Here is a 57,671-nt window from a genome sequence, read left to right as displayed (position 1 = left end):
ACGAGAGCAGTTCGAAGCCGAGTGGCAGTCGCGATACTACGAGGCGCTCAGTCACAACTACGACATCGAGAGCTTCGACGTGAACGAGTTGATAGAGGGAATGCGGACGGTCATGGAGCACCACCTCGCGAGTCAGGGTCAAAAGTAACGGACGGCGCGAGCGGCTTCGGGGCTCTCTTCTCGTTCGGTCCGCCGACGCCGCGTCCGAGAGTAACCGCCGAATCCGACTGTCTCTATCCTGCAGTTCAAGTAGGAGGAGTGCAAATCTGCGCTTATGCCCGTTGTCGAAGTGTCGCTCCCCGACGAACTGCTCAGCGAATTCGAACACCTCGTAGACGAGGAGTTCGTAACAGAGGAACAAGCCGTAGAGGAACTGCTCAGTATGGGCATCGACGCGTACAACGTCGACGTCGTCGACGACTCGCCCCCGGGCGACGACTTCATGGAAGGCGCAGAGAACAACCTGTTCGACACCGCGGACGACCCCGGAAACATCGAAGACGACCGCCTCTGAGACGGCGCGACCGTTCTCGTCTTCCGGACGGGACGCCGACCGTTCCGAACGATACCTCCCACCCCGTGACCGAGAGACGAACGGCCGACTCGTCGGGAGCGACGCGCGGAGGCTACTTCTCGAATCAGTTTCGTCTCGCGGACCCGCCCATTTCAGCGAAGACGGCCGAGTCGGTCACTCTTCTAGGTCGACGCGGCAGGTGAACTGTCGGCCGCGGTTGGCCGCGACGTAGCCGTAGACCCGTTCTCCGACGCGCGCGACCGGACCGAGTCCCATCAGCCAGACGACCGGGAAGAACACCCGGTACTGCCGGAGGAGTTCGCGGAACGCGTAGTAGCCCTCGTGTGCCTCGTCGCCGTCGAAGGCGTACATCGCGCTGTCGAAGTCGACTCCGTCTCGGTTCCGGTACTCGTCGGGTGCCGACGACTGCGGAACGAACCGGACGGTGTCGTTCACGTCGAGGATGCGGAACAGGTAGAGACTCCGCATGCAGAAGTAACATCGACCGTCGAAGACGACGTCGAGCGTTCGGTCGCTGACGACGCGCCCGTAGAGTCGGTCCCACGCGACGAACGTCAGGAGAATCGGGTAGGTATCGGCAAACAGGATACCGAAGAGGACGACGACGCTCGTCTGAAAGCCCAAGAGTCCGAGCGCGAAGGGAGTGATGCCGATTCCGGCGAGCACCGCGACGAACAGTCCGAGTTCGACGACGAGCGTTCCGATAGCGGCACCGGTAATTACCGTCGGGTACTCGACGAGTTCCGGTCCGAGGGGGACGTGCCACGGGTACGCGATGTCGCGAACGACGATTACCCGCGAGAGGTGGACGGAGCCGAAGTATCCGGCGTGAAAGCCGCCGAAGGGACCGTCGGGAAACAGTTTGTCGAAGCCGGAACCGAAGTATATCATCGCGATGATGACGAGCGTCCACTTCAGTCCGGGCAGTGGGTACGAGTCGCGTCCCGACACGATGAACGACCGAAGCGAGTCGACCGTCTCGTTTTTCGTCCGCCGGAGCCCGTCTATCGAGAGCGCGTCGGTCTGCGAGTAGACGGTGTACACCAGCAGAAAGTACACCCCGATGAGAAGCGACTGCGCCTCGCCGGACGTGATGTGTATCTGTCTGGCCGCGGCGAGGTGCGCCAACAGCAACGCCCCGACGCCGCCCGTGAACCGTATCCGGTAACCGAACGCAAAGAGGACGAGCAGTCCGATGAGGACCCACTTCTCGACGGTCAAGACGAGTCCCGGCGCGACGGGCGGGAGGGTCCACGCGAACTCCGGCGTCAGGTGGAACGGTACCTCGACGAACCGCTGCCAGTCGTACATTATCGTCTTCCAGACGAGCCAACTGGCGATTATCGCCCGGCCCACGGCCAGGTTTATCGGCGACGAGCGCTCTTCGTCGGCGAAGTAGTTAATGAACATGTCGCGCCTCCAGTGCAGGTTCGGTTTCGGAGACCGTCTCGTTCGATTCGGTGGAATCGTCGTACTCGTAGACCATCTCCTCGGAGTACGAGACGACTTCTGAGCCGTCTTCGGACGTCTCGATGGTCATCTGGTAGAGGCGGATACCGACGAACTCGGAATAGTTCTCCACTAAGCTGGGCGTCCACGTGCTCACGTGTCCGTGAGAGGGGAAGTGAATCATCTGTTGGGGCGGTATCTCGCCGTCCGTCCAGGCGAGTCCGCGTCGGGGATTGTTCCGTTCGAGTTCCGTCCGATACTCCCGAGCGCTGTGTAAGAGGAACTTCGCGGCCTCCCGCCTTTCGTCCTCGGTGAACTCTCCCGTCATCCGGTCGTGTAACAGCGACATCCGGATGCCGTGGAAGGCCAGCGTGGATTTCCCGTCGAACCTGAGTTCGTTCCCCTCTTCGTCGACGACTCGGAACTCGTACTCGATTCGCTCTTCGTCCCACGTATCAGAGAACTTGTGCCACGTCGTGAACGGCGGGACGGTCAACGGGATGACCGTCGTCTGAAAGAGGAACAAGACGACCACGAGACCGACGGTGAACGTTCGTCGGACCGTCCGGTTCCGGTTGTAGTATATCGCCACTCCGGCGACGGCGAAGAAGCCGAAGAATATCAGCGGAAGTATGAACTCCGCGAACGGCCGGAGCAGGTCGACGACCGATTGCAACGCCATCCGTTATAGACGCCTCCGGTAGTCGAGACGTGTCAGCCCTGTGTGCCCGATCATATACTGTGGACACCCGTACAACGTTCTTTATTATTAATCTGCTAACCCCGTAATCAAACCGGTTACTGTAGTCGAAAAGCGAAGGATCGGCAGCTAGCCCGTTATTATTGCCGGCTATCGGCGGAAGAATCGGTCGTACTAGCTCAGACCGCGTCGTCCGGTGTCGCGGGTAAACCGGTGGTCAGGAGTCGAACGCTCGCTGGAACGGGCGGACAGACCGGTCGTCGGGGCGACTCGGCGACGGAGACCGTAGGGTTCGAGTGACCGTCTCTCGACTCGTAACGCTCTTGTCTCGGCGTCACACACCCGATTGCCGTGGAAGTGACCATCCGGTGTTACGGGGGCGTCGCCGAGGCGGTGGGAGAGCAGTCGCTCTCGCGCGTCGTGGAGTCGCCGTCCACCGTCGGTGACGTGATCGCCGGCCTCGCCGCCGAGTTCGAGGAGTTCGACCCCGACGCGTTCCCGGACGGACTGGTGTATCGGGTCAACGGCGGGCGCGCCGACGCGGGAACCGGTCTCGGTGACGGCGACGCGGTCGTCATCTCGGACGCGGTCAGAATGGAGTGACCCCGGAGGACGGCCGCGACACCAGAGTGGAAAACGACCGAAAATCGACACAGAGCACGAAACCGACGATAGCCGTCGCCGATTATTCGGGGTTGACGGGCGCACTCGGAGCCACTCTGACGACGAGAACGACCGACGGACACGACGAACGTCGTCACTTTCGGTACGCAGTCGGGGCACGTAAAAAGGCCGTCCTCGAAATCCGGGTTACTCCTCGTCGTCTTCTTCGGCGTCGCGGATGTCGCCGAGACGACTCACCAAGTCGTCCGTCGAGACGTCCGACTCGACGCTGACGGACCCGTCGTGGTCGTTCTCGTGGACGCTGACGCCCTCGCCCGCGTCGTCTTCGTCGTCGGCCGGTTGCTGCTGCTCTGACTCGTCGTAGCTACCAAAACCCATACGACAACATCGGACGGCACACAAAAAAGCGGTCCGGTACGCGTCGGAGCCCGGGACAGTCAGTCGTCCGCCGGGGTCGGTTGCGTGAGCGACCCGTCCTGCCACGTGCCGCGGCGGTACCAGGCGACGGCTATCAACGCACCGAGGACGTTCGAGACGGTGAACGCGAGCCAGATTCCCGACGACCCGAACTCCTGTGCGCCGAACCACGCGACGGGGAGGCGGATGACGCCGAGCATCAGAATCGAGACGGCCGCCGCGGTGAGCGTCTCGCCCGCGCCGCGGAAACTCCCCGTGTACGACCGCATGATTCCGATGAAGCCGAACGACGGCGCGACGTAGCGGAGGAACGCCGTGCCGACGTCTATGACCGCCGGGTCGGTGGTGAAGACGGCGGTAATCGGCCGCGCGCCGAACCACGCGACGACGCCGAGGAGACTCAACACGACGAACATCACCTTCGCCGCGAAGTTCGCGCTCTGTTCGGCCCGGTGTTCCTTTCCCGCGCCGATGTTCTGTCCGGTCATCGTCTCGACGCCGCGGGCGACGGCTATCGCGGGCAGGAAGATGACCGAGAACACCCGCGTCCCGATGCCGTACGCGGCGACGACGGTGGGCGGGAACATGGCGACGATGAACAAGAGCAGGTTGATAGAGAGCGCTCGTCCGGTCCCCTCGACGGAGGCGGGCGCGCCGATGGCGAACAGTTTCCGCGCGAAAGAGAAGTCCGGGCGCATCTGCGAGAGGCGGATTCGAACGCCGCGGGTACCGCTGAACATGATGGCGAGTCCGACGACGAGAGCCAACGCGCGCGAGAACACCGTCGCGATGGCCGCGCCTTCGATTCCCGACCCGGTGAATCCGGTCATCGAAAGCAGTTGGGACTCGACGCCGCGGAGACCGAGCATGCCGAAAAGCGGGTTGTTCTCGAACCCGAAGATGAGGAACGGGTCGATGAAGATGTTCAGAACCACGGACCCGAACATCACGAGCATCGGCGTGATGGTGTCGCCGTACCCCCGCATCAGCGAGATGAACACGAGGAAGCCGAACATGAAGGGCATCCCGAGCGAGATGACCTCCATGTAGTCCGTCGCGAGGGGGAGCACCGCTTCCGACGCCCCGAGAACGTCGAGGAACGTCTCCACGGCGAAGAAACCGGCGATGCCGAGGAACACCGACCCGACGAGCGTGATGCTCACCGTCTGCGAGGCGGCGTACTCGGCCTCGCTCTCCTCGTCGGCGCCGATGTGCTGGGCGACGAGGACGCTCCCGGCCACGGAGAGGCCCATCCCCAGCGAGATGAGCAGAAACACCATCGGGAAGCCGAAACTGATGGCCGCCAAGGCGTTCGTGCTGTACTGGCCGAGCCAGAACGTGTCCGCGAGGTTGTACGCCGTCTGGAGGAGGTTCGTGACGACGATGGGAAGCGAGAGGTAGAACAGCGGCCACCCGATACCCCCGGTCGTGAGGTCGAACTCCTCGGGCCCCTTGAAGACGCTCCCGAGTCGGTCTCTGAGGCTCATTCGGCCGTCACCACCGTGCTATCTTCGGCGACGACGTGGTCGTCGATGTGCCGGTAGATGACCGCCGCACTCCGTTCGAGCGAGTGACCGGCGGCGACGTGGCGCGTGCGGACGCCCTTCAGGTACGTGGCGACGAGCGACGCCGTCTGGTCCGGGTCCACGTCGGCGCGGAAGGTTCCGTCCTCGACGCCCGCGGCGACTATCGACCGAACCTGCGAGACGAACGCCTCGTCGAACTGTTCGAGTCGCTCTCGGTACGCCTCGTCGTGAGGGGCCTGCGCTTGAATTTCGAGGAGCGCGGTCTGGAAGCCGTCGCTCCGCCGTTCTCCCGGTGCCAGTATCGTCTCGACCAACCACCGGAGGCGTTCGACCGGCGTCTCGCCCTCCGGGTCGGTGATTCGCGCCTCGAACCGGTCGAGGAGGTGTTCGAGAAAGGAGACCAACAGATCGTGTTTCCCGTCGAAGTGGTAGTGCAGCGCCGACTTGCTCAGATCCGACTCGTCGGCGATGTCCTGCATCGTCAACTCCGCGTACCCGCAGGTACGGAGTGCGCTGTGCGTCGCAGTCATGATTTCGTCCGCGGCGTCCGTGGTCATTCTGTATCTGACTGACCGGTTAGTCAGCGTTCGTACTAGCTGACTGGCCGGTCAGTGAAAAGTCTTCTATCTTCGTGGCGAACCGGCCGCGCCGCCTTCGAACAGTCTGCCCCTTCGTCAAGCGTTTTGGTGGCGGCCCGCACACCGGTGACGCATGGACCTACGACTCGACGGAAACGCGGCGTTGGTGACGGCATCGAGTAGCGGACTCGGAAAGGCGGCGGCGCGAGCACTCGCCGCCGAGGGAGCGAACGTGGTGATGAACGGCCGCGACGAGGGCCGGTTGGACGACGCCGTCGCGGACGTCCGCGAGGACGCCGCGGAGGGGGCGTCCGTCGTCGGACAGCCGGGCGATCTGACCGTCCGCGAGGACATCGAGGCGTTGGTGGACCGCACCGTAGAGGAGTTCGGCGGTATCGACCACCTCGTCACCTCCGCGGGCGGGCCGCCCAGCGGACCGTTCCTCGAAACGACCGACGAGGACTGGTACGACGCGTTCGACTTGCTCGTCATGAGCGTCGTCCGCCTCGTCCGCGCCGCGGCGGACCCCCTGCGCGAGGACGGCGGCGGCACCATCGTCAACATCACCTCCCGGAGCGTCAAGGAGGCCATCGACGGACTCGTCCTCTCGAACTCGGTTCGGATGGGCGTCATCGGACTGGAGAAGACGCTCTCGAAGGAGTTGGCCCCCGAGGTTCGCGCCAACGCCGTCCTCCCGGGGTCCCACGAGACGCCGCGCATCGAGGAACTCATAGATCAAGGGGTCGAACGCGGCGACTACGACTCCTACGAGGACGGGTTAGACGACTGGGCCGACGACGTGCCACTCGGTCACATCGGCGACCCGATGGACCTCGGGCGGACCGTCGCGTTCCTCTCGTCTCCGCTCTCGGAGTACGTAGACGGCGTGGCCGTCCCCATCGACGGCGGCGGCGGGGCGTCGAACCTCTGAGCGGCGAGAGCGTCGCGAACCGCCCGTACGTGGCAGTTCCCCGCGACAATTCTTATCCGCCGGTCGACCGAACGCGTACAGAAGGGCTCGCGAGCGAGCCACAACCCCACTCATGAAATCGACGACGGAGACCGTGCCGAACAGCGTTTTGGACACGCTTCCGCTTCAACTCGCCATCCTCGACCCGGACGGGACGATTCTCGACGTGAACGAAACGTGGACCGCGGAGAGTCTCGACGAGAGCGTCGGGGCGTTCGACCCCGTCGGCGAGAACTATCTCGACGTCGCGGCCGCCGGGGACGAGGTCGGACGCGAGGTGGCGGCGGGCCTCCGAGAACTCCTTGCGGGGAAACGCGAGACGTTCGACGCCGAATACCCCTGTCACGGCCGCGCGGAGGGAGAACGCCGGTGGTACCACCTTCGCGCCGCCGCGTTCGAAGAGCGGGGAGAGCGGTACGCGACAGTCATGCACGCCGACGTCACGGAACGTAAACTGGCCCAACTGGCCGCCGAACGGCGCGCGGACGAACTGGCCCGAGAGCGACGACAGCTCTCGCTTCTCAACCAACTCATCCGTCACGACCTGCGGAACGACCTGAACCTCGTCCTCGGCTGGGGCGGACAACTCGAATCGGACGTCACGGGAGACGGCGAGTCCGCTCTGACCCGCGTTCTCGACGCCGCGACGCACGCGTACGAACTCACCGAGACGATTCGCGACGCGATGGAACTGCTCGAACGGTCGGACGCCGAACCCGAACTCCGACCGACGAACCTCGGCGCGGTTCTCAGACGGGAGATGGAGTCGCTCAGGTCGACGCACGAATCCCGGACGACGGACGTCGAGGTGCGCGGCCTCTCGGAGTTGCCCGAGGGCGTGTTCGTTCTCGCGACGCCGCTTCTCGCGTCGCTGTTCGGGAACCTCCTGAGCAACGCCGTCCACCACAACGACGAGAAACGGGTGGTCGTCGAGGTGAGTGTGGAGACGGGCGACGGGACGGCGACCGTCTCCGTGGCGGACAACGGTCCCGGGATTCCCGAAGAGATAGCCTCGGAGATGTTCGACCGAGGGAGTCGCGGACTCGACAGTTCGAGCACCGGACTGGGCCTCTTCCTCGTAGACAGTCTCGTCGACCTCTACGGCGGCCGAATCGGCGTGCGCGATAACCACCCGAAGGGGACGGTGTTCGACGTCGAACTGCCGACCGCGTGAGAGGTGACCCCAGCAGACGAACCGGAACGCGAACGGAACGCGGGCCGAGACGGACGGGTTACTGGACGCCCCGGACCTTGTCGCCGAACTTCTCTTTTACCTTCTCTAGCTTCGGCGGAATCTGGACGGCGCAGTAGGGCTGGTTCGGGTTCTTCTCGTAGTAGTCTTGGTGGTGTTCTTCGGCCTCGTAGAACGTCTCTAGCGGTTCGACTTCGGTGACGATGTCGTCGTAGACGCCGTCGGCTTCGAGTTCCGCGATGGTCTCTTCGGCCGTCCGTCTTTGGTCGTCGTCGCGGTAGAATATCGCAGACCGGTACTGCGACCCCACGTCCGGTCCCTGTTTGTCCTCCGTCGTCGGGTCGTGGATGGCGAAGAAGACGTCGAGCAGTTCCCGGAACGAAATCGTCTCCGGGTCGAACTCGACTTGGACGACTTCGGCGTGTCCGGTCGTCTCCGAACAGACCTCCTCGTAGGAGGGGTTCTCGACGTGGCCGCCCGCGTATCCCGAGGTGACGGACTCGACGCCCGTCAACTCCTTCATCGGCGCTTCGACGCACCAGAAGCATCCGCCCGCCAGCGTGGCGATTTCAGTCTCTGCCATACAGCTACTTCGGTCTCTGCGGCGAAAAGTCCCGCGGCACCGGAAGGTCGGGCGGCGAACGGGACTGCGGGTGGTGACGGACGACAGCGACCGGCGACGACGCCCGCCTCACCAGCCGATGTCGTCCAACGCGTCGAGGAGGAGGTCAACGTCCTCCTCGGTGTTGTAGACGTGTAGCGACGCCCGAACCGCACCCTCGGGGTCGGGAAGTTGTCTGACGACGAAACCGCGCTCTTTCAGCGTCTCGACCGTCCGTTCGGGCGCTTCGACGGTGAACGAGACGAGACCCGACTCCGGCGTCGCCGGACTCAGGAGACGGCCCTCTGGAACGCCCTCGGCGAGTCGCCCCGACAGTTCTCCGACCCGCCGTTCGACGGTGTCGAGTCCCACGTCCTCCATCGTCTCGATGGCCGCCCGAAGCGCCGCGTACGGGGCGAGGTTCGTCGTCCCGACTTCGAACCGGGGCGCACCGCGTTTCAATTCGTACTCCTCGTCGGTCGGAGTCTCGACGCTCCGATAGCCGACGGGGCCCGGATGGAGGTCGTTCGCCACCGACTCCTCGACGTAGAGGAACCCCCCGCCCCAGGTTCCGAGCAGCCACTTGTGTCCGGCGGCGGCGACGGCGTCCGCCCCCCAGTCCGTCACGTCGAGTCGGGCGTGTCCGGGCACCTGCACGGCGTCGACGAGGACGAGTGCCCCGGCGTCGTGCGCGACGTCGACTAACTCCGAGACGGGAAGATGCGTCCCGTAGTTCCAGGTCAGGGCGCTGAGACAGACGAGTTTCGCGTCCCGCACGGCCTCCGCGTACGCCTCGCGGTCGATTCTCCCCTCGGTGCTCTCGACGACGCGAACGTCGACGCCTTCGCGGTCCAGGGCCGTCCACGGCAGGATACCCGCCGGATGCTCCAAATCGGTCCGGACCACCACGTCGCCCGGGTTCCAGTCGATGGCGGACGCGACGCGGTTGATGCCGTCGGCGGTGCTCTGCGTCAGCGCAATCTCCCGTTCGGTCGCGCCGAGGAACTCCGCGACGACGCCTCGTATCTCCTCGTAGGCGTCGAACGCGAACGGGTACGGCCCCTCCTCGGCGTGGGCGTCGAACTCGTGTCGCCGGAGCATCGATTCGGCGGCGGAGACGACCGGTCGCGGACTCGGTCCGCTGGCACCGGTGTTCATGTATCGGACGCGTTCGAGCGTCGGAATCTGCGCTCTGAGGTCTGCGGGCGAGGTCATGGCTCTCCGTTCGGCGGCCTCCGTAATAGGGTTCCGTAGCGGCCGGACCGCAGAAACGCGCCGTCGGCGAGCATCGACGCGGACCGCAGCGCATTTCATGTCGATGATTCAACCATAGGTCGTGCTGCGCTTCGTATCCGCTCTCTGTGATCGCTCGACCGCGCGACGGGGTGCATCCGGGTGATTGAACTCGCGCCCTCGCTTTTCGGAGGAGGGTTGCTCCTCCTCTCGGCCGTCGTCGTCGCGTTCAGCCTCCGGCACGCGGTTCGAGGGCTTCGTCTCGTCACCGCCGACCCGATTTCGTCGGCGTCCGAAACCGGCGACTTCGTCCGCACGTCGGGGTCTGTCGTCACGACGGCGGAACGACTCACCGCGCCGTTCACCGGCACGGCCTGCGTGGCCGTGCAGTTCGACGTCGAAGAGCGAGGAGTCGGATCGTACTACCTCCCGAGTTGGGAGCGAATCGGCGGCGGAGGGGCGATCACCGGGTTCGAGGTCAGGGCCGACGGGCGACAGGTAGCCGTCGACGACGACGCCTCGACGGTCAGCCTCGACCGGTCGTCGTCGGTCACGGTACCGCGGGGCCAACAACCGCCCGACCGCGTCCGAGACTACCTCCAGACGACCGAGGAAGTGACCGCGAGAGGCGCGAGAGTGCCGAAACCGTTGGCCGGACGGTTCTCGTTCGGCGACCGCCGCTATCTGGAGCGTCGATTAGACCCCGGTGACCGCGTCACCGTCTTCGGGCGCGTCGCCGACGGACGCAGACCCGACTGCCATCTCGACCCGTTGGTCGTCTCCGACGCCTCGCCGGGCAGAACCGCGTTCCGCATCGCCCGCCAGTCCGCGACCGGCCTCGCCATCGGCGCCGTCGCCGGTGCGATCGGTCTAGCGGTTCTTCTGCTCTGAACCGCCGTCGGGAGGTGGTATCGCCACTCGCGGTGGTTGAAATTAGGGGCGGACAACAGACACGTTCGCACCAAGTACCCCTACCCGTGCGCCCGACGTCTGATGCCCGAAACCGTAGAAGAATGGTACGTGAGGTTGAATAAAAGTCTTGTGTCGTCGTCTGCCGTTTGTCAGACGAAAACGGGTCGTTCCGCGGTATCAGTTGGCACGGGTTCGGCGCGTGTCCGGGGCGCGTCCATCTGTCGGTCACCCCACACACCGTCCGGTGCCCCACCGTTTAGGGAAATCCCGCACGTCCGAGCAGACGTGACGCTTCAAAACGAGAGTGACACCTTCGACATCGGCGGCGAACTGACGGTCCACCGCCTCGGATTCGGCGCGATGCGCCTCACCGGCGAGAACATCATCGGCAGACCAGACGACGAAGAGGAAGCGAGAGACGTCCTCCAGACGGCGGTCGAACTCGGTATCGACCTCATAGACACCGCCGACTCGTACGGTCCGGGCGTGAGCGAACGACTCATCCGCGAATCGCTCGCGCCGTACCCGGACGACCTCGTCGTGGCGACGAAAGGGGGGCTACTCCGGAACCGCGACGGCGACTGGCTTTCCCACGGCGACCCGGACTACCTCCGCAACGCGCACCTCGCGAGCGTGGACCGACTCGGCGTAGAGGCAATCGACCTCTACCAACTGCACCGACCGGACCCCGACACCGACTTCGAGGAGTCGGTGACGGCGCTCGCGGAACTGAAAGACGAGGGCGCGATACGTCACGTCGGCCTGAGCAACGTCTCCGTAGAGCAGTTGGAGACGGCGCGCGACATCGTCGACATCGCCACCGTGCAGAACCGGTACAACATCGCCGACAGAGAGTCCCGAGACGTTCTCGACGCGTGCGAGGACTACGGCATCGGCTTCATCCCGTGGTCGCCCATCGCGGCCACCGACTTCGAGGACAAGGAGGCCGCGTTGGTCGAGGTGGCGAGCGAACACGACGAAAACGAGTATCAGATCGCACTCGCGTGGTTGCTGCAACAGTCGCCGGTGATGCTTCCGATACCCGGCACCTCGAGCGTCGAACATCTGAAGCAGAACGTCGCGGCGACGCAGGTGGAACTGCGCGACGACGAGATGGCGCGACTGAACGAGTGACGACCGTCGAACGGGCGGTGTGGGCCGACGCGACGTAGCCCCGCCGCGCGTCCACTCGTCGGGCAGTTTTTGTCGGATTCTCGTCTCGGTGCCGACGGCGACGCGTCTCGGAGACGTAGTTACGTCTCGATGAGAGAAACAGAGTTACGTCTCGATGAGATGGTGGGAACGCCCGCCCGTAGGCGGGCGATAGGATGGGATGGGGTTCGATCCGAGGTGGGGGCCTCGGACAGATGGCAGGGAGGCGACGACCCGCCGGAGAGCGCCCAGAGTTCCACAGCGAGTGACCGGGCACGGATGGGGGGACCGTGCGGCCGGGACCCGCGTTCGCCGCGGCACGACCGACGAGGGTGGACGGCGCGATGGGGGGCGCGCCGAACGAATCGGTGGGGTGCTGGGGTGGGATGTGACGGATTCAACCGTCGGCCGTGCCACGCGGTGGGATGGTTCTGGCTCGGATGCGATGACTGACTATCGCGTGCTGGGGTTGGGACGAGAGTCCACGGAACGCGGGCCACTGCGGGCCAACGAACTGGGACGTCCCTCTCCGGCGGGTCTGCTCGTCGTCTCGATGGCGACCGACTGCGTCGTCGTTACCGCCTGCGTGGTCGTCGCGTACGGGCGCGTGCCCTCACCATCGAACATCGCGTCGGCGTCCCGGGAGGGACTCGACGCGAAGCCTACGAACGGTGGTCGTCGCAGTGCCATCGATTAGTAGGATAGACGCTATACCTATAATGCCGAACAGTCGTTCCAATTCGTTGCACCGTTTCACTACTGTTTCAGATTTTGACTGGTCGTTAAGAGCTCGTGAACGACGATACCGCGAGAGAAAACTATCGTGCCTGTCGAAACCGAAGCCCGCCTCGCGACGGAGACACGACAGATAGAAAAATATTCTTTTTATGTTATTAGTTTGTGTTCCATACATTCTTTAGAAAACGAAGTATTTAGGAACACATTATCCGATAGTGCGTCCCAAAGCCAGTAAGTTTTTGAATCATTCACACCGTGGATACTCACAACAGGGGCGACACCCACATGACCCACACCATCTTCCGGTTCGTGTTCGCGTGTGCGGTCCTCATCGCCGGAACGACCGGTGCCTTCGTCGGGCCTGCGGCGGGCGCGCCGATAGAGGGGACGGTAACGGTCACCAACGGGACCGTAGAGACCGTCGACGGGACCGCGTACGTCTGGCGTACGTCGGCCACGGACGTGCGCGTCGACGCGGCGGGCCCGATTCCGTCGTCGTCGTCGGTCTGTATCGCACCGACGGCGGAGAACACGTCAGCAGTGAACTGCGTTCGCGGGGACGGAACCGACAACGTCACGCTCAGCATCTCGTCGTGGTCGACGGACGCCGCCGGAACGTACACCGTCTACGAGAAGACGGAGAACGGTCGGAACGTCATCCAACGAGAGGCGATACACGTGATGGCGCAGTCCGGTGACATCGACGGCGACGGACTGTCGAACGCCGACGAAGTCGGCGGCGACACCGACTTCCGAACGGCCGACACGGACGACGACGGCCTGAACGACGGTGTGGAGGTCAACACCCACGGGACGAACCCCACCAAAGCCGACACCGACGGCGACGGCCTTCCCGACGCGATGGAGGTCAACACCTACGAGACGAACCCGACGAAAAACGACACCGACGAGGACGGCCTCCCCGACGGGGCGGAGGTCAACGTCCACGAGACGGACCCCACCAAAGCCGACACCGACGGCGACGGACTCGACGACGCCGCGGAACTCGAAACGTACGAGACCAACCCGAACAAAGCCGACACCGACGGCGACGGACTCGACGACGGTCCCGAGATAAATCAGTACGAGACCGACCCCACCAGAGCCGACAGCGACGACGACGGACTCGACGACGCCGCGGAAGTCAACGAACACCAGACGAACCCGAACAAAGCAGACACCGACGGCGACGGACTGAGAGACGGCGAAGAGGTGAACGTCCACGGCACCGACCCGAACGACCCCGACACCGACGACGACGGGCGAGACGACCAACTCGAAGTCGAAGAGGGGACCGACCCCGTCGAGACGTCTCGCGCGAGCGACATCCCCGGCGAGGTTCTGGCGGGCGCGGGAGTTCTCCTCGCCGCCGTCGCACTCGCCGGGTACTACTGGCGGCGACGCGACGGTGCGACTCTCCCCGACGACGGCGACGGAGACGACGACGCCGCGGCCACCGCGACGCCACCCACAGAAGACGACTCCGAGGCACGGGACGCGGGGTGGATGGCGACGCCCGCAGACCGAACACACGGCGACGGAGACGACGCCGAATCGGACGTACCGCGTCCCATCACTCGCGAGGACGAGGTAGTGATGCTGTTGGAAGACGCCGGCGGCCAGATGGAGCAGAGCGAAATCGTCGAACACACCGACTGGTCGAAGGCGACGGTGAGTCGCGTCCTCTCCTCTATGGCCGACGACGGCAAAATCACGAAGATATCGCTCGGTCGTCGCAACCTCATCACGCTTCCGGGCGACGAACCCGAGGGAGCGAAGTCGCCGTTCGAGCGAGAAGCGTAGCCCCGACTGAGAATCCCCCGAAACGGAGAAAATTTTTGCGAATTCTACAATTTTTAGACGGTGAGGGAGCGGGCGGCGGCGTCGTTCGCCACCTTGAGGGACGCGGCGACGGACGCAGAAGGCATGGGAGAGATACGCGCCGACTACTCCGAGGAGACGGTCATCGTAACGGGCGGCAGTTCCGGAATCGGACGCGCAGTCGCACTCGGATTCGGTGACGCGGGCGCGACGGTGATAAACGCCGACGTGCGGGAGGAACCGAAGGACAGAGACACCGGAACGCCGACGCACGAACTCGTCCGCGAACGGGGCGGGGAGGCGACGTTCGTCGACGTCGACGTCTCCGACCCGGCCGAAATCGAAGCGGTCGTCGACTACGCCCGAGAGTACGGCGGGGTGGACGTGATGGTGAACAACGCCGGAATCTACACGAAGTCTCGCTTCCGGGACGTGACCCCCGCGGAGTTCGACGAACTGTACGGCGTCAACGCCCGTGGGGCGTTCTTCGGGACGCAGTACGCCGCCGAGGACATGATATCGCGCGGCGTCGAGGGCGTCGTCCTCAACACTACCTCCGACACGCAGGGGAGAGCGTCGTGGGACCACTCGCACTATGCCGCGACGAAAGGCGCCGTTCGGATGGTGACGCGAAGCGCCGCACTCGAACTCGCACCGGAGGGCGTCCGCGTCAACGCCGTCGCGCCCGGCCCGGTGGCCACGGAGATACGCGAGGGGTGGTCCGAAGAGGCGTCGGAGTTCGGACCCGACGGAGAGACGCCCTCGCTTCCGCTTCGCGCCGCGACGCCCGACGAACTCGCGGACGCGTACCTCTATCTCGCGAGCGACGGCGCGTCGTACGTCACCGGCGAAACGCTCTGGGTCGACGGCGGCGGCCACGTCTGCTGAAGCGAACCGGAAGTACCGGGCGGGGACGGCAGAGACGAGAAACAGAGGCGACGGAGAACGGCTGTCTTTGAGAGATACGGCGGGCACGGGTCCATCGGCGCTAGCAGTCGGGTCGAGAACGGAGCGAGCCTCGACAGCCGGCGTCTGCGGCAGGGGGTGGGGGCGGGAGCGGGGGCGGGGGCGGCGCGGCAGTAGTGGGGGTTAGGAGGGGGAGCGCGAGGGGGAGGAAAGGGGGAGAAGAGATTCGCACGCGCTCGGGGTGGTGTCAAGTCAGTGTATATTAATGAATAGAAAGGTATACAAACCAGATAACGCACAACGTTGACGCTGGTCGAACGCGCCACGGGCAGGGCCGTTTACACACAACCAGCCCGGCACCGACGGCGGGAGTTAGGGGGCCCGCCCCGGTGCCACGTCCGCCGCGCCGGATGCGGCGGTACCCTATTCGGCGGCGGATTCGCGTCCGCCGCCACGCGCGGGTGACGCGGCACGGACGCGCCCACCCGTTCTCGTTCATACGTACTCGGAGAGCGTCGGCGACGGACCGCAGACGATTCGGTTCGTGGTGGTGTTTTGCTTCCGACACGAATAGTAAGAATTCAGCCACAAACTGTTTAGACCGATAGTCTAGAAAAACAGATAGTGTTCGAAAGGCCATATTCAGGTCATCTATCTGGGACGCGGCGGGGAGGCGGTTTAGAGGCGATAGCCGCGAGGGAACCGTGATTTTCGGATGGCGCGAGGGAACAGCTCTCACTCTGGTTACCCTTGTAGTCTTGGCCGGTGTCGCCCCTCCCGTCCTCGGCGTCGGGAGTGACACCTCCCGGATAGTTCGACCGGTAGAACAGGGGTCTGACGACGCGTCCGGGACCGTCGCGTCGGCGGCGGACCGGTCGATAGGAACGGAGTCGTCGGAGACGACGACGGAGAGACCGGCGAACGACTCCACGGGGTCGAACGCGAGCAGAGCGAAAGCGAAGCTGGACTCGTCGCTGTGGAGGGTCGGTCGCGCGTCGGACGCCGACCGGACGGAGACGGAGAGCGGTGCCGTCGCCTTCGGCGCGTCGAACGACGCCGCCGACCGGCGGGACGTCGTCGTCGAACTCGACAGGAACGCGACGCGGGCAGGACGGGACGCCGTGCACCGCGTCCTCGGTTCCGAGGCGGTGCGCGGTAGCCACGGCCGGTACGTCGAGGTGAGGGCGACGGACGACGAAATCCGTGCACTCGCAGAAGAGTCGAGCGTCTCGTACCTCCGCGCACCCATTCGCCCCGTCTCGTTTGCGGGGTCCGACGGCACGACCGGAGCAATCGAGACGATGAACGTGAGCGCGCTTCACGAGGCGGGGTACACGGGCGAGAACGTCACCGTCGCCGTCATCGACGTCCAGCAGTTCGACCTCGACCACCCGGCGTACGCCGACAGGGTCGTCGCGACGAGAGACTTCACCGGGAGAGGCATCGACGGACGCGGGGGCCACGGGACGGCGACGGCGGAACTCGTCGGCGAGACGGCGCCGAACGCGTCGGTCGTGTTGGTTCGGGTCAACTACCTCTGGCAGTTCTACGACGCGGTGGAGTGGTTAGAGACGGAAACCTCGACGGACGTGGTATCGATGTCGCTCGGGTGGTACAACGCCGGTCCGTTGGACGGTACCTCCGAGATGGGCGCGGCGATAGATCGGAGCGTCGAGAACGGGACGGTGTGGTCCGTCTCGGCGGGGAACTCGGCGGACGGAGACCACTGGAACGGAACGTGGACCGACCCCGACGGGAACGACCGATTGAACGTCTCCGGAACGCGCGAGTACTTCACGCTCGACGCGCGGGCGGTGAACGATCAGATACCGCTCGGAATCTACGCCTCGTGGAACGACTGGCCCGCGACCGACGAGGACTACGGTATCTGTCTGTACAACACGCCCGACCTGAATCGCTCCGGGCGCATCACGTGTGCGGACGGGACGCAAGCGGGGAGCGAGCCTCCGACGGAGAGTATCGGAGGGAAAATAAACGCCACAGACGAGAACGAGACGCTGTATCTGACGGTCGAACACGTCGGCGGGAACGCGACGGCGGACTTCGATATCTTCCTCGGGAACTACCTCAGTTTCCGCGACTCGTGGACGAGAGAGCGGAGTCTCACCCTTCCCGCGACGGAACCGAACCTGCTCTCTGTCGGGGCAGTCGACGTGACGACCGGAGAACTCGAAGCGTACTCCTCGCGCGGGCCGACCATCGACGGACGCCGGAAGCCCGACGTGGTCGCTCCGGACAACGTCACATCCAGCGCTTACAGTCCGACGTTCCGGGGCACGTCGGCGGCGGCACCCCACGTCGCGGGCGTCCTCGCGACGCTTCTCGACGCGAACTCCCGACTCTCGCCCGACGCACAGCAGGTTCGGCTCCGCGAAAGCGCGCGCCTCGTCGGGTCCGGGCCGGATAACGACACCGGCTACGGCGCCGCCGACGCCACTCGCGCTATCGCCGGACTGAGTTCGTACGACCTGCCGCCGGACGGTCGTCTCGCGTGGAACGGGACGTACCGACTCGACACCGGCGGCGGACCGGTCCCCGACTCGCTCGTCGTCTCGGCGCCGAACGCGACGCTCGACGGCGAGGGGGGAACGTTCGACGCCGGGCGGGCGGACGGGGCCGCGGTTGCGGTCACCGAAGACGGGGCAAGGGTAACGGTTCGGAACCTGACGGTGCGAAACGCGGAACACGGACTGGACGTGTCGAACGCGACTGCCGTCCGCCTGTCGGACGCCGGGGTGGACGGCGACGTGGCCGTCCGGAACGCGACGACGGTGAACGCCACCGAGGTCAGATTCGGCGCGAACGCGTCGGTCGTCGGCCGGAATCGAATCGACGTGCGCGACGCCGACTTCGGGACGGAGACGACACTCCGCGCGCGAGAGGGGAACCTCACCGTCGTGAACGGGACGACGGCGGGGAGCGCAACGCTCACCGCACGGAACGGGACGACGAACGTGTCGAACCTCTCTGTCGCCGGGATGCCCTCGGTGGACGCGTCCGGAGCGAACCAGACACTCGCTCTCGGGGAGACGTCGGAGACGCCGCGTTCGAACCTCTCTCGTCTGTCCACCGCCGCCACGACCGAGTTCCGGACGAACGAGTCGGCGACGCTCGCTCTCGGATACGACGACGCCCACGTGAACGAGTCGGTACTCGGCGTGTGGGTGCGTTCGTCGGGCAAGTGGACGGCGGCGAACGCCTCTCTCGACACTCAGGGGAACGTTGCGACTCTCGACGCGACGCAGAACGGCACGTACGCCGTGTTCGGACGCGGCCTCCCGGCGGTGAACGCGCCCGACGAGGTGGCCGTCGAGTCCGCCGTGGAGTCGGAGACGACGGCGAGCGTCGACATCGAGAACGTCGGCAAAGCGGACTTCAGCGTCCTCGATTCCGACCTCGTCGGTCCGGACGCCGAGGAGTTCTCCGTCTCCGACGACGGGACCGGAACCGTCGCGCCGGGCGAGTCCGCGACGGTGTCCGTCTCGTTCGCGCCGACGCGGACGGGGGCGGCGAACGCGACGCTCTCCGTCTCGACGGACGAGTTCGACGTCGTCGACGTCCGCCTGAACGGGACGGCGACGGAGAAAGTGACTCCGACGCCGACGCCCACGCCGACGCCGACGAGCAGACCGACCGACGAAGACGACGGAGGTGTCAGCGGTGGCGGTGCGCCCGCCCCGGCACCGACGCCGGAACCGACGACGGCAACGCCCACCACGACTCCCACGACGCCTACCGCGACACCGACGGTGACGCCCGTGCCGACGACGACAGAGAGACCGACGCCCGTCGCGAATCCGACGGTAACTGCCGTTCCGGAGCGAACGGACGCGGCGAGAAACGAGTCGCGGGCGACGGAGAGACCGGCGAATCGAACGCCCACCCTCTCGACAGAGTCCGGCGCGAGCGAACAGAGCGGTCCGTCGCAATCGACTGACACGAGAGCACCGGGGTTCACGCCGTTGACCGGCGTACTCGGGGTGGTACTCGCGACGCTCGTAATCGCCGGTCGGCGCGACTGACTACTCTGCGATCAGGGAGTTGGGGCTGAGCGTCGTCGGCGACGGCCCTTCGGAGCCGGTGAACTGCGCGAGTGGAGCGTCGATGAGGATGGCGTCTTCGATGGAACGAATCGAGTCGAACGGGATGCGGACGCCTTTGCGCCCGGATTCGAGGTTCGGAAACCGGTCGGTGTCTACGTCTGCGACGAGTACAGACGCGACGCGGTTCGCGTCGAAGTCGAGGACGAAATCGACCGCTTCGCCGAGTCGATAGCCTTCGCTCCCGAACACGGGCATGCCCGCGATTGACGGCATCGGCGTCGAGTTCGTGGAACTGTCGTTGGAGAGGGGGCCGGAAGACATACGTACCTCCGTGTCGCTCCGAGGGCAAGAAAACGTCGGCCGCTTGGGATGAATGTCTGGATATCTAATCTCTCTAGGTGGCACCTGTCACGTCGCTGGCTCGGATTTCAGTCGTGGGGAGTACTATCCCGGCAGTACGCGCACTCTGCGGTCGAACAGCACAGTCCGGAATTCGTGAAGGGTGTGCGGTGCGAGTAGAGTTCGGACCGCCGGAACAGTCCACAGAGGGGACGGTTTTTACGAATCTCGGGATTTCGAAGCCGTGTCGGAGGTGTGTGCATTGTAAAAATTGTGCAATGTCTAAGCAGTCTACGGCGAGCGGAGCTCCGTAACCTTTGAAAATTTCTGGAAGTTTTAGAATTTCTAAGACATGGAGGCAGTTCTCGAACTGCAAAGAGTCCGAATTCTTCGAGAAGTTGTCGAAGTGTTCCTCCGGATGTTCAGAGAGCTGCCAGAGAGAAATCGATACGGTAGTATGCGAAATTCTTACAATTTGTGAACATCGTAGATTGTGGGAGTTGTGTGGAGTTGGTAGAATGTTCGGGAGGAATTATATGGGATGGCGCGGAAGGAGAGAACGATTTCCGGACGGTACCGCCGTCCACGAACTCCACGATGTCAACAATGTGTGCAACGTCTGACCGGATCGAAACGGGAGGGAAGTAGGATGTCGAGGGCGGTGAGCGTCTCCCTGCAGAAGGGCGGCGTCGGCAAGACGACAATCGCGATAAATCTCGCGGACGCACTCGCCGCGCGGGGGAACGACGTTCTCCTCGTGGATTTAGACCAACAGGGTAACGCGACAGAGGGCGTCGGATTGAAACACCTCTACGAGGACGCGTCGCCGAATCTCGGCGACGTGTTGACCGACGACGACCCTCTCGACGTGCGCGAGGTCATCCGCGACCGAGAGACGTTCGACGTCGTCCCGGCGCACGTCGATTTAGACGACATCGAAGACCGGATTCGGAACTCCACGTTCGGTGTGCTCTGGGTTCGACGCCGCATCGTCGAACCCCTCCTCGACGAGGAGTACGACTACATCGTCATCGATTCGCCGCCGAGTCTCGGACCTCTCTCTGACGCGTCGCTCATCGGTGCGGGGCACGTCATCGTCCCGTTGCTCATGAGCGAACCGAGCGTCAGCGGGTTCGAGCGGATGGTCGAACAGCAGATTCGGCCGATTCGCCAGGAGGTCGGCCTCGAAATCCTCGCTATCGTCCCCAACGACCTCAGCGGAAACAACGAGGAGCGTCGAATCATCTCGAACTTAGAGGACTCTCCGTTCGCCGAGTACCTCCCCGAGTTCGCGCGGACGGCGAAGTTCGACGAAACCGGGTCGCCGGGACCGGGCATCCGGCATCGCATCGCCTTCAGTCGCGCGTGGCGCGACGGGCAGACACTCCGCGAGTACGACCCCGAAAACGACATGCTGGACCGACTCGACCGACTCGCCGCGAGCGTCGAGAACGGAGGCCCGGAGAATGCCTGACGAGAACCGATTCGCGAGGCTGGGCGACGCCATCGGCGAGTCGAACGAGGGAGAGTCCGAAGAGGAGAACGGAGCGGAGTCGTCCGAGCGAGAACCGTCCGAACCGACGGCGGAGGCGAAGTCCGAATCCGACGACCGTGAAGACGGCGAGGCGGCGTCGGAAGCCGAGACGGAGGAGACGGGCGGCGGACCGGCGTTCGAGTTCGAGGCGACGACGGCAAAGAGCGTCTACGTCCGCCCGGAGACGGTAGACGTGCTGGACGACGCGGAGTTCGAAGTCGAGTCGTTTCTCCGGCGGGAACACGACGTGCGGGACGTGACGGGGCGGGAGTTCCACGACGCTCTCGTCCGCGTCGCGGCGGAGTACCCCGACGAAGTCGCCGACGCGATTCTCGCCGCGCGCGACGACAAAGAATAAACCGTTCAGCGCTATATTCGGACGGGATACCCGATCGTCGAGTGCAGGTCGGTCGCCCGACGTCCGGCGTCCGGCTATCGGGACGACGGTTGTTACACCGAACTCGCGTGTCTTGCCCTTGTGACGGCGCTCGAAAGAGTGAACACTTCGACGGACGCGGAACCGGACGAGAAACCTGGTCCGAACGTTCGAGAACAGAGCTGAGCTGCGTCCTCCTCGACGTTCGAGAGGGTGGTGAGCGCCGCGTCAAAGTGAGATCCTGTCCGCGGCGACCTTTTATACCCCAGTTCCATTGAGTAGACTATGTCTCAGAGTCGGTCGCTGATCTCTGTTCTCTGCGTCGACGACGAGCCCGGAATGGCGGAGCTGATCGGGACGTATCTCGAACGGTTCGACGATCGACTCTCGGCGACGGCCGCGACAGGTTCGCGCGAGGCGCTCGAACTCATCGACGAGACGGAGTTTGACTGTATCGTCAGCGACTACGATATGCCCGGGTCCGACGGGCTTCAGCTCCTCGAAGCCGTCAGAGCGGACTCCCCCGACCTGCCGTTCATCCTCTTTACCGGACGCGGCTCAGAAGAGATCGCCAGCGACGCGATCAGTAGAGGGGTGACGGACTACATGCAGAAGGAATCAGAGACGGAACAGTATCAGGTTCTCGCACAGCGGATTTCCAACACCGTCAGACAGCACCGACTCAGCCAAGTCGCGACGACTGCCAGAGAGAACGCCGAAACGATCCTCGAAGCCTCACCGAACGCCATCTTCGTGACGACCGACGGGAGATGCGTGTACGCCAACCCCACCGCTCTCGATCTCGTTTCGTCCGTCTCGAAAGCGGACGTTCTGGGTTCTCCCATCTCGACCTTCCTGCACCACGACCACGACAGAGACGTGTTTCGGGACGCCCAGCGCGGCGACGCTCTCGAACAGGAGCGACTCTCCGTCCGAGACGACGGAGAGGAAACCCCCGTCGAAGCGACCACTCGGGAGATCACGTGGGACGGGAACCCGGCCGTCGTGTACATCCTCCGCGACATCACCGACCGCATCGCGTACGAGCAGGAGCTCGGATACCGACAGTCACTCCTCAGGTCGACGTTCGAGGCCAGTCCCGACGGCATCCTCTTCACCGACACGGAGAGGAAGATCATGACCTACAACGACCAGTTCTTCGAACTGTGGGGTATCCCCGAAGAGGTTCTCGAATCCGGTGACAGGAAGCTTGCCCTCGAAATCGCTCTCGACCGGGTCGCAGACGGGGACGCGTTCCGTCAGTACATCGAATCCCAGTATCAGAACCCCGAGGAGTCGCAGCACAACCAGGTTCGGCTCCGAGATGGGACCATCGTCGACCAGTATTCGACGTTCGCTCTCGCGGAAGACGAAACTCCCCTCGGGGTCGTCTGGTTCTATCGGGACATCACCGAGGTAAAGCGGCTCGAACAGACCCAACAGGAGGCGTTCGACCGGATGACGGACGCCGTCTACGCGGTCGACGAAAACTGGGATTTCACCTTCCTGAACGAACGGGCCGGGCGGTTGTTACGACGCGACACAGACGACCTCCTCGGTGAGAACGTCTGGACCGAGTTCCCGGAAGCCGTCGACACCGATATCTACGATCGGTACCACGAGGCGGTCGAGGGGAACGAACCCGTCTCCTTCGAACTGTACTACGACCCGCTGGAGACCGAGTTCGAGATTCGAGCGTTCCCATCGGAGACCGGGCTGACGGTGTACTTCCGCGACATCACCGAACAGCGCCAGACCCAAACGGAGTTGATGCAGAGCGTCGAAACGCTGCACGAACTGTACGAGACCGCGTCCGACCCGGAGATGTCGTTCGAGGAGAAACAAAGAGAGCTCTTGCAGGTCGGCAGTGAGTATCTCGACCTCCCCTACGGGTTCGTCACGGAGATCGCGGAATCGACGCAGACGGTCGTCGCTTCGACCGGCACTCACGAGCTGTTACAGCCGGGAGAGTCCTGTCCGCTTGACGACGCCTACTGTCGGAGAACCATCTCGACGGAGTCCGGACTGTTGGCCGTACAGAACTCGGGCGCCGAGGGGTGGAGCGGCGACCCCGCACACGAGAGATTCGAACTCGAGACGTATATCGGCGGGAAGATCGTCGTCGAGGGAGAGCTCTACGGGACGGTCTGTTTCGCGTCCAGCGAACCGCGTGAGGGCGGCTTCTCGGAGATGGAGTGGACGTTCGTGGAACTCCTGAGTCGGTGGCTGGCTTACGAACTCGAACAGCGCGAACACCAGTCGCAACTGGAGGCGAAGAACGCCCAGTTAGAGGAGTTCGCCAGCATCGTGTCACACGACCTCAGGAACCCGTTGTCCGTCGCCGACGGATATCTGGAGTTGGCGATGGAGGAAGACGACACCGAACACCTGTCCAAGGTCGAACGGGCGCACGACCGGATGAAGGGCCTGATCGACGACATTCTGACGCTGGCCCGAGAGGGCGAGATCGTCAACGAACCGACTCGGGTCGACCTCCGCACTCTGATCGAAGGCTGTTGGGAGAACGTAGATACGGAGGATGCCCGTCTCGTCGTCGACGCCGAGGGCACCGTCGTAGCCGACGAGAGCCGGAGCGCACAACTGTTGGAGAACCTCGTTCGGAACGCCGTCGAACACGGGGGAAGAACCGTTACCGTGACCGTAGGCGACCTCCCCGACGGCTTCTATCTGGAGGACGACGGCTCCGGGATACCGGAAGACGTGCGGTCGAAGCTGTTTCAGCCCGGGTTCTCGACGAAGGAGGGCGGTACCGGCATCGGACTCCGAGTCGCGGACCAGATCGCCACCGCTCACGGCTGGGATATCGCCGCGACAGCCAGTTCCACCGGCGGCGCTCGGTTCGAGATTACGGGCGTCGAACGCCCCAGCGAGACGGTCGTGTGACATCCGTGGGTCGTCTCGACGTCCGCGTCGTGAATTCGCGGGTATCCGACGATCCTCCGTACTAGCCGGTCGGCCGGTGTCGTCGCCGAGTCGAACTTCCCGCCGGTGAGTCCGCGAGTCTGAGAACAAACGCGCGCTTTGACGCGCCGCGAGGTTATTATGTGAATCCTGTCGCGAACTACCCTAATCGGACACACCAACATGATGGGACTCGAGTTCGGAGAGACGACCGTAGCAGTCGGCGACGACGTGGTCGGGCGAGTACTGGTCGAACAGTTCGACCACGTCCACAGGACGAGCGTCGAAGACGCCGACGTGACCGTCGAATTCCGTCGCGGGTTCGTTCAACCGCCCGACGGATGCATAGAGATACACGGCGGTCTCTGGGTTGACCACGACGAACTGTTCGTCGACGCGAGAAAGGGAGCCCCCGGGTTCGACCTGACCGGCGCGATTCACGAGCGAATCGGAGACGGCGGCCATCAGGCGAAGATAACGGGGAACCCGCTCCGAGAATCCACCGAGATAACCGTCTTCTACGACGAACGGGCAGTCGAGTCGAACAGCAGAGTACTGCGACAGATCATTCGAAGCTACAACAAAAACTACGCGAGTCGAACCGAAGTCGTCGCGGTGAACTTAGCGGAGTATCTCGTCGAAGCTCTCCTCCACCAGCGCTTGCTCTCGAACGAGAGCGCACTGTGCCACGCGAGCGGCGTCGTTCGGGGCGGCGAGGCGACGCTCTTTGCGGGGTGGGGCGGCGTCGGGAAGTCCGAAGTGAGCGGAGAACTCGTACGCGAACGCGGGTACGACCTGCTGGGCGACGACCTGGTGGTCGTCTCTCAGGACGGGACCGCGTCGCCGTACCGAAAGCGGATGCCCGCGTATCCCCAGTCGATAGCCGACGGCGAGACGACGTACCGAGAGGTGATGGCGGGACGAGGACCGCTCGACCGGGGACAGTGGCGGGTTCGAGAGCGACTCGGAGGGTCGAAGTCCGTCCGTCGGATGGTCCTCCCGTCGTCGCTGTCGGGTCACTCCGAGGACGTGGCTCGTCTCTCGGGGACTCCGGTGACGACGGCGGTCAATCTGGTCGTCGAAGATCGCGAGGAGATCCGCGTCGAACGCACGACGCCCGAGGACATCGCCGAACGCGGTGCGTCCACGATGATGGCGGAGATCGACTCCTTCACCGACAAGATGCGGGCGGTTCACGCCGCCTCACCGACGTACTGGTCGGGGGTACGGGAGATGACCGAACAGTCCGACCGGACGTATCGACAGGCGTTGGCCGAGGCCGATACGTACCTCGTGTCCGTTCCGCCGGAGGCGTCCGGATCTCGGCTCGTGGAAGTTCTGTCGAATCAGGTGCTGTCGGACTCGGAGTAACTGCGGGTCGTGTTCGACGGCCCCGACTTCTCTCTCGTCGGGGAGCGGTCGTGCGCCGTGTCGTGACGCGAGCGCGGTTCGGCGTCGCCAGCAGTGAAGTTAATAAAATAAAATCGGACGTTCAAAGTATGTAGATGGATTCTATCTCGGGTCCGTCTTCGGAATTTGGCCCGTCAACTATTGGTATTAGTAATGCTAAAGAGTGCTATATGGACACACACGAACGACTCTTCCTCGAAGAGATGATAGAGACGTTGGCGGTGAGCATCGCGAGCGGTATGCGGAGCGAACCGAACCAGCGTCTGGTCGAATCGCGGGACGAACTGACCGACCGCGGCCGATTTTGGGTTCACGGCTATCTCATCGGTCGGCTCTCGATGCTCAAGAGTTGGACTTCGGGCAACCCCAACCTCTCGGAGGACGACGTCGAAGAGGTAATCGAGATGGTAGATGGCCACGAAGCGAGCATCGCGGCCGAACTTTACGGATAATTAATCTGTACGAAGATGGAGAACTCTAGGGTTAAGTAGTATGAGCCGAAGACTACTCCTAGATTCAAATGCCGCGGCCCATCACCGTGATGTCGTACAACGTCCGGTATGACAACCCTAACGACGGACGATACGCGTGGAGAATCCGTCGGGACAACGTCGCGGGCGTCATCAGGTTTCACAAACCCGACATCATCGGACTCCAAGAGGCGCTTCACGACCAACTCCAAGACTTGCGCGAACGGCTCCCGTCCTACGAGTGGTTGAACGCCGGGCGGGCGAAAGCAGAGAACGCGGGTGAGTACGCCGCCGTTGGGTTCGATAAGCAGAGATTTAATCTCGAAGAGTCGTCCACGTTCTGGCTGTCCGAAGAACCCGACGAAGTCGGGAGCGTCGGGTGGGACGCACGCTTCCCGCGACTCGTTCGGTACGTCAAACTCCGAGAGCGACAGACGGGTGTCGAACTGTTCCACTTCAACACTCATCTGGACCACGAGGGGGAGACGTCCAGGCTGAAGGGCGCGAAACTTCTGCAACGGCGCATCGACGAACTGGCTCCGAACGAACCCGTCGTCGTGACGGGCGACTTCAACTGCCGACAGTCGTCCCCGCCGTACGAACACCTCACGAAGCGTTCGCAAGCGTCGGAGGGGCGGACGCTCCGCGACGCCCAGTTCGCCTCGACTACCCCGCACCACGGCCCGTTGACGACGATGACAGATTTCCAGAACCTCGTCCCCGACAAGAAGATAGATCACCTCTTTGTCACGAGCGATGTCGTCGTCGAGACGCACGGGGTCTGTTCGGACAGTTACCTCAACGGCCGCTACCCCTCGGACCACCTGCCCATCGTCGCCGACCTCTCGTTTCCCAGTCACGTCCACGACGAAGCCACCAAAACACGTAGCCAATCGACGTTTTACCGTACGGACTCGATTCAAGAGAGCGTACAGGTTCCGTCCGAAGAGGTGGAGTAACGGACCCCGTCGCGGAATACGACGAAAAGCCGCCAGACAGCCGCTAGCACCGCGCACCTCCTCGACGACGTTGTAAATACGGGTGAAACGTTAACAGGGCTGCAAACAGATAGCATACGAAAGGCAGTTCAGCCGGTACCAGCGCCGAAAACGGTCGTTTAGCCGGAAAATCCAACAGAGGTGAGAGAATGGTTTCCATCCTATACACATTCGATAGAGAGTTCATGAAAAAGACGTTCGAGGCCGTCGACGAACACGTCGATGTCTCGTCTGCGTACCTTCCGCTCAGCGAGGAGACGCGAGGCTGTTCGGACGAACTACGCGAGGCGAGCGTCGAAGACGTGGACGCGGTCGACGAGAACGTCTTCGAGATAGATCCGGACGTCGTCGTCCGCAACAACACGTTTCGGGCGGGCGAGTTCCGCTACGAGGAGGAGTACCCCGTCGTCCACGTCCGACACGGAGCGTCGTTCGGGAGAGACGAAGTCAAGACGACTATCTCGCGCCTGCGAGGCGTCGTCGACACGGCGTTAGCACCGGGGACGTGGTGGGCCGACCGCTACCGAGAGGGGTTTTCACAGGACACTCGCGTCGAAGTCGTCGGCATCCCGGAGGCGGACCGACTCGTGGCGAGTGACCCGCCGCGGCGACGGCACGTCCTCTACGCCCCCACGAACCACAACTACGGGGGCGGAAGCTACCTCGATACGGCGGAACACGTCCTCGACGTCTTCGAGGACAGCGACTACCGACTCCGATTCCGACCCCATCCGATGGACCTATCGGAGGAACCGGGACGGTCGGTGACCGAACGGTGCCGAGAGCGAATCACCGACCTCCCGAACGTCGTCTTCGACCGACACCAGACGCCGACGGAGAGCCTCCTCGACGCGGACATCCTGCTTTCGGACTACTCGGGTATCGTCACGGAATGGCTCCACACTGACCGCCCGTTCGTGCAGTTCACGTCGGTTGCGTCGGAGGCCGAGGTGCCGAAACTCGGCTATCAGACCCGCCGACTCGACGTCGAGACGGTCGACGACCTCTACGAGAACGGACTGCCCGAGGACGTTCGGCGGCGACAGGAGTCGTTCCGCGACGAACTGGGAATCCCCATGGACGGACGGGCGTCCAACCGAGTTGCGACGGAGGTGACCGCATGCACGCAGTAATTCTCTCCGCCGGCGACGGCGGCCGGATGGGTCACCACACAGAGGAGGTGCCGAAGACGTTCATGGAAGTCGGCGACCGAATCCTCTACGAACACCAGAGAGCGGCGATAGAGCCGTTCGTCGACGTCTCCACCGTCGTCCTCGGCTACCGCCACGAGACGGTCGTAGACCGGTTCTCGCCGAGTCGAACCGTCGTCGTCGAAAAGTGGGACGAGTACGACAACGCGGAGTCCCTCTACCGGGCGCTCTGCGAAATCGACGACGACGTGCTCGTCCTCAACGGCGACGTCGTGGTCACCCGAGAGGCCATCTCGAAGGTCGTCCGTGCCCACGAACGCGCCGAGGGCCGAAGCGTCGTCGCCTGTCTCCCGGGTACGCAGACCGAACACACCGCCATTCAGTTGGACGACGGGCGCGTCGCCGCCTACGGGAAGATTCCCGGACACCGTCACGCGGGACTCGGCATCATAGACCGGAGCCACCTCGACGCGGCCGTCGAACACCTGCGGGACAACCGCCACGAGTGGTATCCGACGGTGTACGAAGAGATACCGACGCTCGGAGTCCACATCCCCGAAGACAGCCATCTGGAAATCAACTGCCCGTCGGACAAGCAGGCGGCCAAAGAGCGCCTTCCCCTCGAATCGCCGCGCGAGGCGGCACCTCAGCAGTCCCAACAGGATAGTTCGCTCTGACACGGAGTCGACCCCAGCGCCGTACGGGCCGGGACACGCAGCGTTCCGTTTCGTCTCCCTCGCCGCCCACCACAGAACGACCAGTCACGGCGAGTCACCGGTAGATTCCGGCGTTCGGCCGTGAGTACTCTTATGTCAACCGAAGACGTATCCCCCGTATCTCCGCAATTTTTCGAGGCGAGATACAAACGTGACTGACGAAACCGAATCCGACCGGTCGACGAGAATCCGAGAGCGAAGCACCGCCGCTTTAGAGAGCGTCGAATTCTCGCGAGGGCGCGTCGCACTGTGGATAGTCGCGCTCTTCTTGCTCGCGGTGCTGGCGTACGTCTCGTGGCGGTACGTCGGGACGGCGGTTCTCGGCTTATTCGCGTACTACGTCACCCGGCCGGTGTTTCACCGCATGCTGAATCGCACCTCGTCCCGGACGGCGGCGGTGGCGGCGTCTCTTCTGCTCGTCGCCCTCCCCGTGTTAGTTCTCGTCGGGTGGACGCTCGTCGTGGCCGTCCGCTCACTCCGGGAGTTCGGAAGCGACGGCGGACTCGGTCAACTGGAAGACGTGCTCTCGCCGTACTTCGACATCGAGGCGTCGATAGAGGAGCTAGAGACCACCGTCGAACAGATTATCGCGAACCCGGGGCAACTGAACCAACTGAACCTCGGCAGCATCACCGCCGACTTGGTGGACGTGTTGAGCACGTCGGCTGTCATCCTCCTGAACGGCGCACTGCACCTGTTTATCGCCCTCGTCATCGTCTTCTATCTGCTCCGCGACGGACACCGACTCGCAAAGTGGGCCCAAGACACGTTCCTCGAGACGGACGGCGTCGTGGAGACGTACCTTCGCGCGGTGGACCGCGACCTGAAGAACGTCTACTTCGGAAACATCCTCAACGCGCTGTTTACGGGCCTCCTCGGGGCGGTGACCTACACCGGCTTGAACGCCTTCTCTCCGACGGGCATCGCCATCCCCGAAGCGGGCCTCATCGGACTTCTCGCCGGCGCGGCGAGTCTCATCCCGGTCATCGGAATCAAACTCATCTGGATTCCCGTCGGGGTGTACCTGTTCGGACTGTCGGTCTTCGTCGGACCCGAGACGCTGTGGTTTCCCGTGGTGTTCGCCGCCGTCTCCATCGTTATCGTCGACTACATCCCCGACCAACTGCTTCGCCCCTACGTCTCGGGGCGGTCGCTCCACGTCGGCGCGGTGATGATAGCGTACACGCTCGGCCCTCTCATGTTCGGCTGGTACGGTATCTTCCTCGGTCCACTCGTCCTCGTCGTCGTCTTCGAGTTCGGCCGAATCGTCCTCCCGTGGCTAATCCGCCCCGAGCGACCCATCGCGGACGTAGAACCACTCGCGGAGACGGACGAAGAAGAAGCGTCCGAACGCGCGACGGAACCCGACAGGGAGACTCACCCCGACAGCGAGGACGAACAAGATTCTCCCGTCAACTCCGGCCCCAGAGAGGGACGGGATTCGGCGGGGGAGTAATCGTCCGCGGCCAGTTTTCGAGTCGTTCGCCCGGAACTAATTGGTCACGTTTTCCATACTGTGTTGGACAAATTAATTTGTCAGACGGTCTGAGGAACCGGAACGGACCGCACCGTGTCTGGAGCAAGTGAGACTGCAAAATGTCCCGCAGAGTCGCGTTAAAGTCTGTTTACGTAGTTTCGCGGCGGACAATCGGTCGGAACGCACCGCAGTCGCTCCGAACCGTCACGGTGGTTCGCCGACAGCCCCGAACTCATGAGTTCAGTTCGCCGGAGATCAGAAGCCGTAGATTCGACGTACGGGTCGTTTTTCACGGTCGAGATGGGCAGAGTGCGCTCGTCGTCGGACGACTTCCGCGTCCCCGGGTTTCGGTGTCGGAACCGCCGAATGTCTGGTGGAATTCCTCGGCGTCTCTCCAATTAGTTTAGTGAGATTCGGCTCCGAATCGACGGTGAGGAACGAAGGATGCGAGCGGACGCGGACGTGTCGAGACGGCGGCGAACCCCCCGTCGGTTCAGATTTCGGTGACGCGTTCGTACTCGTCGCTGACCGCCGCGGCGTCCTCGGGGAGGAGTGCGGCGACGGTGTAGTCGGCGTGGTCGCTGATGTAGTCGATGAGTTGTGCGATGCGCTCCGAGTCTATCGCTTCGAGGGAGTCCAAAAGCATGAACGGCACCGTCTCGTGAACCTCGTGAACGAGATAGCCGGCCAACGCGAACACCAGTCCGGTCACTTCGCGTTCGCTCTCGGAGAGGTGGTCGATGGTATCCTCGTAAGACGCACCGTCGTCGGAACTGCGGATGATGTGCATGTCGAAGACCGACCTATCGACTTTGCGCCGTCCCTCTCGGACGGTCTTCTCCGTCCGTTCGATCCAGATGCGGTCGAGGTTGGCGTAGTCGAGGATGTCGAGGACCGTATCCATGTGGGAGTTGAACTGCTCTATCGCCTCGCGTTCGATCCGCTCGATTCGAGTCCGGAGTTCCCCGAGTTGCTCCGAAACCTCGTCGCGGCGTTGTTCGAGGTCGTCGCGTTCTTCGAGGCGCGATTCGACCTCCGTCATCTCGTCTTCGACGTCCTCGACGTCGCTCTCTAAGCGACCGATCTCGAACTCCAACTGGTTCGCCTCGCGGTGGCGTTCGAGTACGTCGCCGTAGTCGCGTTCTTCGAGTTCGTCGACTTCGATCTCGAGGTCCTCGATGCTGGCCGACAGTTCGTCGCGTCGGGACTTCAACTCCTCGCGGCGGTTCTGCCGTCGGTCGAGTTCGGCCTCGATGCTCTCGATTCGGTCGTCGAGTTTCTCTCGCCGTCGCCGCAGGGTGTCGAGTTCGGCGCGTTCGTCCTCCAGTTCGTCGATGTGCGAACGCACGTCGTTTCGCTGGTCGAGTTTCTCGCGGCGGAGGTCACGCAGGCGGTCGATGGTCGATTCTATCTGCGACGTCTCGACCTGCGTTCCGCACGTCCAACAGACGACGCTGTCTTCCTCGACGAGTGCGTCCGTGACCGACCCGTGGTCGTGTCCCTGTCCGTCTCGAAGCGCCTCGGCCACGTCCGCGCTCGTCCCTTCCAGCATGTCTTCGTTGAACTGGATGACCGTCTGGAGTTCGTTGACGGTCGAATCGAGCGTCTGCATCCGGTCGCGGAGGTCGGATATCTCGGACTGGATGGCCGTTCCGTCGTCGAGTTCGTCGGGGATATCGGCGCGTTCTTCCTGCAGTTCGGTCCGTTCGTCGCGAAGCGCTTCGATACTCTCGGCTTCGGCGTCTAAGTCGTATCGGACGTCTTCGAGGCTCGAACGCGCGTTCTTGACCTCGTCGAGTTTGTCCTCTAACTCGTTTCGGTCCTCGCGAGACTGTTCGATGTTCGCGTCCGCCTCCTCTATCTCCCGTTCTTTGGCCTCCAGTTCGTCGCGTTTCTCCTGAATCTGGGACCTCAGTTCGGTCCGTCGCTGTTCGAGTTCCGGGAGGCGCCCGTCGAGCGAATCGAGGTCGTCTATCTTTCGGTCGAGTTTCCGTTTCTCGGTTTCGAGACGCTCGACTTCGGTCTGAATCGCGTCGGTGTCGATAGGCCGCATGATGAGTTCTCGAAGGTCGTCGCCCCGCGCGACGGCCTGTCGGGACTCGTTCGTCTCCAAGAGGAACGCAAAGAGATCTGCGAGCGTCGAGTCTTCGAGGTACGGGTCACCGTCGGTGACGACGGTGTCTCCGCGTCGCTTCAGCGTTCGCGAGTACGTCCGGTCGCCGATGGTGAGCGTGACAGACCCCTCCGCAGCGTCGCCTTTCAGAGACGCGCGTTCGCTTCCGAGTGCCGCCATGATCGCCTGCAAGAGAGAGGTTCGGTTCGTCGCGTTTCGCCCAGACAACGCGGTGACGCCGGGTTCGAGTTCGACCGTGGTCTCCGAGATTCCGCCGATGTTTTCGACGTGAAGTCGGGCGGTCGTTTCTGTGGACTGCGCAGAACTCATACACCCGTAATTAGATGGAGCGCATATAATACTTCATCTATTCCTCTTCGCGCTGTTACAGGTATATGGGTGTAATGGACGGTGTGACGGGAGAAGAGAGGGTGAGAGACCGAAGGAGAGATCGATTATTCGTCCGCGTCTGAGTCCAGATTCGTCTCCGCATCTGGGTTCGAGTCCGCGTCCAGGTCGCCGTCCGAATCAGCGTCTTCGCCCGCGCCAGCGACGATGTCGCCGCCGCAGTCGCATCCGCCTCGGTCGAGGAGTTCCTGAACGTCGTACTGAGTGCCGCAGTCGCGACAGAACACGCGGACGTCGACGAGCACCTCGAAGTCGCCGAGGTCGATTCGATCGGTTCCCGAGAGGTTCTCGACGATGTTTTCGGAGACGGCCGACGTCCGACTGCGGAGACGTTGAATCGTCTCCGAGCCCTTCTCTACTCTGTCGACGTCTGTCTGTTCTTGCTGGCTGACGTCGCGATACTTCGTGAGGTAGGTGTGAATCGCCTGGTGAGAGACGAAATCCGACCGAAGTCCCTCCACGTCGACTCCCTCTCGTTCGAGGGTCTGTCGCGCCTGCGTCTGCATCCCGCGACTCACGTCGTCGTCCGTCAGGAGACGGTACGTGTTCTCTACTTCGCCGTCGAGCGGGTTCATGCCCGCAGACTCCATCGTCGCGCGGAGGAGACGGCGGTTGAAGTAGTCGGCGAGTTCGCGAAGACTGCGCCTGTCTTCGCCGTCGGTCGTCCAATACGATTCGAGGCGTTCACCCTCCCCGTCGAGTCCGTACTCTCCGATGAGCCGCCGGACCTTGCTCCCCCGTCCAGTGGCGGACGAATTGTTCCCTTCAGTACTCATTAACGGCTCAAATTAGTGTTCGATTCGGTATATACGTTTCCGTCTACAGCGAGATAACGCCAGAATTCCGCAGACGGGCGCGTCGGGTATCGATGTACTCGAGACAGGCGTGCCCGATGGAAGTGTATCCGGAGCGGTGGTATCCGGACAAGTGTATCCGGAACAGGTCCGTCCCGGGTTACACGTCGAGTTCGCGGAGAAGACGCCGAACGTGGCCCAGGGAGTAAGAGACGCCGAACGTCCCCTCGATGTGGTCTCTGACGAGTTCGGGCGTCCACTCCGTCGCCTCGACTCCGTGCGAATTCGGTTCGTCGCGGAGATGCCGTTGGAGGCGGCTTCGGTCGTCGTCGTCGAGTTTCCGCGGCCGACCCGGTCGGTCTTCGTCCGTGACGGCCTGCTGTATCGGTTCCTCCTCGAACCGGTCCAGCCAGTAGTACAGCGTCGAACGGGGAATACCGTAGCGCTTTGCGAGCGTCGAGACCGGAACGTCGTCGAGGTAGTCGAGGGCTACGACGAGTCGCTTGGCAGCCTTCGCGGAGTTCGCATCCGACAGCGACCGACGAAGGTCATCCGGGTCGACGCCGTCCAGTTTCGTCATAGGCACACTTGGAACCGACGCCAAATAAGTCTAATTACTTTTACAAACTTCGATCCGAGAAACGTATCACCGTTAGCAGACGAATGACAGTCAAACGGCAGTGTACGCCCAATAGCGGCGTCGGAAACTGGAACTAACTGATTCGGCGAACGCATCGAGTCCTGCGTTTCAGAGGACGAAAGATCGAATAAACTGCGGACACGACGGTGTTAGAAGACGTGCAGACCCGGCCGCTTCCGACGGTTGGAGAGTCGAACTGTCTCTTCGGTCGTGAAGAGAGAAACGAAGCCGTTGCTCTCAGTAGAACGGAGAATAACAGCGGACACAGTGGTGTTGGTTCTGGGTAGAACAATCGCTTGTGCTCCATCTGTGGGAGTCGAACGAGATGATACCTCCTCTGTTCGACACCACAGTGTCCGCTGTTGTCGGCGATTATCGTTCGGATACGCGGGCGGCGTCGAAGCCAAGGCGACAGCGGGAACGAGATGGTGTCGAAAGCGAGACGACGCTGACGGCGGGGTGGCAGGGAAGACGTCCCGAAATCGGTGCGAGACCGAATTAGGACGGTCGTTCGAGTGGCTCGAGCCGGAGTCCCACCCGAACTCCTTAGAGTTTCGGAGTTACAAACAGTTGCGAACAGAAGACGTCTCTCTTACCAGAACACACCACCGTGTCCGCCGTTCTCCGTCTCCGAGCGAGGACCCGACGAGAGGGTGAGTTCCCGACACACCCCCTCCACTTTGTCCGCTGTTCTGCCTCGAGAGGGAGGGGGCCCGGAAAGAGAGAGTGCGCTCTCGGTCGTCGTTCATCGACTCGTCTGATGGAGCCGTACTGGTGTTAGAGGCCATCTATTGCTGGGTATCCTCGGAATCTTCTGCGGGTTCTTTTCCGGTACACCTCCACACGGCGAACCCACCCACACCACTACGTCCGCTGTTATCGGAGACGGTCGAAGAGACGGGTCGGTCGAAGGAGTGTCTGCGGTCGGGAGACAGACCTCGGAAGCGACGATACAGCGTAGTAGACCTCTCGGGCGCGGTGATAAACTCGCTCGAGCCTAATTAGGATACTCTCTAAAATCTGGGTCGTACAGCCGTCTAACACGATATATCTTGACGTACTGCATCCACACCTTCCCTCCGCATACCGCACTAGTTGTTCTACGGACTAACTCGACCTATTTGTATAAAAAACCACCGCTATACAAACATCTCCGTCGTTCCTCAGAACCACCCCCACCTTCGGAAGCGAGAACAGCGGACAAAGTGGAGGGGGTGTGTTCCGCCGATTACTTATAAATAGCAAGAACAGCGGACACTCCGGACGCGGTGGTTTTATTAACGGGCTCCGATATTGAGATTTCATGGCGCTGTTCGAGCGGGACACGGACATCTATCGTGACCGTGATGCTCTCCGGGAGGACTACCAACCGGAACAGCTCGTGGGGCGCGACGAGGAGTTGCGGACGTACCAAGCGGCCTTCCAACCCGTCATCAACGGCGAACAGCCGAACAACGTGTTTCTCTACGGCAAGACCGGTGTCGGGAAGACGGCGGCGACGAAGTATCTTCTCTCTCATCTCCGCGAAGACGCAGCCCAGTACGACGACTTGGATCTCACCGTCATCCTGCTCAACTGCGATGGACTGACGAGTTCGTACCAGATCTCGACCCGGCTGGTAAACACCCTTCGCTCCGAGTCGAACCAGATTTCGACGACCGGCTATCCGCTCGCGTCCGTCTACGAAATGCTCTGGGAGGAACTGGACGACTGCGGAGGGACCGTCCTCGTCGTCCTCGACGAGATAGACCACGTCAACGACGACAGTATCCTCTACCAACTCCCGCGTGCGCGGGCGAACGGAAACCTCTCGGAGGCGAAGGTCGGCCTCATCGGCATATCGAACGACTTCTCGTTTCGCGACGACCTCTCGCCGAAAGTCAAGAGCTCGCTCTGCGAACAGGAGATCCACTTTCCCGCCTACAACGCGGAGAACCTCCGCGCTATCCTCAGACAGCGTGCGGAGGTGGCGTTCCACGAGGGCGTCCTCAGCGAGGAGGTTATTCCGCTCTGTGCGGCCTACGGCGCGAAAGACGCGGGTGACGCCCGCCAATCCATCGACCTGCTGATGAAGGCCGGTGACCTCGCTCGCGACGAACAGACCGAGGAGATCACGGAAGAACACGTCCGCCGCGGGCGTCGAGCCCTCGAACGCGGACGGATAAAGGAAGGCATCAACGGACTCACCGAACACGGCCACCTCGTACTGTATGCGCTCTTGACGCTCGATTTGGAGGGCGAGACTCCGATTCGCTCTCGCGACGTCAGACCCAGATACACGCGGTTCGCGGAACTGGCGAACCGCGACCCTCTCGTCCCGCGGCGTATGCGGGACCATCTCAGCGAACTCGCGATGCTCGGTATCGTCTCCGTGACCGAACGGAACGAGGGCCGGCGCGGGGGAACGTACCGAGAGTACGCACTCGACATGGACGTCGAACTCATCCTCTCTGCGATGTCGGAGACGATAGAACTCGTCGGCGTCCACGACTCTGTCGCCCCCCACGTCGAAGACGACGAGAAGATGACGATGCTCAGCGATTTCGAAAGCGCGTAACAGTCCCGTCTCCCTCACCGAATCTCGAACCCTGTTTTGCCTCCGACCCGACGCGGGGCCGCGAATCGACGAGACTACGAACCCGATGACTCAGACCGTCGCTGTGGATGTTACTTCGGACATGGTGGTGTTCGAACGTATCCGGTTCGGTGAATGTACACCACCGTGTCCGCTGTTATAGAACTAGTAACTTTTCGGTACTGTATATGAGAGTGAACAAACTCGGTACCGTCGATGTTTTGCATATTCCTCGATATTCACTGTCTCTGGCGATGAAACTACGGTTAGGACCGTCGTAACATGACTCGTTCGTGCTACTCTGTCGTGTCGATTATACCGCTCGGGCCGATAGGGATGACAAGAGCTTCGACTCGTATCTCCGATACAGAACTATGTCACTCGCGATAACTCACTTCGTCGTCGGCGCAAGCGCGACGGTACTCGTCGTCACGTTCTTTCTGCCGCGCATCAGATTCCCTCGAACCCTGATGGTCCTCGGCGGTCTGTGGGCGATGATCCCCGACCTGAACAAGGGAGTTCCGGCTCAGTTCGGGTTCGTCGACGCCATCCACGACAGTTCCTGGGCGAACGTCTTCTGGGCGCACCGCTTCCTCGACGTGACCGACCCGACGGACACGACGCAGGCGGCTGTCGGGGCGCTGGCTCTCTTTTTCGTCGTCTCGTTGGTCGCGGAGGGAGTGGGCTACCATCTCAGATTCTCCGAACCGGACGCCGGAACCGCCCGCCCGTCCGCGGCGGCGGCACCATCGACGCCCCCGTTCAGACTCGCCCACGGCGTCAGACGCGCGGGGGGACTCTGTTCGCTCGTCGTCGGAGCGGGTCTCTTTTCGTATATCCTCCGCACGCCGAAGTACACCGGCCTTTTCGCCGGACTGGGCCTCCTGCTCGGACTCTCCGGTATCGTCGTTCTCCTCGAGGGTGTCGAACCCGACGGAGTCGTACGTCGAATCCCCGAGTTGGTATCCACGGGAGCGAAAACCGCGCTGACGCTCGGTTCGTCGCTCCTCGTCGTCGCTCTTCTCGTCACCCTCTCGGACGTCACTCCGCTTAGCGTCGCCTACGCCGGACTCTCCGTGCTCATCCTGCTTCAACTCGTGCGGCTCTGGGAACTCCCGATTTGAGTAGTCTCGGCCGTCGCGCGCTCGGCGGTTGTCTCGCCCATACGGTATTCCTGGCTACGCGCGCGCAAAGATACGGAAAACAGAGTCTCGAATTCTTCCTTCGCTGTCGTTCGACGGAACGAGTCGGGTAGTGACTCGTTCACGTCGGCGACGGAACGTGTTTGCTTCCCTGCGTTCGGTCCGTGTTTCCCCTTCCCCGTTTACCGCCCGTTGGCTCGGTCCCCCAGTTCCCCGTTGATTCAGTTCCCCGTTTGCTCGTTCTCTGTACTCCCCCGAGTACCTGCGTCATCGTCCCCTCTGTGCCCCCCGGCACGGGTGCCTCTGACGTGCAGTGACACGAGCGATGACTCGGCGTCCGAGAGACGGTGACCGGAGCGGATATCGCCTCGAACCGGAAACGAACAGAAGCGACGGTGACAGTCGTGGCAGCATCCGTCCCGTCGAGCCGTATCCGTCTGCGGTCGTCTCCTCGAACTGCCGGTCGCGACCGGAGTGGCGTCGCGTCCGGCGCCGGTTCCCGTAGAGTGACACACCCACGGGTCGTCCGAGATGGCGCGAGACCCTCTGCTCCGAGCCTGCCGCCCCCCGACGGCTCCTCGGAGCGTAAGCGAGGGCCCCCGACCTGACGCCCGGTGCGCAGGCCGGTTCTGCGGGCGACTGATCGCCCGCACCTCGTGCCCGGAAGTGGTATTCCACGCCATCCATTTTCTTAACAGACGGTTAATTACAAAAACCTTCCGATGGAATAATAGTAGGTACACGTGAATGTCAAGAAATAGTGAAAAAGAAGATGCGGACTCGGAATCCCCATAGAGCGTCTGTATAGCCGATTAGTAAGGCGTTATAACTGTATTAACGGCTTGATTGTCGAATCGCTTCGGGCGAGCTACCGCCGCCGAAACTCGACCGGTCGCGGAGGCCGCCCGATTCGACGAAGCAATCGAGCGCGTGCCCCAGTGCCCGGTGGACCGGGAGATTCTCCCCCGACCGGTCGCGCCCTTCGTCCACCCCCTGACTGCGGTCGTACAGTCTCTCGCGCCCGTCCGGTTGTTGACGGAGGAGTTTCCACCGACCGTTACAGACCATCACCTCGCCCGGGTCATCCATCGACCGGGCGAACACCTGTCGCTCCGTGACGCGACGGTCCGTGAGCGACCCGAGGTCGGACCCGGCTCCGACCGTCGGTGGGTCGCGACCCGCGGCACCGACGAGTGTCGGAAGCACGTCCACCGCAGACACCGCGAAATCGTATTCTCCGGTCGCGCAGGTCGGGCCATCGACGAAGACGGGCACGCGGACGCACTCGTCGAAAAGCGACCGGCCTCGGTCGTACCATCCACCCCGGTCACCGAGAGCACACCCGTTCGTTCCGGCGAACGCCACCGTTCGCTCTCGCCGACCGAGTCGGCTGTCGATACCCTCCAACAGCGTACCGATGCAGCCGTCGACGTACTGGAGTTCGCCGCGGTAGAGCCGTTTGAGGTCGGCTTCGTCCTCCTCGGTCAGTTCGTCGCTGTCGTGTTGACAGGTGTGAGTGAGGCGAGTTGCCCGCCTGGAGGTGAGCGACTCGCTCTCCGTCTCCGGTCGGGGTTGGTGCGGCGGGAGGGCGTCTCCGTAGTGCACCCAGAGGAAGCGCGGACCGTCCGTCTGGTCCATCCACTCGAGCGCTCGGTCCGTCACAACCTCTCCCGGTACGAACGACGAAGACGCGATGTTGACGCCGAACGACGACCCGAGCGTTCGATTCGTCGCCTCGAGTGCCCCCGACAGCGTCGTATCGTCGGCGATGCGTCGCCCGACCGCGCGGCGGAAGCGGTCCGAAACGCCGTTCTCTCGGCTCTCGACGTCCGGGACGGTGAACCCGTGAGACGCCAACTCCTCGTTGCCGGGGTTGCCGTGGAAGGCCGCCGTGGCGTACCCCGCGTCTTCGAATCTGTCGAGCAGTGTCGGCAGTTCGGCGGTGTTTCGGTCCGTCGCGTGCGTCCCGGAGAGAAGCACCCGCATCGTCGCTTTCGACGTCGGTGCCCCCGAATAGGCCCGAGAGAAAGCGGCCGAATCGGACGCGAGCGTAGATAAAGCTGGAAGCGACTCGATTACTCGACCGTCGCCGTCGAACACGTAATCGTGTCGGGCGGCGGCCGCGGTGATGAGGACGACGTCCATACCTCCCCCTCACAGTCCACACCAATGATTATGAATCTCGTAATGAGACGACTGACCGAATCGCCCCGGTGTTCAGTTCGGATGGCGTCGGACGCGTCGTCTCACCGCGCGCCACAGTTCGGCCGCGCCGGGGGCGCCGTCGACGAGCCACCACAGTCCCACCAGCCCCGCCAAACCCATCTCGAGAAGGTATCTCGAGGTCAGGTCGGCAGTGAGGATGTATCTCAGAATACTGACCGAGGAGTGGTGGTCCTGCGGGACGGGGAGCACCGGCCAGAGGAGGAACGCCAGATCCGCGAAATCCCCGTTCGATACCGGGATGACGACGTCACCGACGAGGTGTGAGTAGTATCCGACGGCGAACGGTAATCCACCCCGGACGTCGAGACGGCGGAGAAGTACCACTATCGAGACGGCGATTAGCGTGCCGAATATGAGAGAGTGAGCGAACGACCGGCCGTTCGGGAGGATGCTCAGCGTCCACGCCAACGGTTTGTCCACCAAGTCCGGCATCTGCGTGCCGAGAGCCAAGAACGCGACTGCGGGCCACGCAGGCGCGCGGCGGCGCGCGACGCGCGAGACGAGTGAGTAGACGACGTATCCAAAGGCGAGATGTCCCCACGGCCACATGGCTCAGGCTCTGCCCGCGGTCCTCATCTACTTGTCGGTATACGTGACACTCCTGTCGGATCGCTCACCGTTGGCGACTCGACCGGTTTCGCTCGACCCCCATCGTAGCACGCCAATTACTCGATTCCGTGTTAATTCCTGATACGAGCTACCTACCTCGCGCAGTCTTGCGAACCGTGCAGAGAACAGGAATATTTATATATAATTGTCTGTTCTCCTCCCCTAGCGCAGTCCATGACCGCACAGTCCGAGGGATGGGGACGGAGCCGTATCGATTACGACGAAGGGGCGGAGTCGTACCACGTTGCGTGCGAGGATTCCGAACTCGCCAGTACCAACGTCGTTCTCAGCATCTCCGCTTTGAAGGGTGTCGGGCCGACTGACTTGCCGCCGCTCGCGGAAACCGTCAATCCGGACGCCCTCGATCGACTGTTCTCTCCGTCGGCCGAGGTAGAAGGGTCGGTATCGTTCGAGTACGCGGGATACGACGTCACGGTCAACTCCGACGGGAGGCTGGAAATCGTCCCCGAACGCGACGCTGTTCGTCGCAAGCAGCAGCGCAACTGATCTCCCCGCGTCCGGACCGTGCGGAGACGGCGGCCGGCTTAGGTGACGTATACCAATACTCTCGCCACGTCAGATTCTCTTTATGTTCGGAACCAGCGGTATCCGCGGAGCGGTCGGTGAGACGGTCACGGCCGACTTGGCGCTTCGAATCGGCCAAGCCGTCGCGACCGACGCGGACCGCGTCGTTCTCGGGAGGGACGTACGAGACTCCGGTCGAATGCTGTCCGACGCACTCAGCGTAGGTCTCCGCGAGTGCGGAACCGACGTCGTCCGCGTGGGCCTCGCGTCGACGCCGACGGTCGCTCGGTGCGTCGAGTGGTTGGACGCTGACGCGGGCGTCATCGTCACCGCCTCGCACAACCCCGCCCCCGACAACGGCATCAAACTCTGGAATCCCTCCGGGCAGGCGTTCGACGGCGACCAGACGGACGCCATCACTCGCCGCATCGAAGCGGGCGACGCCGACCGCTCTCGGTGGGACGAACTCGGCCGAGAGACCGAGGATGCGGACGCGGCCCGCCGCCACGTCGACACCCTGTCGGCTCAGTTCGAGACGATGGAGGACCTCGACGTGGTCGTCGATCTGGGGAACGGGACGGGCCGCGTCACCGTCGATGCGCTCTACGAACTCGACGCCGACGTGAACACGCTCGACGGCCAACCGGACGGGCGATTTCCCGCCCGCAAGAGCGAACCGAACGCAGAAACGCTCTCGGTCCTTCGGGCCACCGTCCCCGCCGCGGGTGCGGACTTCGGTATCGCCCACGACGGCGACGCAGACCGGATGGTCGCCGTCTCAGATACGGGGTCGTACGTCCCCGGCGACGTACTGTTGGCGCTCTTTGCGCGCGACGTCGTCTCCTCGGGCGAGAAAGTCGCCGTCCCGGTGGACACGAGTCTCCTCGTGAGCGACGTCGTCGAAGCGGAGGGCGGAGAGGTGGTCTACACTCCCGTCGGGGACGTACACGTCGCGGAAGCCGTCTCGCAGTCGGGGTTCGTCTTCGGCGGCGAACCGAGCGGAGCGTGGATCTGGCCGGAGGAGACGCTCGCGCCCGACGGCCACCACGCGGCCCTCCGCCTCGCGGACTTGGTTCGACGGGAGGGACCGCTCTCGGAACTCGTCGCGAGTCTCGACGACGTTCGCTACGAAACCTGTCGCGCGAACGTCCCCGTCGAAAAGAAGTCGGAGTCGATGGCTCGGATTCGCGATGCGCTGTTGGCGGAGTACGACCGAGTGGACACCACAGACGGCGTCCGCGTCGAAACTGAAGACGGCTGGTTCCTCGTTCGAGCGAGCGGGACGGAACCGCTCGTCCGGGTGACGGCGGAGGCGAGAGACGAATCGGTCGCGACGGACCTTCTGTCGGACGCTCGCGCCGTCGTCGAGTCCGACGGAATCGTGGCTTAACTGTACGAAGGAATCCCTAACCCTTTCAGGTCGTTTATCATTCACGCATTGGCATAATACTATTTATAACGCTTTGGGCCGTTAGTGAAATTGTTCAGGCCGACTCGTCGCATTCGGTTTTCCCCACCTCGCAGTCGCGACGGGGGGCCCGAACGTGAGCTTATCTGCCTCGGCCCGTTGGAAGGGTTCGACACCGCACGTCGGTGGATGTGGCGCATCTCGCGCCGCTATCCGCCGTATAACAATAGACCGAATAGTCGTACCGTCGAGCGATGAAAGCAGTCGTTCTCGCCGCCGGCAAAGGGACCCGGCTCCGTCCGTTGACCGACGACAAGCCGAAGGCACTCGTCGAAGTCGGCGACCAGCCGATAATCGAGCACTGCCTCGACGACCTCGTCAGTCTCGACGCAGAGGAGTTCGTCGTCGTCGTCGGACACAAGAAAGAACAGATAATCTCGCGGTTGGGCGACGAGTACCGCGGCGTCCCCATCACGTACGCGCACCAGCGAGAACCGGCAGGACTCGCCCACGCCGTTCTCACCGCAGAACAGTATATCGACGACGACTTCATGCTCATGCTCGGTGACAACATCTTCCGAGCGAACTTAGAGGACGTCCTCGCGGAACAGCGAGACGACTCGTCGGACGCGGCGTTCCTCGTCGAGGAAGTCCCGTGGGAGGAGGCGTCTCGGTTCGGTGTCTGCGTGACCAACGACGACGGCGAGATAGTCGAAGTCGTCGAGAAACCCGACGAACCCGTCTCCAACCTCGCGATGACCGGGTTCTACACGTTTTCTCCGGCCATCTTCGACGCCTGTCACCTCGTTCAACCCTCCGACAGGGGCGAGTACGAACTCCCGGACGCCATCGACCTGTTGATTCGTTCCGGACGGTCCATCTCGACGGTCACACTGGAGGGGTGGCGCATCGACATCGGCTATCCGGAGGACCGAGACGAAGCGGAACGACGCCTGCGCGAAGTCGATACCGACAGGCGAGTCGGGCGGTCGGACTCGGCGTCGTACTCCGACTCGAAAGAAGTGTCAGTCTCCGGCGACGGCGAGGACGAGTAACCGACCGTCCCCTATCTCCGGTCGCCGGAGGTGAGCTCTGTTGTTTTATCTGCGCGTCCACGACGCGGCGTCGTCGACGAATCGCCTCCCTGCGTTCAGTGGTCGAGTCGCTGACCGTCGAGGTACGCCTCCGCCGGACCGTTCACGCGAAGATGCGTCACGTCCCCCCGGACGTCGTAGTGTCGAACGGATTCGACGATCGCGTCTTCGGCGCTCCGACCGGCGGACACCGTCACGTCGTGTTTCGGCGAGAGCGCTTCGATACTGTCGCTCGTCGTCACCTCGAACGTCGCGACGCCGTTACCGATCGGTTGGATGGTGAGCGTGCGCGAACCGTCGTCGGACGCGGTGAACTCTTCTGACCCACTGTCGTTGCCGACGTACGTCCCCATGGTCGGCGTCCCCATCTCGGATTCCGCGTCGAACAGCGTGTATCCGGCCCCAGATTGTTTGTTTGCCATTTCACCCTCGTGGTTACCCTCGTCCTGTTCGCATCCCATACTACACAAGTGACCCATTAACAAAATAAGTCTTGTGGTAAAAGAGCCGTTAGAAGGCCTGAAAGTACCGAATAGATGTCTTTTGCGAATGTCTCTGCGGCACGACAAAACAGTATAGGACAGCTGAATTACTGCTTATTTTATTCGGCTGTTAAACCGCTTTTGCCGGTGTTTAATAGGCGACAAACCGGCAGACGACAGCGGATTACAGCGATACGTATTCGAATCCCGCTCGACGCCATCCGTCGGCGTCGAGCGTAGCCGTCGCGTCCACCACGACGCGGTTCGAGACGAGCGACGCCGCGCGTTCGGGATCGATGTCGGCGAACGCGTCGTGGTCGGCGCTGATAACGATAGCGTCCGCGTCGCGGAGTGAGTCGTCTAACGAACGGAGCGGTATCCCGTCGTCCTCGACGTGCGGGTCGTGCAGGCGGACGTCCACCTCCGTACCTCCGTCCGTAACGGCCGACGCTCGCTGGTCCCCCGGTCGAAGTGACGACAGCGTCTCCGCGAGTCTGAGGCCGGGACTGCGTCGGGTGTCGTCGACGTTGCCCTTGTACGCGACGCCGAGCACCGCGATTCGAGCGCCGTCGAGCGTTCCGAGTTCCGATTCGAGCAACTCGACGACGTACTCCGACATCCCGTCGTTGACGCGCCGAGCGCTCTCTACGAGGTCGAGCGAGTCGGACGACTGCCCGAGGAACCACGGATCGATAGGGAGACAGTGACCGCCCACGCCCGGTCCGGGGTTCAAGATATCGACGCGCGGGTGGTTGTTAGCCAAGTCGATTGCGTCGCGCGAGCCGATTCCGTAGTCCGCGGCGACCCGCGCCAGTTCGTTCGCGAACGCGATGTTCACGTCCCGGTAGGCGTTCTGCGACAGTTTCACGAACTCCGCCGTCGTCGCGTTCGGCGCGCGGTGAATCGTCCCTTCGGTCACCGGTTCGTACAGGGCGATAGCCCGGTCTGCCGACTCCGCGTCGATTCCGCCGATGATGCGGTCGTTGTGGACGAGTTCGTGGGTGATGTTCCCGGGGAGAACCGTCTCCGGACAGTGCGCGACGGAGAAATCCTCGCCGGGGGTGAGTCCCGACTCCGCCAGTACGGGGGTCAACACGTCCGCCGTCGTCCCCGGCGGGACCGTCGATTCGAGGATGACGGTGTCACCCGGTTTCAGGAGGTCTGCGACGGCTCGACCCGCCGTCTCGACGTACGCCATGTCCGCGCGCCCGGCGTCCTCGTCGTAGGGAGTCGGAACGCAGATGAGGTGACAGTCGGCTTCGACCGGTTCGGTGCTCGGTTCGAACCCCTTTTCCATCGCCTCCAACACGTATTCGCGGAGGTCATCCTCGGTGGTGCGGGGTTCGCCCTCGCGCAGTTCGGCGACTAACTCCTCGTCGGGGTCGTATCCGACGACGTCGTGGCCGTTGTTTGCGAACAGTGCCCCGGTCGCGAGTCCGATATATCCGATTCCGTGTACACAGAGTTTCATGTGGGTGCCTCCAGTGCTTCGACGTCTGTCTCTTCTTCGGCGGCGACGGTGTCGAGTATCCGCTCGGACGCGTTTCCGTCTCCGAACGGGACCGGCCAGTCTCCGCTCTTGCCGACCATCGTCTCGGCGGCGTCGCAGATGTCGTCGGGTTCCAACCCGGCGAGGCAGTTCGCGCCGACGTGAACCGTCTCGGGACGCTCCGTACTGTACCGAAGCGTCACGCAGGGCGTACCGAGGATACAGGTCTCCTCTTGAACGCCGCCGGAGTCGGTGAACGCCAACGCGGCCTCGGATTCCAGACAGAGGAAGTCCAAGAATTCGAGCGGTTCGATCGTGCGTATCGATTCGGGTACCTCGATGTCGAACTCCTCTAACCCCGACGTCGCTCGCGGGTGTACCGGGTAGACGACGTCGCGTCCGGTGCGTTCGGCGAACCGCGCGACGCCGGTCAGGAGCTTCTCGAACGATTCCGGGTTGTCTACGTTCTCCGCGCGGTGTGCCGTGAGAAGGTAGAACTCCCCGGGCTGAAGGTCGTGTTCGTCGAGCACGTCGCTCTCTCTTCGGACGACGTCTCGGTACTGGTACAACGTATCGACGACGGTGTTTCCGGTGACGACGATTTCGCCGCCGACCGACTCGCGTTCGAGGTACTGTCGGCTCTCTTCGGTCGGCGCAAAGAGGTAATCGGAGATGTGGTCGGTAGCGAGTCTGTTTATCTCCTCGGGCATCTCCCGGTCGAAACTCCGCAGACCGGCCTCGACGTGCCCCACGTCGATGTGGAGTTTCGTCGCCGCGAGTGCGCCCGCGAGCGTCGAGTTCGTATCACCCTGCACTAAGACGACGTCCGGCGTCTCGTCGAGGAGAATTCGCTCGATGCCCGTGAGCATCTGTCCCGTCTGCTCTCCGTGCCCCAGCGAACCCACTTCGAGGTTGTAGTCGGGTTCGGGCAGAGACAACTGGTCGAAGAACACCTGGTCGAGGCCGTCGGAGTAGTGTTGCCCCGTGTGGATGAGGAGACACTCTATCCCTCGCTTCTCACATTCGTTGAGGATCGGAGCGAACTTGATGATCTCCGGGCGAGTTCCCAATACGACGGCCACTCGTCGGTCGTCGGAGTCGCCGACACTGTCCGTCATTGGTTTCGGTCGGGCGTGTGCCCGGTGTACTGAGGGTCGACTTCGGGCTGTTCGACCACGCTCAAGTTGTTCGTCATGAATCGTTCTCTACCTGTTGGTTGTCGTGTATCTGCTTTGTTATGGGGAACCTGTATAGCGGTGAGCAGATCGAATCGGTCGTTCCGAACCGTCTCATCCGCCGAAATTCGCGATATAACGGCTCTAACAGAGGTTTCCGCTCGAATCACGGTCCGTGTGGAGAGGCTAGCTTCGACGCGATACTCGGACGTCGACGAGATGGTATCAGTTATCGTAACTCTTACCGCAGGAGTGTGACGGCATCAGTCTCGGACGCCCGGCTTTCCGGCACGACCGTCGCCGAAACGGTTCTCGATTCGCCGTTGGCGGGACTACCGGCTCTCGAGTGCTTTCGAGTATGATGGATGAAGAGGTGAGTTACTCTCCGAGTGAGACGTACTGGTCTTCCCACTCGCGGCGTCGTTCGATCGCTTGCCAGCCCTCCTCCGATATCTTGTAGTAGTTCGTACGTCGGTCCTGCTGTCCTTTCTCCACGAGGCCCTCCTCGACGAGTGCGTCGAGATTCGGATAGAGTCGGCCGTGGTTTACCTCTCCCACGTCCTTTCCGATCCGCTCTTTGATCTCTTGGCCCGACGGCTGATCTGACCCGGCGATCACGTACAGGAGGTCCCGCTGAAAGCCTGTTAGTTCGAACATCGCGTTCTCGGACTATCATTTGTTCCCATCCGGTATTGTTAGCCACCAGGATACGTTCCCTCCTCGTGTATTAACATCCCGTCGTCGGGTCTGATTCGTGACCATTCGAGACGGCTCGGAACGGCAAATGGTGATAATGGTTGCCTTTATGAGCGAAACTATATCGTGAAATTATCTATCTGAATATCAATTATAAATTGACATTCTTGAATGAAAGAACTGGTAGGGGCCGCCGTATACCGATAAGCGGGCAGATAACAAAGACTACAAACGGAATAAACTGAGACGACGATTCGTACGCTTGGAGTCGGCATACGGGAGACAGACGACGACGCATCCGAAATGTGATGACTGACCTATCAAAAGACGAGTTATTCCGAATACTCAGCAACTCACGGCGGCGATACATCATCTACTACCTCCACGAGGAGGGCGACGAGATGAGTCTGAAGGAACTCGCTGCTCGCATCGCTGCGATAGAGAACGGAACGGCTGTAGAGGACGTAACCGACGAGGAGAGACAGCGGGTGTACATCTCACTGTATCAAACTCACCTGCCCAAACTCGAGGAAGCGAACATCGTATCGTACGACGACGAGGAACGGATGGTCGAACTCACCCCGCGAACGGCCCAAGAAGGGTTCTTCTGGATGCAGGGTGAGGACTCGTCTCGGTCGTGGGCGACGTACTACGCGGCTCTCGGTGCGGTCGGGTGGCTTTTCATCGCCGCACGCGAGCTCGCGGTTCCGGTGTTCGCGTCGCTTCCGTGGTTCGCTATCGCGGCTTTCATCTCGACTGCGATTCTCGCACTCGGCGTCGCGCAGTATCTCTCGGAGACGCAAACCGACGAATCGACCGATTCATTCCAGTCTCTCATCGAATGATACGCGCGCACGCGTAAGACGAGATAACACGTCGCCTCGCCTCCCCGTTATACCCCTGTGATTTTCCGAATCTTCCGCTGTAGAACGAATTAAGACGACAGAACCGAACCCCGCGGCCGAGCCGGTAGTTTCAGGATTCGATTACTCCTCCGACGGAGCTGATATCGAACACACATAAATTCGATCCTACCTGTCACGCTCTGCGGCTAGTAGTCAGTTATATATCATAGGAACATAATTGTGAACACGACCTCTCGTGCGGGGTCGAACCAGCAACGTCAGAATACCGCCCAGCCGGAACGACCGGGGAAACGTTAAATTAACCCGGCTGGTGGGATGCTGATGCAGAACCAACGTGCCCTCTCTACGAGAGGGAGGTAGGCAGATGGCTCTCGAATCACTCAACAAAACCCAAGAACCTGCGACGGAAGAGGAACAGAAAGCCCAAACCAGCGACGAAGAACCTTCGGACGTCGAAGAGACGCTCACGAAGGACGTCATCTTCGAGATACTGAAGAACCAGCGTCGGCGCGACGCCATCGAGTATCTGAAGCAGAACGACGGCGAAGCGAAACTCGGCGACATGGCCGAGTACATCGCGGCCAAAGAGAACGGTATCGACATCGCCACGCTCTCGTCGAGTCAGCGCAAGCGCGTCTACATCGGCCTGTACCAATGCCACCTTCCGAAGATGGCCAGTTCCGGTGTCATCGACTTCGAGAAGAACCGCGGCGACATCGAACTCAAGCCGATGGCCGAACAGCTCGAACCGTACCTCGGTTCGTCGACGCCCGCAGACGAGTCGTCGTCTGCCGCCCCGAAGCGGAACCTCGCTGTGGCGTCCGCCGTCGGTGCCGCCGTCACCGCCGGACTTCTCGGCGTTCCCGGATTCGCGATGGTCCCCGACGCCGGATGGGCAGTCGTCAGCACCGTGGCTCTCGTCGTCCTGACCGCGATGGAGACGTACCGCGGTACCCTCGACCAGGACTGACCGCCGGATACGTCGTCTCCGTCGAGTTACCGCGTTTCCGATTCTCGCGCTGTGATTTTCCGCCGTTTTCCGCCACTTTCCGACCGTTTACGCCGCCGATTTCCCGGCCGAGCCTCGCTCTCGACCGACGCCCCGTACCGGCAGTAACTGCCGCCGGTCTCTCTCGGAGAGGCGATTTTCCCGCGCTCTCACTCGGGCAATAATGACATGTTACTGATGGGAACGGGCGGTTCGAGCGTATTAGGGTCTCTATCTCTAATCAAAACGCGTTGTTCAGGAGAAAACGCGGGTCCTAACGGCTTCCCCCCGTGTTCGCATACTGCCCATAACAATGCCGGTGCATCCCCGTTTTGGTAGTATGTCCTCACAGTCCGTCCGGCCCGATGGCGCCGTGGCGATACGCGAGCGTCGGGAGGCGAACGGATGAGCGATGTTACCGAGGCTGTCGTCCTCGCTGCTGGGGAGGGACGACGCCTCCGTCCGCTAACGAAGTACCTTCCGAAGCCCATGCTGCCCGTCGCGAACCGCCCCGTCATCGACTTCGTGCTCGACTCTCTCGTCGCAAACGGGATAGAGCGCATCGTCGTCGTCGTGGGGTACCGGAGCGACCGAATCCAGACGCACCTCACGTCCGCCCACCCCGACACGGAGATAGAGTTCGTGCAACAGCCCTCCCAGTTGGGAAGCGGTCACGCCCTCTTGCAGGCGAAAGACTCCGTCGGTGACGACTTCGTCGTCGTCAACGGCGACAACATAATCGACGAGAATATCGTGGCGGCGACGCTTCGACGCTACACCACGACCGATTCCGCCTCCACTGTCGCCGTCGCTCACTCGGACACCCCAGAGGAGTACGGCGTCGTCATCTCGGACCGCGGACTCATCTCGGACATCGACGAACACCCGGTCGAACGCGAGGGCTACCTCGTCAACGCGGGCGTGTACGTGTTCAACCGCAGCGTGTTCGACGCGCTCGACCGGACCGACCCGTGGCAAGGCGAGATACGGCTCACGGACGCCATCGCCCACCTCGACGGTCCGGTGACGTCGATTCTGGTCAACGGCGGATGGCTCGACCCCTCGAACCCCTGGAAGCTTCTGTCGGTCTCCGAGACCGTTCTGGCGGACGAACTCGGCTCTCAGGTCCAGATTGCGGACTCGGCGCGAGTCCACGAAACCGCCGTCATCGAGGGTCCGGTCGTCATCGGAGAGAACTGCAACATCGGCCCCGGCGCGGTCATCCGGTCGGGGACGTGCCTACAGGACAACGTCCACGTCGGCGCGAATACCGTCATCGAGCGGTCTATCCTCTCGAACGACGCCTACGTCGGCGCGAACGCGCTCCTCCGGGATTCGGTTCTCGGGTCGGGCGCCGAGATACGAGACTGCGTCGCCTCGCCGGGCGGCCGCGCGGACGTCGTCGTAGACGGGAAACTGTACACGGACCGGCGACTCGGAAGTATCGTGGCCGACCGAGCGACGGTCGGCACGAACGCGACGCTCGAATCGGGTTGCAGCGTCGGTGCGGAGGCAACCGTCGGCGCGGGCGTCGTCGTGGACGGAACGGTTCGCGAAAAAACGGAGATAGCTGCTTAACATGTGTGGAATAACTGCGTGCATCGGAGAGACCGACTCGGTGGAACCGCTTATCGAAGGACTGCAGAGCTTAGAGTACCGCGGGTACGACTCTGCGGGCATCGCCGTCAAGGGGCGGTCGGACATCTCGCTGGCCAAGAGCGTCGGCGAAGTGTCCGAACTCGTCGACGAAGTCGAGGAGAACCCCCTCTCGGGGGAGTACGGTATCGGTCACACCCGATGGGCGACGCACGGCGGCGTCACCGACGAGAACGCCCACCCGCACACCGACGAGTCGGGTCGGGTCGCCGTGGTTCACAACGGTATCATCGGTAACCACCAGTCGCTGAAGTCCGAACTGGAGTCGCGGGGACACACCTTCACGAGCGACACGGACACGGAAGTCGTCCCGCACCTCATAGAGGAGGAACTGAACAACGGCGCGACCCCCGAGGAAGCGTTCCGCTCTGCGGTCGCCCGCCTCTCTGGCACGTACGCCATCGCCGCCATCATCGACGGCGACGAGGCTATCTACGCCACCCGCTCTGGGTCGCCCCTCGTCTTCGGCATCGGCCCGGGCCGGTACTTCCTCGCCAGCGACGTTCCGGCGTTCGTCGAGTACACGGACCAGGTGGTCTACCTCCACGACGGCGACTTCATCGCCGTCCGCCCCGACGGTTACGAGATCACCGACGGCGCGGGCAGACAGATAAACCGCGAAGTCGAACGCGTCGAGTGGAGCGCCGAAACCGCCACGAAAGGCGGCTACGAGCACTTCATGCTCAAGGAGATTCACGAGCAGCCCGGCGCGCTCCGCAACACCATCCACGGCCGCCTGAACGCGCTCGACGGGACTGTGGAACTCGACGACTTCCCCGAGGGGACGTTCTCCGAGATAGAGGAGGTCCAGTTCGTCGGTATGGGCACGTCGTACCACGCGGCGATGTACGCCTCGAACATGCTATCGGCGCGCGGGGTACCGTCGTACGCCTTCCAGGCTGGCGAGTACGGCCTCGTCAGACCGCCGGTCAAGTCCAACACGCTCGTCGTCGCCGTCACCCAAAGCGGAGAGACCGCGGACACTCTCGACGCGATTCGGCGGGCGCAGAGCGCCGGGGCCCGAACGGTCGCCATCACCAACACCGTCGGGTCGTCGGTGACGCGCGAGTGCGACGAGACGCTCCTCATCCGCGCCGGACCGGAAATCGGCGTCGCCGCGACCAAGACGTTCTGCTCGCAGGTGACCGCTCTCTCTATGATCGGCGAACGACTCGTCGAGGACGTCACGGGCGGCCAGTCCAACAGCGCTCGCGACCTCGTCGAGTCGATGTCGCGGCTTCCCGGCCACGTCCAGGAGGTGCTCGACACCTCCATCGCGTCCGCCGTCGCGAAGGAGTACAAAGACGCGGACTCGTACTTCTTCATCGGGCGCGGCGTCGCCCACCCGGTGGCGCTCGAAGGCGCGCTGAAGTTCAAGGAGATATCGTACGAACACGCAGAGGGCTTTGCGGCGTCCGAACTCAAACACGGACCGTTAGCGCTCGTCACGCCGAATACGCCGGTGTTCGCGGTGTTCACCGGCTTCGACGACGAGGCCACCCTGAGCAACATGAAGGAGGTCCAAGCGCGCGGCGCGCCCGTCATCGCGGTCACCAGCAAGACCGACGGCGAGATAGCGGAGTTCGCAGACCACGTCCTCTCCATCCCGGAGACGCACCCCGACATGGCCGGCATCCCCGCGAGCGTCCAACTGCAACTCGTCGCGTACCACGCGGCTGACCTCCTCGACCGACCCATCGACAAACCGCGAAACTTGGCGAAGTCGGTCACGGTCCAGTAACGCGCGCCGACTCGCGCCCGACGGTCGAGTCGCGCACTCTCCGTATCTGCCGCCCACCGACTATATCGGCAAGAATTTCTCGTTTATAGCGACGTTTTAGCCATCTAACGGGTCGTATATCGGAGAAACTGCGCGAGAGAGTTTCTGCGACTGTTTCTCAATCTCCGCGAACCGAGAGTATGCGGGACTTACCGCGTCCGGTACGCGGTGGTTACCAACTGGGGTGGGGTGGTAAGAGGTGATTACATAAGGTGGGTACTCTCAAAGGAGAGTCCATGGCAGCCAGCACGCAATGGGTCGCGTCGTCACCGCTCCACCTCGAAGATGTAGATAGCGATGCTCTCCTCGACTCCCTCGGGGACGAGGTCGCACGAGAGATTCTCGTCGCGGGACAACGCGGCGCCGTCACCGCCGAGGAACTCGCAGAACGCTGCGAAGTCTCGGAGTCGACGATCTACCGCCGTCTGGACCGCTTGAACGAACTCGGCCTCGTCGAACGCTGCAACCCGCTTCTCAGCGCGTCGAAGGGCTCTTACCGCACGCGCATCGACGGCGTGTCCATCCAGATCGGAGAGGACGACATGGAGGTCAAGCAGGGCCCGAGCGACTGCACGGAGGACGCGATAGAGACCGTCATGGACGTCGTAGACGTCCAGCACGTGAGCTACGATGCGGACGAGGAACTCGTCGACGTCCAGTTCAAACTCGACCCCGACCTGTTCGAGACGTTCATGCAGGTGTACGGTCGCTCGAACGAGTGACGAACCGGTCCTGACCCGAGTCGGCGTTTTCTCCGGGCGTCTGTGACCGATTCGGCCGCCAGGCTCGCGCCGTTCGTAGACGAAACACACGAAGAGTACCGTCGGCGTTTCCGTCCGCTCAGCGGTCCCGCGTGACGGACTCGCCGGGTTCGACGGTCGAACCGGGCGAGAACACCACACCGGCGTCGAGACTACTGTTTATCCCCGTCTTCGTGTCGTGACCGACGACGACGCCCATCTTTCGGCGGCCGGTCGAGACGCGGTCGCCTTTGACGGTCATCTTCACGTCACCGCCGTCGTGTCGCAGATTCGCGACCTGCGTGCCCGCCCCGAAGTTCACGTCACGCCCGACGACGCTGTCGCCGACGTACGAGAGGTGGCCCGCCGTCGCGCCGTCCATGAGGACGCTGTTTTTGACCTCCACGGCGTGACCTATCTTCGCGTTCGGACCGACGAGAGAGGCGCCGCGCACGTACGCGTTCGGACCGACGGTGGCACCCGATTGGATCAGCGCGGGCCCCTCGACGACGACGCCCGAGCGAACCGTCGCGCCCTCCTCTACGACCACCGAATCGCCGAGTTCGGCGTCGTCGCTCACGTCGCCGTCGACTTGCGCCTCCAGTTCTCCGAGTTTCCACTCGTTGGCTTCGAGCAGTTCCCACGGGCGTCCGACGTCCAACCACCGGTCGAACGCGACTGCGCGCACGTCGCCGCGTTCGCAGAGGCGGTCGAGCACGTCCGTCAGTTCGAATTCGCCGCGCTCTGACTCCTCCACGTCGTGAAGCCACGCGCCCGCCTCCTCGGGGAAGACGTACGCGCCGGCGTTGACGAGGTTCGAGGGCGGGTCCTCGGGCTTCTCGACGACGCCGGAGACGTGGCCCGCGTCGTCGGTCCGGAGGACGCCGTACGACGTGGGGTCGGCCACCTCGAACGATCCGACCGCGGGTCCGCCGTCGTACAGGTCTCCGAGCGACGGCACGTCGTAGAGCGCGTCGCCGTTGAGCACGGCGAACGGGCCGTCGTCGAGGACTTCGACCGCGGCCCGGACCGCGTCGGCAGTCCCGCGCTGTTCCTCCTGGACGGCGTATTCTACGGGTACGCCCGCGTACTCGTCGCCGAAGTGCTCGCGCACGTCCTCGGACTGGTAGCCGACGACGAGTACGATCTTCGACGCGCCGGCCTCGACGGCCGACGCTACCGTGTGAGAGACGAGGGGACGCCCGGCCACCGGGAGCATGGGCTTCGGACGCTCGTCGGTGAGCGGCCCCATTCGACTGCCGACGCCTGCGGCGAGAACGACTGTCTGCATACCGGGTGTACGCGGCATCGGGGAAAATGTATTTGCGGACTACGACCGCCGCGCTCCGGATTAGGTGGGGTCTACCGACGGTGCACGTGCGGCCGAACCGGTTCCCGCATCTCGTGCTTTGACCGGGGAACCGACTTCGTTCGACCGGCTACGGAGGGCGTGTATCGATGGTTTCCGAGCGCCGCGTCGAACTCTCCGTGAGGGCGACCGTCGACAACGACCGGTTACACGGCTTCTATTCGAGTTAACCGGCGTAAAATGGCGCGTTTCGGCGTTCAACGACGCGAACCGAAACGGTGTAAACCGTCATATAGCTGGACTCCGTTCGGCTCACCATGTCGCTGACGGACCTCGTCGCCGGCGTCGAAGACGCCGAAAAGACGCTGACGGTGTTCAACCCGAAACCGGGCGTCGCCGGAGAACTCCGCGAACGGTTCGCAGAGCGGAATCTCGCGGTAACCGTGGAGACGACGCTCGGCGGCCCGCGCAACTTCGTGGTGCTGAGCCATCGAGGGTCGTTCGTCACCGCCGTCGATGCCGCGGAACTGTCGTGTGACGGGTCCCGAGACGCGTCGGAGTCCGCCTCGGCGAGGTACCGACCGGTACTCGACCACCTCGACGAGACGACGTTCACCTCGTACGACCGAGCGACGATGCTCGACGCCTCGCGCGAGATAGAGGACAGAGCGTGTCGGGTCGGTGAGGGGAGTCTGCACGCCGGATTCCAAACCGTCGAACACTTCGAACGACAACGAACGGTGTACGAACGCATCGGCGAGTGCGACGGGCTCTCCGTTCACGCGTACGCCGCTCCGAGTCCACGGTTTCGACCCGCCGAGAACGTCCAGTTCCACCTCGAACGCGGCGCCGAGATTCGAGACTCGTGGTTCGTCGTGTTCGACGGCGGCCCCGAGGAAATCGGCCGGTGCGCACTCCTCGCGGAGGAGCGGAGTCCGGGTCGGTTCTACGGCTTTTGGACCTACGACTCAGAGACGGTGGCGTCCGTCGTGGCCCACCTTCGGTCGTCGTACGGTCGCCCGAAATCCGACGGTACCGCGGGTCGGTGCTGACTCGGTCGCTTACGCGCTCCGGTCGCACTGAGGGCAGCGAACCGTCGCGGAGAGTGCGAGCGTTCCGGTCGCTCTCCGCGTTAGTTCGGCACCGCACCGCTCACACTGCGGGGAGGGACTCTTTGATTCGGTCATCACCTGCATACCCGTCACCGAAGGTCTTGGCTGTATCGGCGCTCTTCCGTCCCGTCTGCTCGGTCAGCGACCCGCCCCGACCCGCCTCGACCGGCCGTTACATTTTTATTGTAACTGCGCCCACACAATCACGTCTAACACACATTCACTAACTCTTACAATCTTAGGGGTGTAACGGTAGGCTCGAATTTCGGGAACGAGCGCGTCCGAATCAGTGGATTTGCTGCGATAACTCGCCTTCGACGAAGGATATAGTTGATAGAATGACAATATCTGGGCGGGGCCGGTAACGGTGTCGCGTCTCGCCGACAGAACCGCGTCGGCAGAAGAGACCCGCCCGGCGGCGCCCGCGGGCCCCGAACGCGGCGCGTCCGGTCACCTCGGTGGTCGGAGTCGGTAGTAGCGTTTGTTGAGACCGTACATGTAGCCTTCTCGCATCGTCTTCAACACCGCGTAGGTGAGGAAGAACGCGACGACGGGGAGGATGAACGTCAGGTCGAACAGCAGGTCGACGTTCATCGGCATGAGGTTCTTGATGGCCAGAATCGAGATGGTGAACGCGAAGACGACGCCGCCGACGCCGACGGCGGCCCAGAACGGCTGCTCGACGGGGCGGCGCGCGCTTCCTTTGTTGAGGAACGGGACCATCGCGATGATACCGACGACGACGACGTTCGCGAGAACGCCGTACGTCCGGTCCGCGGTCAGTTTCTGGCCGCCGAGAATCGCCAACTCGGGGTTCAGCGGGCCGAGCTTCAACAGGCCGAACGACCAGTACAGATACCAGTCGGGCAGGATAATCGCCGGCGTGGAACTGGGGTTCGCTGGCGCGCCGATGTGCGGCGGCATCGTCGCCGAGAGAAACAGGATGACCCCGACGAAGAAACTCGCGATAGAGAGGTTCCGGATTATCTCGTGGGGCCACGTCGGGAAGCCGAGCACGTCGCGTTCGACGTAG

50 protein-coding genes (1 of these 50 running past the window's edge) are annotated in these 57,671 nt (G+C 62.9%); 31 read left to right on the top strand and 19 right to left on the bottom strand.

The window, feature by feature from the left end:
* Both BM167_RS12940 and BM167_RS12935 read left to right on the top strand, forming a co-directional pair.
* Positions 1 to 148 carry the 3' end of a hypothetical protein gene (locus BM167_RS12940; RefSeq protein WP_092893148.1) on the top strand. Its footprint begins 830 nt before the window's first position, so the window shows 148 of its 978 coding nt (coding positions 831-978); its start codon lies beyond the left edge, outside the window; it ends in the stop codon at positions 146 to 148.
* A gap of 126 nt (positions 149 to 274) precedes the next feature.
* Complete coding sequence (locus tag BM167_RS12935; protein ID WP_092893147.1) at positions 275 to 514, top strand: DUF7120 family protein; 240 nt, start codon at positions 275 to 277, stop codon at positions 512 to 514.
* A 174-nt stretch (positions 515 to 688) separates the two neighbouring features.
* Here the strand turns inward: BM167_RS12935 and BM167_RS12930 are convergent, their stop codons facing one another.
* Positions 689 to 1,945: a thiol-disulfide oxidoreductase DCC family protein gene (locus BM167_RS12930; protein WP_092893146.1), complete on the bottom strand. Its 1,257-nt coding sequence runs from the start codon at positions 1,943 to 1,945 to the stop codon at positions 689 to 691.
* Positions 1,935 to 2,666: a hypothetical protein gene (locus BM167_RS12925; RefSeq protein ID WP_092893145.1), complete on the bottom strand. Its 732-nt coding sequence runs from the start codon at positions 2,664 to 2,666 to the stop codon at positions 1,935 to 1,937. The genes BM167_RS12930 and BM167_RS12925 overlap by 11 nt, the downstream gene beginning before the upstream one ends.
* A gap of 369 nt (positions 2,667 to 3,035) precedes the next feature.
* Between BM167_RS12925 and BM167_RS12920 the strand changes: the two genes are divergently transcribed.
* On the top strand, positions 3,036 to 3,287 hold the full coding sequence (locus BM167_RS12920; protein WP_092893144.1) for a MoaD/ThiS family protein: 252 nt from the start codon (positions 3,036 to 3,038) through the stop codon (positions 3,285 to 3,287).
* Between the two features lie 207 nt (positions 3,288 to 3,494).
* Here the strand turns inward: BM167_RS12920 and BM167_RS12915 are convergent, their stop codons facing one another.
* The 3 genes from BM167_RS12915 to BM167_RS12905 are packed head-to-tail and all read right to left on the bottom strand — an operon-like array spanning position 3,495 to position 5,808.
* Complete coding sequence (locus BM167_RS12915) at positions 3,495 to 3,686, bottom strand: DUF5786 family protein (RefSeq protein ID WP_092893143.1); 192 nt, start codon at positions 3,684 to 3,686, stop codon at positions 3,495 to 3,497.
* 59 nt (positions 3,687 to 3,745) lie between these two features.
* Positions 3,746 to 5,212, bottom strand: coding sequence for an MATE family efflux transporter (locus BM167_RS12910; RefSeq protein WP_092893142.1), 1,467 nt, complete (start codon positions 5,210 to 5,212; stop codon positions 3,746 to 3,748).
* Positions 5,209 to 5,808: a TetR/AcrR family transcriptional regulator gene (locus BM167_RS12905; RefSeq protein WP_092893141.1), complete on the bottom strand. Its 600-nt coding sequence runs from the start codon at positions 5,806 to 5,808 to the stop codon at positions 5,209 to 5,211. The genes BM167_RS12910 and BM167_RS12905 overlap by 4 nt, the downstream gene beginning before the upstream one ends.
* A 154-nt stretch (positions 5,809 to 5,962) precedes the next feature.
* Between BM167_RS12905 and BM167_RS12900 the strand changes: the two genes are divergently transcribed.
* Both BM167_RS12900 and BM167_RS12895 read left to right on the top strand, forming a co-directional pair.
* Positions 5,963 to 6,760, top strand: coding sequence for an SDR family oxidoreductase (locus tag BM167_RS12900; protein ID WP_092893140.1), 798 nt, complete (start codon positions 5,963 to 5,965; stop codon positions 6,758 to 6,760).
* A gap of 133 nt (positions 6,761 to 6,893) precedes the next feature.
* Positions 6,894 to 7,973: a PAS domain-containing sensor histidine kinase gene (locus BM167_RS12895; RefSeq protein ID WP_177213368.1), complete on the top strand. Its 1,080-nt coding sequence runs from the start codon at positions 6,894 to 6,896 to the stop codon at positions 7,971 to 7,973.
* A 58-nt stretch (positions 7,974 to 8,031) separates the two neighbouring features.
* On the opposite strand, the gene msrA is transcribed toward BM167_RS12895, so the two are convergent.
* Together msrA and BM167_RS12885 are read right to left on the bottom strand one after the other, a co-directional pair.
* Complete coding sequence (gene msrA / locus BM167_RS12890; protein WP_092893138.1) at positions 8,032 to 8,574, bottom strand: peptide-methionine (S)-S-oxide reductase MsrA; 543 nt, start codon at positions 8,572 to 8,574, stop codon at positions 8,032 to 8,034.
* A 108-nt stretch (positions 8,575 to 8,682) separates the two neighbouring features.
* Entirely contained in the window at positions 8,683 to 9,807 is a 1,125-nt protein-coding gene (locus BM167_RS12885) for an aminotransferase class V-fold PLP-dependent enzyme (RefSeq protein ID WP_092893137.1), read from the bottom strand.
* A gap of 180 nt (positions 9,808 to 9,987) precedes the next feature.
* Here BM167_RS12885 and BM167_RS12880 point away from each other — a divergent pair, with 180 nt between their 5' ends.
* From BM167_RS12880 to BM167_RS12855, 6 genes are all read left to right on the top strand, one after another.
* Positions 9,988 to 10,716, top strand: a complete 729-nt coding sequence (locus BM167_RS12880; protein WP_143095506.1) for a hypothetical protein — start codon at positions 9,988 to 9,990, stop codon at positions 10,714 to 10,716.
* A 306-nt stretch (positions 10,717 to 11,022) separates the two neighbouring features.
* A complete protein-coding gene (locus BM167_RS12875) occupies positions 11,023 to 11,871 on the top strand; it encodes an aldo/keto reductase (protein WP_092893135.1) in 849 nt (282 codons plus the stop codon).
* A 463-nt stretch (positions 11,872 to 12,334) separates the two neighbouring features.
* Positions 12,335 to 12,586 carry a hypothetical protein gene (locus tag BM167_RS12870; RefSeq protein WP_143095505.1) on the top strand — a complete coding sequence of 84 codons (252 nt, stop codon included), beginning with the start codon at positions 12,335 to 12,337 and terminating at the stop codon, positions 12,584 to 12,586.
* Between the two features lie 326 nt (positions 12,587 to 12,912).
* Entirely contained in the window at positions 12,913 to 14,430 is a 1,518-nt protein-coding gene (locus BM167_RS12865) for a helix-turn-helix transcriptional regulator (protein ID WP_092893133.1), read from the top strand.
* Between the two features lie 123 nt (positions 14,431 to 14,553).
* Complete coding sequence (locus BM167_RS12860) at positions 14,554 to 15,336, top strand: SDR family NAD(P)-dependent oxidoreductase (protein ID WP_092893245.1); 783 nt, start codon at positions 14,554 to 14,556, stop codon at positions 15,334 to 15,336.
* A 776-nt stretch (positions 15,337 to 16,112) separates the two neighbouring features.
* Positions 16,113 to 19,397 carry a S8 family serine peptidase gene (locus BM167_RS12855; RefSeq protein WP_092893132.1) on the top strand — a complete coding sequence of 1,095 codons (3,285 nt, stop codon included), beginning with the start codon at positions 16,113 to 16,115 and terminating at the stop codon, positions 19,395 to 19,397.
* Here the strand turns inward: BM167_RS12855 and BM167_RS12850 are convergent, their stop codons facing one another.
* Complete coding sequence (locus BM167_RS12850) at positions 19,398 to 19,739, bottom strand: PRC-barrel domain-containing protein (RefSeq protein WP_092893131.1); 342 nt, start codon at positions 19,737 to 19,739, stop codon at positions 19,398 to 19,400.
* Between the two features lie 667 nt (positions 19,740 to 20,406).
* On the opposite strand from BM167_RS12850, the gene BM167_RS12845 reads away from it, so the two are divergent.
* The 9 genes from BM167_RS12845 to BM167_RS12805 all read left to right on the top strand — a co-directional run bounded on the left by BM167_RS12845 (position 20,407) and on the right by BM167_RS12805 (position 30,790).
* Positions 20,407 to 21,231 (top strand): ParA family protein, encoded by an 825-nt coding sequence (locus BM167_RS12845; RefSeq protein ID WP_092893130.1) that lies wholly within the window; start codon positions 20,407 to 20,409, stop codon positions 21,229 to 21,231.
* A complete protein-coding gene (locus tag BM167_RS12840; protein WP_092893129.1) occupies positions 21,224 to 21,649 on the top strand; it encodes a DUF7970 domain-containing protein in 426 nt (141 codons plus the stop codon). The genes BM167_RS12845 and BM167_RS12840 overlap by 8 nt, the downstream gene beginning before the upstream one ends.
* A 357-nt stretch (positions 21,650 to 22,006) precedes the next feature.
* Positions 22,007 to 24,571: a PAS domain S-box protein gene (locus BM167_RS12835; protein ID WP_245781362.1), complete on the top strand. Its 2,565-nt coding sequence runs from the start codon at positions 22,007 to 22,009 to the stop codon at positions 24,569 to 24,571.
* Between the two features lie 201 nt (positions 24,572 to 24,772).
* On the top strand, positions 24,773 to 25,960 hold the full coding sequence (locus BM167_RS12830; RefSeq protein ID WP_143095504.1) for a phosphoenolpyruvate carboxykinase (ATP): 1,188 nt from the start codon (positions 24,773 to 24,775) through the stop codon (positions 25,958 to 25,960).
* A 209-nt stretch (positions 25,961 to 26,169) separates the two neighbouring features.
* Positions 26,170 to 26,451 (top strand): hypothetical protein, encoded by a 282-nt coding sequence (locus tag BM167_RS12825; protein ID WP_092893126.1) that lies wholly within the window; start codon positions 26,170 to 26,172, stop codon positions 26,449 to 26,451.
* A 68-nt stretch (positions 26,452 to 26,519) separates the two neighbouring features.
* Positions 26,520 to 27,428 (top strand): endonuclease/exonuclease/phosphatase family protein, encoded by a 909-nt coding sequence (locus BM167_RS12820; protein WP_218153798.1) that lies wholly within the window; start codon positions 26,520 to 26,522, stop codon positions 27,426 to 27,428.
* Between the two features lie 224 nt (positions 27,429 to 27,652).
* Positions 27,653 to 28,600: a CDP-glycerol glycerophosphotransferase family protein gene (locus BM167_RS12815; RefSeq protein WP_218153797.1), complete on the top strand. Its 948-nt coding sequence runs from the start codon at positions 27,653 to 27,655 to the stop codon at positions 28,598 to 28,600.
* The gene (locus tag BM167_RS12810) at positions 28,588 to 29,295 is read left to right on the top strand and encodes an NTP transferase domain-containing protein (RefSeq protein WP_092893123.1); all 708 of its coding nucleotides are present in this window, start codon (positions 28,588 to 28,590) and stop codon (positions 29,293 to 29,295) included. The genes BM167_RS12815 and BM167_RS12810 overlap by 13 nt, the downstream gene beginning before the upstream one ends.
* A 190-nt stretch (positions 29,296 to 29,485) precedes the next feature.
* Positions 29,486 to 30,790, top strand: a complete 1,305-nt coding sequence (locus BM167_RS12805; RefSeq protein ID WP_092893122.1) for an AI-2E family transporter — start codon at positions 29,486 to 29,488, stop codon at positions 30,788 to 30,790.
* 514 nt (positions 30,791 to 31,304) lie between these two features.
* On the opposite strand, the gene BM167_RS12800 is transcribed toward BM167_RS12805, so the two are convergent.
* The 3 genes from BM167_RS12800 to BM167_RS12790 form a co-directional block, all read right to left on the bottom strand.
* Positions 31,305 to 33,254 carry an archaea-specific SMC-related protein gene (locus BM167_RS12800; RefSeq protein ID WP_092893121.1) on the bottom strand — a complete coding sequence of 650 codons (1,950 nt, stop codon included), beginning with the start codon at positions 33,252 to 33,254 and terminating at the stop codon, positions 31,305 to 31,307.
* 125 nt (positions 33,255 to 33,379) lie between these two features.
* A complete protein-coding gene (gene rdfA, locus BM167_RS12795; RefSeq protein WP_245781361.1) occupies positions 33,380 to 34,108 on the bottom strand; it encodes a rod-determining factor RdfA in 729 nt (242 codons plus the stop codon).
* A 178-nt stretch (positions 34,109 to 34,286) separates the two neighbouring features.
* Positions 34,287 to 34,706, bottom strand: coding sequence for a helix-turn-helix domain-containing protein (locus BM167_RS12790; protein ID WP_092893120.1), 420 nt, complete (start codon positions 34,704 to 34,706; stop codon positions 34,287 to 34,289).
* A gap of 1,363 nt (positions 34,707 to 36,069) precedes the next feature.
* Between BM167_RS12790 and BM167_RS12785 the strand changes: the two genes are divergently transcribed.
* The gene (locus BM167_RS12785; RefSeq protein WP_092893119.1) at positions 36,070 to 37,323 is read left to right on the top strand and encodes an orc1/cdc6 family replication initiation protein; all 1,254 of its coding nucleotides are present in this window, start codon (positions 36,070 to 36,072) and stop codon (positions 37,321 to 37,323) included.
* A gap of 392 nt (positions 37,324 to 37,715) precedes the next feature.
* Positions 37,716 to 38,465, top strand: coding sequence for a hypothetical protein (locus tag BM167_RS12780; RefSeq protein ID WP_092893118.1), 750 nt, complete (start codon positions 37,716 to 37,718; stop codon positions 38,463 to 38,465).
* 852 nt (positions 38,466 to 39,317) lie between these two features.
* On the opposite strand, the gene BM167_RS12775 is transcribed toward BM167_RS12780, so the two are convergent.
* Together BM167_RS12775 and BM167_RS12770 are read right to left on the bottom strand one after the other, a co-directional pair.
* Positions 39,318 to 40,628 carry a sulfatase-like hydrolase/transferase gene (locus BM167_RS12775; RefSeq protein WP_092893117.1) on the bottom strand — a complete coding sequence of 437 codons (1,311 nt, stop codon included), beginning with the start codon at positions 40,626 to 40,628 and terminating at the stop codon, positions 39,318 to 39,320.
* 72 nt (positions 40,629 to 40,700) lie between these two features.
* Positions 40,701 to 41,258 (bottom strand): metal-dependent hydrolase, encoded by a 558-nt coding sequence (locus tag BM167_RS12770; protein WP_092893116.1) that lies wholly within the window; start codon positions 41,256 to 41,258, stop codon positions 40,701 to 40,703.
* 234 nt (positions 41,259 to 41,492) lie between these two features.
* On the opposite strand from BM167_RS12770, the gene BM167_RS12765 reads away from it, so the two are divergent.
* From BM167_RS12765 to aglF, 3 genes are all read left to right on the top strand, one after another.
* The gene (locus tag BM167_RS12765; RefSeq protein WP_092893115.1) at positions 41,493 to 41,825 is read left to right on the top strand and encodes a DdfA family disk-determining factor; all 333 of its coding nucleotides are present in this window, start codon (positions 41,493 to 41,495) and stop codon (positions 41,823 to 41,825) included.
* 82 nt (positions 41,826 to 41,907) lie between these two features.
* Positions 41,908 to 43,233: a phosphoglucosamine mutase gene (glmM, locus tag BM167_RS12760; protein ID WP_092893114.1), complete on the top strand. Its 1,326-nt coding sequence runs from the start codon at positions 41,908 to 41,910 to the stop codon at positions 43,231 to 43,233.
* A 272-nt stretch (positions 43,234 to 43,505) separates the two neighbouring features.
* The gene (aglF, locus tag BM167_RS12755; protein ID WP_092893113.1) at positions 43,506 to 44,306 is read left to right on the top strand and encodes a UTP--glucose-1-phosphate uridylyltransferase AglF; all 801 of its coding nucleotides are present in this window, start codon (positions 43,506 to 43,508) and stop codon (positions 44,304 to 44,306) included.
* A gap of 95 nt (positions 44,307 to 44,401) precedes the next feature.
* On the opposite strand, the gene BM167_RS12750 is transcribed toward aglF, so the two are convergent.
* From BM167_RS12750 to BM167_RS12735, 4 genes are all read right to left on the bottom strand, one after another.
* On the bottom strand, positions 44,402 to 44,806 hold the full coding sequence (locus BM167_RS12750) for a hypothetical protein (protein ID WP_092893112.1): 405 nt from the start codon (positions 44,804 to 44,806) through the stop codon (positions 44,402 to 44,404).
* Between the two features lie 205 nt (positions 44,807 to 45,011).
* Complete coding sequence (locus tag BM167_RS12745) at positions 45,012 to 46,298, bottom strand: nucleotide sugar dehydrogenase (protein WP_092893111.1); 1,287 nt, start codon at positions 46,296 to 46,298, stop codon at positions 45,012 to 45,014.
* Positions 46,295 to 47,434: a non-hydrolyzing UDP-N-acetylglucosamine 2-epimerase gene (wecB, locus tag BM167_RS12740; RefSeq protein ID WP_092893110.1), complete on the bottom strand. Its 1,140-nt coding sequence runs from the start codon at positions 47,432 to 47,434 to the stop codon at positions 46,295 to 46,297. The genes BM167_RS12745 and wecB overlap by 4 nt, the downstream gene beginning before the upstream one ends.
* Positions 47,435 to 47,869: 435 nt before the next feature.
* A complete protein-coding gene (locus BM167_RS12735) occupies positions 47,870 to 48,148 on the bottom strand; it encodes a PadR family transcriptional regulator (protein ID WP_092539126.1) in 279 nt (92 codons plus the stop codon).
* Between the two features lie 347 nt (positions 48,149 to 48,495).
* Between BM167_RS12735 and BM167_RS12730 the strand changes: the two genes are divergently transcribed.
* The 5 genes from BM167_RS12730 to BM167_RS12710 all read left to right on the top strand — a co-directional run bounded on the left by BM167_RS12730 (position 48,496) and on the right by BM167_RS12710 (position 54,199).
* Positions 48,496 to 49,032 (top strand): DUF7344 domain-containing protein, encoded by a 537-nt coding sequence (locus tag BM167_RS12730; protein WP_092893109.1) that lies wholly within the window; start codon positions 48,496 to 48,498, stop codon positions 49,030 to 49,032.
* Positions 49,033 to 49,417: 385 nt separating this feature from the next.
* Complete coding sequence (locus tag BM167_RS12725; protein WP_092893108.1) at positions 49,418 to 50,023, top strand: DUF7344 domain-containing protein; 606 nt, start codon at positions 49,418 to 49,420, stop codon at positions 50,021 to 50,023.
* Between the two features lie 423 nt (positions 50,024 to 50,446).
* Complete coding sequence (locus BM167_RS12720) at positions 50,447 to 51,619, top strand: sugar phosphate nucleotidyltransferase (RefSeq protein WP_092893107.1); 1,173 nt, start codon at positions 50,447 to 50,449, stop codon at positions 51,617 to 51,619.
* A 1-nt stretch (position 51,620) separates the two neighbouring features.
* Positions 51,621 to 53,438: a glutamine--fructose-6-phosphate transaminase (isomerizing) gene (glmS, locus tag BM167_RS12715; RefSeq protein ID WP_092893106.1), complete on the top strand. Its 1,818-nt coding sequence runs from the start codon at positions 51,621 to 51,623 to the stop codon at positions 53,436 to 53,438.
* 275 nt (positions 53,439 to 53,713) lie between these two features.
* Positions 53,714 to 54,199: an ArsR/SmtB family transcription factor gene (locus BM167_RS12710; RefSeq protein ID WP_092893105.1), complete on the top strand. Its 486-nt coding sequence runs from the start codon at positions 53,714 to 53,716 to the stop codon at positions 54,197 to 54,199.
* Positions 54,200 to 54,317: 118 nt separating this feature from the next.
* Here BM167_RS12710 and glmU read toward each other — a convergent pair whose 3' ends face one another.
* The gene (glmU, locus tag BM167_RS12705; protein WP_092893104.1) at positions 54,318 to 55,508 is read right to left on the bottom strand and encodes a bifunctional sugar-1-phosphate nucleotidylyltransferase/acetyltransferase; all 1,191 of its coding nucleotides are present in this window, start codon (positions 55,506 to 55,508) and stop codon (positions 54,318 to 54,320) included.
* A 335-nt stretch (positions 55,509 to 55,843) separates the two neighbouring features.
* Here glmU and BM167_RS12700 point away from each other — a divergent pair, with 335 nt between their 5' ends.
* Entirely contained in the window at positions 55,844 to 56,578 is a 735-nt protein-coding gene (locus tag BM167_RS12700; RefSeq protein ID WP_092893103.1) for a DICT sensory domain-containing protein, read from the top strand.
* Between the two features lie 510 nt (positions 56,579 to 57,088).
* On the opposite strand, the gene BM167_RS12695 is transcribed toward BM167_RS12700, so the two are convergent.
* A partial coding sequence (locus tag BM167_RS12695; protein WP_092893102.1) for a cytochrome b family protein occupies positions 57,089 to 57,671 on the bottom strand: 583 nt, incomplete at its 5' end.

The sequence above is a fragment of the Halopelagius inordinatus genome (genome assembly GCF_900113245.1).
Classification (GTDB): Archaea; Halobacteriota; Halobacteria; order Halobacteriales; family Haloferacaceae; genus Halopelagius; species Halopelagius inordinatus.
Note: the sequence above shows the minus strand (reverse complement) of the source record. Positions and strands in the feature narration are given on the sequence as shown.

Bases quoted from the DNA above. Each gene is read 5' to 3' on its own strand.
- BM167_RS12935 (WP_092893147.1), top strand. From the start codon at position 275: ATGCCCGTTGTCGAAGTGTCGCTCCCCGACGAACTGCTCAGCGAATTC.
- BM167_RS12930 (WP_092893146.1), bottom strand. From the start codon at position 1,945: ATGTTCATTAACTACTTCGCCGACGAAGAGCGCTCGTCGCCGATAAAC.
- BM167_RS12925 (WP_092893145.1), bottom strand. From the start codon at position 2,666: ATGGCGTTGCAATCGGTCGTCGACCTGCTCCGGCCGTTCGCGGAGTTC.
- BM167_RS12915 (WP_092893143.1), bottom strand. From the start codon at position 3,686: ATGGGTTTTGGTAGCTACGACGAGTCAGAGCAGCAGCAACCGGCCGAC.
- BM167_RS12910 (WP_092893142.1), bottom strand. From the start codon at position 5,212: ATGAGCCTCAGAGACCGACTCGGGAGCGTCTTCAAGGGGCCCGAGGAG.
- BM167_RS12905 (WP_092893141.1), bottom strand. From the start codon at position 5,808: ATGACCACGGACGCCGCGGACGAAATCATGACTGCGACGCACAGCGCA.
- BM167_RS12900 (WP_092893140.1), top strand. From the start codon at position 5,963: ATGGACCTACGACTCGACGGAAACGCGGCGTTGGTGACGGCATCGAGT.
- msrA (WP_092893138.1), bottom strand. From the start codon at position 8,574: ATGGCAGAGACTGAAATCGCCACGCTGGCGGGCGGATGCTTCTGGTGC.
- BM167_RS12885 (WP_092893137.1), bottom strand. From the start codon at position 9,807: ATGACCTCGCCCGCAGACCTCAGAGCGCAGATTCCGACGCTCGAACGC.
- BM167_RS12870 (WP_143095505.1), top strand. From the start codon at position 12,335: ATGACTGACTATCGCGTGCTGGGGTTGGGACGAGAGTCCACGGAACGC.
- BM167_RS12865 (WP_092893133.1), top strand. From the start codon at position 12,913: ATGACCCACACCATCTTCCGGTTCGTGTTCGCGTGTGCGGTCCTCATC.
- BM167_RS12860 (WP_092893245.1), top strand. From the start codon at position 14,554: ATGGGAGAGATACGCGCCGACTACTCCGAGGAGACGGTCATCGTAACG.
- BM167_RS12850 (WP_092893131.1), bottom strand. From the start codon at position 19,739: ATGTCTTCCGGCCCCCTCTCCAACGACAGTTCCACGAACTCGACGCCG.
- BM167_RS12845 (WP_092893130.1), top strand. From the start codon at position 20,407: ATGTCGAGGGCGGTGAGCGTCTCCCTGCAGAAGGGCGGCGTCGGCAAG.
- BM167_RS12840 (WP_092893129.1), top strand. From the start codon at position 21,224: ATGCCTGACGAGAACCGATTCGCGAGGCTGGGCGACGCCATCGGCGAG.
- BM167_RS12835 (WP_245781362.1), top strand. From the start codon at position 22,007: ATGGCGGAGCTGATCGGGACGTATCTCGAACGGTTCGACGATCGACTC.
- BM167_RS12830 (WP_143095504.1), top strand. From the start codon at position 24,773: ATGATGGGACTCGAGTTCGGAGAGACGACCGTAGCAGTCGGCGACGAC.
- BM167_RS12825 (WP_092893126.1), top strand. From the start codon at position 26,170: ATGGACACACACGAACGACTCTTCCTCGAAGAGATGATAGAGACGTTG.
- BM167_RS12820 (WP_218153798.1), top strand. From the start codon at position 26,520: ATGCCGCGGCCCATCACCGTGATGTCGTACAACGTCCGGTATGACAAC.
- BM167_RS12815 (WP_218153797.1), top strand. From the start codon at position 27,653: ATGAAAAAGACGTTCGAGGCCGTCGACGAACACGTCGATGTCTCGTCT.
- BM167_RS12810 (WP_092893123.1), top strand. From the start codon at position 28,588: ATGCACGCAGTAATTCTCTCCGCCGGCGACGGCGGCCGGATGGGTCAC.
- BM167_RS12800 (WP_092893121.1), bottom strand. From the start codon at position 33,254: ATGAGTTCTGCGCAGTCCACAGAAACGACCGCCCGACTTCACGTCGAA.
- rdfA (WP_245781361.1), bottom strand. From the start codon at position 34,108: ATGAGTACTGAAGGGAACAATTCGTCCGCCACTGGACGGGGGAGCAAG.
- BM167_RS12790 (WP_092893120.1), bottom strand. From the start codon at position 34,706: ATGACGAAACTGGACGGCGTCGACCCGGATGACCTTCGTCGGTCGCTG.
- BM167_RS12785 (WP_092893119.1), top strand. From the start codon at position 36,070: ATGGCGCTGTTCGAGCGGGACACGGACATCTATCGTGACCGTGATGCT.
- BM167_RS12780 (WP_092893118.1), top strand. From the start codon at position 37,716: ATGTCACTCGCGATAACTCACTTCGTCGTCGGCGCAAGCGCGACGGTA.
- BM167_RS12775 (WP_092893117.1), bottom strand. From the start codon at position 40,628: ATGGACGTCGTCCTCATCACCGCGGCCGCCGCCCGACACGATTACGTG.
- BM167_RS12770 (WP_092893116.1), bottom strand. From the start codon at position 41,258: ATGTGGCCGTGGGGACATCTCGCCTTTGGATACGTCGTCTACTCACTC.
- BM167_RS12765 (WP_092893115.1), top strand. From the start codon at position 41,493: ATGACCGCACAGTCCGAGGGATGGGGACGGAGCCGTATCGATTACGAC.
- glmM (WP_092893114.1), top strand. From the start codon at position 41,908: ATGTTCGGAACCAGCGGTATCCGCGGAGCGGTCGGTGAGACGGTCACG.
- aglF (WP_092893113.1), top strand. From the start codon at position 43,506: ATGAAAGCAGTCGTTCTCGCCGCCGGCAAAGGGACCCGGCTCCGTCCG.
- BM167_RS12750 (WP_092893112.1), bottom strand. From the start codon at position 44,806: ATGGGATGCGAACAGGACGAGGGTAACCACGAGGGTGAAATGGCAAAC.
- BM167_RS12745 (WP_092893111.1), bottom strand. From the start codon at position 46,298: ATGAAACTCTGTGTACACGGAATCGGATATATCGGACTCGCGACCGGG.
- wecB (WP_092893110.1), bottom strand. From the start codon at position 47,434: ATGACGGACAGTGTCGGCGACTCCGACGACCGACGAGTGGCCGTCGTA.
- BM167_RS12735 (WP_092539126.1), bottom strand. From the start codon at position 48,148: ATGTTCGAACTAACAGGCTTTCAGCGGGACCTCCTGTACGTGATCGCC.
- BM167_RS12730 (WP_092893109.1), top strand. From the start codon at position 48,496: ATGACTGACCTATCAAAAGACGAGTTATTCCGAATACTCAGCAACTCA.
- BM167_RS12725 (WP_092893108.1), top strand. From the start codon at position 49,418: ATGGCTCTCGAATCACTCAACAAAACCCAAGAACCTGCGACGGAAGAG.
- BM167_RS12720 (WP_092893107.1), top strand. From the start codon at position 50,447: ATGAGCGATGTTACCGAGGCTGTCGTCCTCGCTGCTGGGGAGGGACGA.
- glmS (WP_092893106.1), top strand. From the start codon at position 51,621: ATGTGTGGAATAACTGCGTGCATCGGAGAGACCGACTCGGTGGAACCG.
- BM167_RS12710 (WP_092893105.1), top strand. From the start codon at position 53,714: ATGGCAGCCAGCACGCAATGGGTCGCGTCGTCACCGCTCCACCTCGAA.
- glmU (WP_092893104.1), bottom strand. From the start codon at position 55,508: ATGCAGACAGTCGTTCTCGCCGCAGGCGTCGGCAGTCGAATGGGGCCG.
- BM167_RS12700 (WP_092893103.1), top strand. From the start codon at position 55,844: ATGTCGCTGACGGACCTCGTCGCCGGCGTCGAAGACGCCGAAAAGACG.